Annotated in this window: 58 protein-coding genes (1 of these 58 only partly in view); 41 read left to right on the forward strand and 17 right to left on the reverse strand. The window is 70.5% G+C overall.

What is annotated here, in order from left to right:
• Positions 1 to 134 precede the first annotated feature (134 nt).
• From F8566_RS23460 to F8566_RS23500, 9 genes are all read left to right on the forward strand, one after another.
• Positions 135 to 2222, forward strand: a complete 2088-nt coding sequence (locus tag F8566_RS23460; protein WP_151563354.1) for a DNA gyrase/topoisomerase IV subunit B — start codon at positions 135 to 137, stop codon at positions 2220 to 2222.
• Between the two features lie 90 nt (positions 2223 to 2312).
• Entirely contained in the window at positions 2313 to 3320 is a 1008-nt protein-coding gene (locus tag F8566_RS23465) for an NAD-dependent epimerase/dehydratase family protein (RefSeq protein ID WP_151563356.1), read from the forward strand.
• Positions 3317 to 3994: a glycosyltransferase family 2 protein gene (locus F8566_RS23470; RefSeq protein WP_151563358.1), complete on the forward strand. Its 678-nt coding sequence runs from the start codon at positions 3317 to 3319 to the stop codon at positions 3992 to 3994. Before F8566_RS23465 ends, F8566_RS23470 begins: the two co-directional genes overlap by 4 nt.
• Positions 3991 to 4677, forward strand: a complete 687-nt coding sequence (locus F8566_RS23475) for a TIGR04282 family arsenosugar biosynthesis glycosyltransferase (protein WP_225993447.1) — start codon at positions 3991 to 3993, stop codon at positions 4675 to 4677. Before F8566_RS23470 ends, F8566_RS23475 begins: the two co-directional genes overlap by 4 nt.
• Complete coding sequence (locus tag F8566_RS23480) at positions 4674 to 5291, forward strand: class I SAM-dependent methyltransferase (protein WP_151563360.1); 618 nt, start codon at positions 4674 to 4676, stop codon at positions 5289 to 5291. The genes F8566_RS23475 and F8566_RS23480 overlap by 4 nt, the downstream gene beginning before the upstream one ends.
• On the forward strand, positions 5267 to 6382 hold the full coding sequence (locus F8566_RS23485) for a molybdopterin-dependent oxidoreductase (protein ID WP_151563362.1): 1116 nt from the start codon (positions 5267 to 5269) through the stop codon (positions 6380 to 6382). The genes F8566_RS23480 and F8566_RS23485 overlap by 25 nt, the downstream gene beginning before the upstream one ends.
• 31 nt (positions 6383 to 6413) lie before the next feature.
• Positions 6414 to 6803 (forward strand): hypothetical protein, encoded by a 390-nt coding sequence (locus tag F8566_RS23490; RefSeq protein ID WP_151563364.1) that lies wholly within the window; start codon positions 6414 to 6416, stop codon positions 6801 to 6803.
• Positions 6800 to 8152, forward strand: a complete 1353-nt coding sequence (locus tag F8566_RS23495; protein ID WP_151563366.1) for a hypothetical protein — start codon at positions 6800 to 6802, stop codon at positions 8150 to 8152. Before F8566_RS23490 ends, F8566_RS23495 begins: the two co-directional genes overlap by 4 nt.
• A 98-nt stretch (positions 8153 to 8250) precedes the next feature.
• Positions 8251 to 9612, forward strand: coding sequence for an APC family permease (locus F8566_RS23500; protein ID WP_151563368.1), 1362 nt, complete (start codon positions 8251 to 8253; stop codon positions 9610 to 9612).
• Positions 9613 to 9996: 384 nt separating this feature from the next.
• Here the strand turns inward: F8566_RS23500 and F8566_RS23505 are convergent, their stop codons facing one another.
• Positions 9997 to 11901: a CocE/NonD family hydrolase gene (locus F8566_RS23505; protein ID WP_151563370.1), complete on the reverse strand. Its 1905-nt coding sequence runs from the start codon at positions 11899 to 11901 to the stop codon at positions 9997 to 9999.
• A gap of 144 nt (positions 11902 to 12045) precedes the next feature.
• On the opposite strand from F8566_RS23505, the gene F8566_RS23510 reads away from it, so the two are divergent.
• The 5 genes from F8566_RS23510 (at position 12046) to F8566_RS23530 (ending at position 16719) form a co-directional block, all read left to right on the forward strand.
• Positions 12046 to 13593 (forward strand): N,N-dimethylformamidase beta subunit family domain-containing protein, encoded by a 1548-nt coding sequence (locus F8566_RS23510; protein WP_225993448.1) that lies wholly within the window; start codon positions 12046 to 12048, stop codon positions 13591 to 13593.
• Between the two features lie 97 nt (positions 13594 to 13690).
• On the forward strand, positions 13691 to 14857 hold the full coding sequence (locus F8566_RS23515) for a sensor histidine kinase (RefSeq protein ID WP_225993481.1): 1167 nt from the start codon (positions 13691 to 13693) through the stop codon (positions 14855 to 14857).
• Entirely contained in the window at positions 14854 to 15510 is a 657-nt protein-coding gene (locus F8566_RS23520; RefSeq protein ID WP_151563374.1) for a response regulator, read from the forward strand. Before F8566_RS23515 ends, F8566_RS23520 begins: the two co-directional genes overlap by 4 nt.
• Positions 15511 to 15604: 94 nt before the next feature.
• On the forward strand, positions 15605 to 16222 hold the full coding sequence (locus F8566_RS23525; protein ID WP_225993449.1) for a PadR family transcriptional regulator: 618 nt from the start codon (positions 15605 to 15607) through the stop codon (positions 16220 to 16222).
• A gap of 128 nt (positions 16223 to 16350) precedes the next feature.
• Positions 16351 to 16719: a hypothetical protein gene (locus F8566_RS23530; protein WP_151563377.1), complete on the forward strand. Its 369-nt coding sequence runs from the start codon at positions 16351 to 16353 to the stop codon at positions 16717 to 16719.
• 26 nt (positions 16720 to 16745) lie between these two features.
• Here F8566_RS23530 and F8566_RS23535 read toward each other — a convergent pair whose 3' ends face one another.
• Entirely contained in the window at positions 16746 to 17312 is a 567-nt protein-coding gene (locus F8566_RS23535) for a thioredoxin family protein (protein ID WP_151563379.1), read from the reverse strand.
• Between the two features lie 82 nt (positions 17313 to 17394).
• Here F8566_RS23535 and F8566_RS23540 point away from each other — a divergent pair, with 82 nt between their 5' ends.
• The gene (locus F8566_RS23540) at positions 17395 to 17763 is read left to right on the forward strand and encodes a nuclear transport factor 2 family protein (RefSeq protein WP_151563381.1); all 369 of its coding nucleotides are present in this window, start codon (positions 17395 to 17397) and stop codon (positions 17761 to 17763) included.
• Between the two features lie 2 nt (positions 17764 to 17765).
• On the opposite strand, the gene F8566_RS23545 is transcribed toward F8566_RS23540, so the two are convergent.
• Together F8566_RS23545 and F8566_RS23550 are read right to left on the reverse strand one after the other, a co-directional pair.
• A complete protein-coding gene (locus tag F8566_RS23545; protein WP_151563383.1) occupies positions 17766 to 18560 on the reverse strand; it encodes an NAD-dependent epimerase/dehydratase family protein in 795 nt (264 codons plus the stop codon).
• A 13-nt stretch (positions 18561 to 18573) separates the two neighbouring features.
• Entirely contained in the window at positions 18574 to 19158 is a 585-nt protein-coding gene (locus F8566_RS23550) for a CGNR zinc finger domain-containing protein (RefSeq protein ID WP_151563755.1), read from the reverse strand.
• A gap of 45 nt (positions 19159 to 19203) precedes the next feature.
• Between F8566_RS23550 and F8566_RS23555 the strand changes: the two genes are divergently transcribed.
• Positions 19204 to 19422, forward strand: coding sequence for a DUF1772 domain-containing protein (locus F8566_RS23555; RefSeq protein ID WP_225993450.1), 219 nt, complete (start codon positions 19204 to 19206; stop codon positions 19420 to 19422).
• Between the two features lie 48 nt (positions 19423 to 19470).
• The gene (locus F8566_RS23560; RefSeq protein ID WP_151563385.1) at positions 19471 to 19974 is read left to right on the forward strand and encodes a DinB family protein; all 504 of its coding nucleotides are present in this window, start codon (positions 19471 to 19473) and stop codon (positions 19972 to 19974) included.
• 43 nt (positions 19975 to 20017) lie between these two features.
• Here the strand turns inward: F8566_RS23560 and F8566_RS23565 are convergent, their stop codons facing one another.
• Positions 20018 to 22519, reverse strand: coding sequence for a DNA gyrase/topoisomerase IV subunit A (locus F8566_RS23565; RefSeq protein WP_151563388.1), 2502 nt, complete (start codon positions 22517 to 22519; stop codon positions 20018 to 20020).
• A gap of 73 nt (positions 22520 to 22592) precedes the next feature.
• Here F8566_RS23565 and F8566_RS23570 point away from each other — a divergent pair, with 73 nt between their 5' ends.
• From F8566_RS23570 to F8566_RS23590, 5 genes are all read left to right on the forward strand, one after another.
• Entirely contained in the window at positions 22593 to 23759 is a 1167-nt protein-coding gene (locus F8566_RS23570; protein ID WP_151563390.1) for a lactate 2-monooxygenase, read from the forward strand.
• A 90-nt stretch (positions 23760 to 23849) separates the two neighbouring features.
• Positions 23850 to 24500 (forward strand): ATP-binding cassette domain-containing protein, encoded by a 651-nt coding sequence (locus F8566_RS23575; protein WP_151563393.1) that lies wholly within the window; start codon positions 23850 to 23852, stop codon positions 24498 to 24500.
• A 94-nt stretch (positions 24501 to 24594) separates the two neighbouring features.
• Positions 24595 to 25716: a histidine kinase gene (locus F8566_RS23580; RefSeq protein ID WP_151563395.1), complete on the forward strand. Its 1122-nt coding sequence runs from the start codon at positions 24595 to 24597 to the stop codon at positions 25714 to 25716.
• Positions 25713 to 26318, forward strand: a complete 606-nt coding sequence (locus F8566_RS23585) for a response regulator transcription factor (protein ID WP_151563397.1) — start codon at positions 25713 to 25715, stop codon at positions 26316 to 26318. Before F8566_RS23580 ends, F8566_RS23585 begins: the two co-directional genes overlap by 4 nt.
• A gap of 68 nt (positions 26319 to 26386) precedes the next feature.
• Positions 26387 to 27973, forward strand: coding sequence for an amidase (locus F8566_RS23590; RefSeq protein ID WP_151563398.1), 1587 nt, complete (start codon positions 26387 to 26389; stop codon positions 27971 to 27973).
• 33 nt (positions 27974 to 28006) lie between these two features.
• On the opposite strand, the gene F8566_RS23595 is transcribed toward F8566_RS23590, so the two are convergent.
• The 5 genes from F8566_RS23595 to F8566_RS23615 form a co-directional block, all read right to left on the reverse strand.
• Complete coding sequence (locus tag F8566_RS23595) at positions 28007 to 28723, reverse strand: class I SAM-dependent methyltransferase (RefSeq protein ID WP_192809823.1); 717 nt, start codon at positions 28721 to 28723, stop codon at positions 28007 to 28009.
• Positions 28724 to 28735: 12 nt separating this feature from the next.
• Positions 28736 to 29065: a hypothetical protein gene (locus F8566_RS23600; RefSeq protein ID WP_151563400.1), complete on the reverse strand. Its 330-nt coding sequence runs from the start codon at positions 29063 to 29065 to the stop codon at positions 28736 to 28738.
• On the reverse strand, positions 29062 to 29478 hold the full coding sequence (locus F8566_RS23605) for a hypothetical protein (RefSeq protein WP_151563402.1): 417 nt from the start codon (positions 29476 to 29478) through the stop codon (positions 29062 to 29064). Before F8566_RS23605 ends, F8566_RS23600 begins: the two co-directional genes overlap by 4 nt.
• Positions 29479 to 29667: 189 nt before the next feature.
• Entirely contained in the window at positions 29668 to 30234 is a 567-nt protein-coding gene (locus F8566_RS23610; RefSeq protein WP_225993451.1) for a hypothetical protein, read from the reverse strand.
• Between the two features lie 110 nt (positions 30235 to 30344).
• Positions 30345 to 30857, reverse strand: a complete 513-nt coding sequence (locus F8566_RS23615) for a hypothetical protein (protein WP_225993452.1) — start codon at positions 30855 to 30857, stop codon at positions 30345 to 30347.
• 134 nt (positions 30858 to 30991) lie between these two features.
• On the opposite strand from F8566_RS23615, the gene F8566_RS23620 reads away from it, so the two are divergent.
• The 8 genes from F8566_RS23620 to F8566_RS23655 all read left to right on the forward strand — a co-directional run bounded on the left by F8566_RS23620 (position 30992) and on the right by F8566_RS23655 (position 39422).
• A complete protein-coding gene (locus tag F8566_RS23620; RefSeq protein WP_151563405.1) occupies positions 30992 to 32269 on the forward strand; it encodes a sensor histidine kinase in 1278 nt (425 codons plus the stop codon).
• Positions 32257 to 32910 carry a response regulator gene (locus F8566_RS23625; protein WP_151563408.1) on the forward strand — a complete coding sequence of 218 codons (654 nt, stop codon included), beginning with the start codon at positions 32257 to 32259 and terminating at the stop codon, positions 32908 to 32910. The genes F8566_RS23620 and F8566_RS23625 overlap by 13 nt, the downstream gene beginning before the upstream one ends.
• Positions 32907 to 33779 (forward strand): DUF4097 family beta strand repeat-containing protein, encoded by an 873-nt coding sequence (locus tag F8566_RS23630; protein WP_151563410.1) that lies wholly within the window; start codon positions 32907 to 32909, stop codon positions 33777 to 33779. Before F8566_RS23625 ends, F8566_RS23630 begins: the two co-directional genes overlap by 4 nt.
• Before the next feature lie 433 nt (positions 33780 to 34212).
• Entirely contained in the window at positions 34213 to 35319 is a 1107-nt protein-coding gene (locus tag F8566_RS23635; protein WP_151563412.1) for a methionine ABC transporter ATP-binding protein, read from the forward strand.
• Complete coding sequence (locus tag F8566_RS23640; RefSeq protein ID WP_151563414.1) at positions 35316 to 35972, forward strand: methionine ABC transporter permease; 657 nt, start codon at positions 35316 to 35318, stop codon at positions 35970 to 35972. Before F8566_RS23635 ends, F8566_RS23640 begins: the two co-directional genes overlap by 4 nt.
• 60 nt (positions 35973 to 36032) lie before the next feature.
• Positions 36033 to 36851, forward strand: coding sequence for a MetQ/NlpA family ABC transporter substrate-binding protein (locus F8566_RS23645; protein WP_151563416.1), 819 nt, complete (start codon positions 36033 to 36035; stop codon positions 36849 to 36851).
• 130 nt (positions 36852 to 36981) lie between these two features.
• On the forward strand, positions 36982 to 38487 hold the full coding sequence (locus F8566_RS23650) for an AAA family ATPase (protein ID WP_151563419.1): 1506 nt from the start codon (positions 36982 to 36984) through the stop codon (positions 38485 to 38487).
• Positions 38488 to 38597: 110 nt separating this feature from the next.
• A complete protein-coding gene (locus F8566_RS23655; protein ID WP_151563422.1) occupies positions 38598 to 39422 on the forward strand; it encodes an NmrA family NAD(P)-binding protein in 825 nt (274 codons plus the stop codon).
• Between the two features lie 69 nt (positions 39423 to 39491).
• On the opposite strand, the gene F8566_RS23660 is transcribed toward F8566_RS23655, so the two are convergent.
• Entirely contained in the window at positions 39492 to 40946 is a 1455-nt protein-coding gene (locus F8566_RS23660; RefSeq protein WP_192809824.1) for an MFS transporter, read from the reverse strand.
• Between the two features lie 104 nt (positions 40947 to 41050).
• On the opposite strand from F8566_RS23660, the gene F8566_RS23665 reads away from it, so the two are divergent.
• A complete protein-coding gene (locus F8566_RS23665; RefSeq protein WP_151563424.1) occupies positions 41051 to 41374 on the forward strand; it encodes an ArsR/SmtB family transcription factor in 324 nt (107 codons plus the stop codon).
• Here F8566_RS23665 and F8566_RS23670 read toward each other — a convergent pair whose 3' ends face one another.
• Positions 41375 to 41908 (reverse strand): hypothetical protein, encoded by a 534-nt coding sequence (locus tag F8566_RS23670; protein ID WP_225993453.1) that lies wholly within the window; start codon positions 41906 to 41908, stop codon positions 41375 to 41377.
• 196 nt (positions 41909 to 42104) lie between these two features.
• Here F8566_RS23670 and F8566_RS23675 point away from each other — a divergent pair, with 196 nt between their 5' ends.
• Both F8566_RS23675 and F8566_RS23680 read left to right on the forward strand, forming a co-directional pair.
• On the forward strand, positions 42105 to 42482 hold the full coding sequence (locus F8566_RS23675; protein WP_151563427.1) for a VOC family protein: 378 nt from the start codon (positions 42105 to 42107) through the stop codon (positions 42480 to 42482).
• 667 nt (positions 42483 to 43149) lie between these two features.
• Positions 43150 to 43947, forward strand: coding sequence for an alpha/beta fold hydrolase (locus F8566_RS23680; RefSeq protein ID WP_151563429.1), 798 nt, complete (start codon positions 43150 to 43152; stop codon positions 43945 to 43947).
• A gap of 955 nt (positions 43948 to 44902) precedes the next feature.
• Here the strand turns inward: F8566_RS23680 and F8566_RS23685 are convergent.
• The gene (locus tag F8566_RS23685) at positions 44903 to 45205 is read right to left on the reverse strand and encodes a hypothetical protein (RefSeq protein WP_151563431.1); all 303 of its coding nucleotides are present in this window, start codon (positions 45203 to 45205) and stop codon (positions 44903 to 44905) included.
• A 128-nt stretch (positions 45206 to 45333) separates the two neighbouring features.
• On the opposite strand from F8566_RS23685, the gene F8566_RS23690 reads away from it, so the two are divergent.
• Genes F8566_RS23690 through F8566_RS23715 form a run of 6 tightly spaced genes read left to right on the forward strand, consistent with a single transcriptional unit; the run spans position 45334 to position 51217 of the window.
• Positions 45334 to 46263: an STM4015 family protein gene (locus F8566_RS23690; RefSeq protein ID WP_151563433.1), complete on the forward strand. Its 930-nt coding sequence runs from the start codon at positions 45334 to 45336 to the stop codon at positions 46261 to 46263.
• 5 nt (positions 46264 to 46268) lie between these two features.
• Positions 46269 to 47213 (forward strand): STM4015 family protein, encoded by a 945-nt coding sequence (locus F8566_RS23695; RefSeq protein WP_151563435.1) that lies wholly within the window; start codon positions 46269 to 46271, stop codon positions 47211 to 47213.
• Positions 47210 to 48262: an STM4014 family protein gene (locus F8566_RS23700; protein ID WP_151563438.1), complete on the forward strand. Its 1053-nt coding sequence runs from the start codon at positions 47210 to 47212 to the stop codon at positions 48260 to 48262. The genes F8566_RS23695 and F8566_RS23700 overlap by 4 nt, the downstream gene beginning before the upstream one ends.
• Before the next feature lie 5 nt (positions 48263 to 48267).
• Positions 48268 to 49059, forward strand: a complete 792-nt coding sequence (locus F8566_RS23705; protein ID WP_404800334.1) for an STM4013/SEN3800 family hydrolase — start codon at positions 48268 to 48270, stop codon at positions 49057 to 49059.
• Positions 49056 to 50360, forward strand: coding sequence for an STM4012 family radical SAM protein (locus tag F8566_RS23710; protein ID WP_151563442.1), 1305 nt, complete (start codon positions 49056 to 49058; stop codon positions 50358 to 50360). The genes F8566_RS23705 and F8566_RS23710 overlap by 4 nt, the downstream gene beginning before the upstream one ends.
• On the forward strand, positions 50357 to 51217 hold the full coding sequence (locus F8566_RS23715; protein WP_225993454.1) for an STM4011 family radical SAM protein: 861 nt from the start codon (positions 50357 to 50359) through the stop codon (positions 51215 to 51217). Before F8566_RS23710 ends, F8566_RS23715 begins: the two co-directional genes overlap by 4 nt.
• Here the strand turns inward: F8566_RS23715 and F8566_RS23720 are convergent.
• The gene (locus F8566_RS23720) at positions 51208 to 51534 is read right to left on the reverse strand and encodes an MmcQ/YjbR family DNA-binding protein (protein ID WP_151563444.1); all 327 of its coding nucleotides are present in this window, start codon (positions 51532 to 51534) and stop codon (positions 51208 to 51210) included. The genes F8566_RS23715 and F8566_RS23720 overlap by 10 nt on opposite strands.
• A gap of 246 nt (positions 51535 to 51780) precedes the next feature.
• Between F8566_RS23720 and F8566_RS23725 the strand changes: the two genes are divergently transcribed.
• Together F8566_RS23725 and F8566_RS52340 are read left to right on the forward strand one after the other, a co-directional pair.
• Positions 51781 to 53157: an LCP family protein gene (locus F8566_RS23725; RefSeq protein WP_151563446.1), complete on the forward strand. Its 1377-nt coding sequence runs from the start codon at positions 51781 to 51783 to the stop codon at positions 53155 to 53157.
• A gap of 34 nt (positions 53158 to 53191) precedes the next feature.
• A complete protein-coding gene (locus tag F8566_RS52340; protein ID WP_264159404.1) occupies positions 53192 to 53326 on the forward strand; it encodes a hypothetical protein in 135 nt (44 codons plus the stop codon).
• A gap of 554 nt (positions 53327 to 53880) precedes the next feature.
• Here F8566_RS52340 and F8566_RS23730 read toward each other — a convergent pair.
• The 3 genes in view from F8566_RS23730 to F8566_RS23740 are tightly spaced (at most 38 nt apart) and all read right to left on the reverse strand, a layout consistent with a single transcriptional unit that may run on beyond the window.
• On the reverse strand, positions 53881 to 55023 hold the full coding sequence (locus tag F8566_RS23730; protein ID WP_151563449.1) for a DUF6745 domain-containing protein: 1143 nt from the start codon (positions 55021 to 55023) through the stop codon (positions 53881 to 53883).
• A complete protein-coding gene (locus F8566_RS23735) occupies positions 55023 to 55349 on the reverse strand; it encodes a hypothetical protein (protein WP_151563451.1) in 327 nt (108 codons plus the stop codon). The genes F8566_RS23730 and F8566_RS23735 overlap by 1 nt, the downstream gene beginning before the upstream one ends.
• Before the next feature lie 38 nt (positions 55350 to 55387).
• Positions 55388 to 55797, reverse strand: partial view of a threonine/serine exporter family protein gene (locus F8566_RS23740; protein WP_225993455.1) — the 3' end only. Its footprint extends 964 nt past the window's final position; 410 of the gene's 1374 nt are visible here — the last part of the coding sequence; its start codon lies beyond the right edge, outside the window; the stop codon is at positions 55388 to 55390.

A 55797-nucleotide genomic window follows, 5' to 3' on the forward strand; every position in this document is an offset into this window, starting at 1 on the left:
TCCACCTACCTCCGAGCCGCCGACACCAGCCCCCACCCAGCCACTCTTTCGAAGGACAAGCCTCGCTTGGCCGACCGCAACCCCCGACCGTTGCGCGTGACAAGCCTCGCTTGCGTCTCTAGGAGCACACGCAGTTGACCGCCGCGACCGCTGAAAAGGCCACTGACGATCCGCACGGCTACTCCGCCCGGCACCTCTCGGTGCTGGAGGGGCTGGAGGCCGTGCGCAAGCGACCCGGCATGTACATCGGGTCGACCGACAGCCGGGGACTGGCCCACTGTCTCTGGGAGATCGTCGACAACTGCGTCGACGAGGCGCTGGCCGGTTACTGCACCCATATCGGCGTGACGATGCACCAGGACGGCTCGTTCGAGGTCGTCGACAACGGCCGCGGCATCCCGGTCGACATCGAGCCCAAGACCGGCCTGGCGGGCGTCGAGGTCGTCATGACCCGGCTGCACGCCGGTGGCAAGTTCGGCGGGGTGTCCTACACCGCGTCCGGCGGCCTGCACGGTGTCGGCGCGTCCGTCGTCAACGCGCTCTCCGCCCGCGTCGACGTCGAGGTGGACCGTGACGGCGCCACCCACGCGATCAGCTTCAAGCGCGGCCTGCCGGGCGAGTTCGCCACCCCCGGGCCCGAGGGCCGGTTCAAGAAGAAGTCCGGCATGCGCACGATCCGCAAGGTGGCCAAGAAGACCACCGGCACCCGCGTGCGATTCTGGCCGGACCTGCAGATCTTCATCAAGGACGCCACGGTCGAGCAGTCCCTGGTCATGGACCGGATGCGGCAGACCGCGTTCCTCATCCCCGGCCTGACCATCGACGTCCGCGACGAACGCGGCGAGGAGGTCGTCGAGGACACCTTCCGCTTCGACGGCGGCATCAGCGAGTTCTGCTCCTACCTGGCCAAGGACGCCGAGATCATCGACGTGCTCCGGCTGCAGGGCCGCGGCCACTTCACCGAGACCGTGCCCGTGCTCGACGACCAGGGCCACCTCACCCCCACCGACGTCGAACGCGATCTCGAGGTCGACGTGGCGCTCCGCTGGGGCACCGGCTACGACACCGTCACCAAGTCGTTCGTCAACGTGATCGCCACCCCCAAGGGCGGCACCCACGTGCAGGGCTTCGACCGCGCCCTCGTCCGCGTTCTCAACGAGCAGCTGCGCGCCACCAAGCTGCTCAAGAACGGCGACGAGAACGTCATCAAGGAGGACATCCTCGAGGGCCTCACCGCCGTCGTCACCGTCCGCCTGCCCGAGCCGCAGTTCGAGGGCCAGACCAAGGAGATCCTCGGCACCTCCGCCGCCACCCGCATCGTCCAGCAGGTCGTCGGCCGCGAGCTCAAGAAGGTCTTCGACAACCCTCCGCGCGGCCAGAAGCAGCCGCTCCGCGCCGTTCTCGAGAAGGTCGTCGGCGCCGCCAAGACCCGCATCGCGGCCCGCACCCAGCGCGACAACCAGCGCCGCAAGAACGCCCTTGAGAACTCCGCCCTCCCGGCCAAGCTGGTCGACTGCCGCACCGCCGACGACCGCAGCGAGCTCTTCATCGTCGAGGGTGACTCCGCCCTGGGCACCGCCAAGCTGGCCCGCAACTCCGAGTTCCAGGCCCTGCTGCCCATCCGCGGCAAGATCTTGAACGTGCAGAAGGCGTCCGTCGCCGACATGCTCAAGAACGCCGAGTGCGCCGCCATCATCCAGGTCATCGGGGCCGGCTCCGGCCGCACCTTCGACATCGACGCCGCGCGCTACGGCCGCATCATCCTGATGGCCGACGCCGACGTCGACGGCAGTCACATCCGCTGCCTCCTGCTGACGCTGCTCTACCGCTACATGCACCCGATGCTGGAGGCGGGCCGGGTCTTCGCCGCCGTGCCGCCGCTGCACCGGATCGAGCTGATCAAGCCCAAGAAGGGCCAGGACAAGTACGTCTACTGCTACACCGACGGCGAGCTCCGCAAGAAGCTGGTGGAGTTCGAACGCAAGGGCCAGCGCTGGAAGGAGCCGGTCCAGCGTTACAAGGGCCTCGGTGAGATGGACGCCGACCAGCTGGCCGAGACCACGATGGACCCGCAGCACCGCATCCTGCGCCGCATCCGCATCGAGGACGCCGAAGAGGCAGCAAAGATCTTCGACCTTCTGATGGGCAGCGAGGTGGCACCCCGCCGCGAGTTCATCACCGCCGGAGCAGCCGAGCTCGACATCGAGCGCATCGACACCTGATCACATCGGCCCGGCGGCAAATCTTACGAGGTTCGTACGGCAGGCCGCCTTTCCGGTTCCGGGGCCCTTCGGCGACCTAACGTCGAGGGCATGAACGTGCTGCTCACCGGCTCGGCCGGGTTCATCGGCTCCCATATCGCCGACGCGCTGACCGCCGCCGGGCACACCGTGCGCGGCCTGGATCAGCGGGCGGACGGCGAGCCCGCCGACGTGCGCGACGCCCCGGCGGTGGCCCGCGCGCTCCACGGTGTGGACGCGGTCTGCCACCAGGCGGCGATGGTCGGTCTCGGCGTCGACGTCTTCGATCTGCCCGCCTACGTCTCCGCCAACGCGCACGGCACCGCCGTTCTGCTGGCCGAGATGGCACGGGCAGGGGTGGGCGCGCTCGTGGTCGCCTCCTCGATGGTCGTGTACGGCGAGGGCGCCTACTCCTGTGCACGGCACGGAGCCGTCCGTCCCGGGCCGCGCGGTGAGGAGGCCCTTCGGGCGGGCCGGTTCGAGCCCGGCTGCCCCCGCTGCGGCGATCCGCTGGAGCCCGGCACGGTCGGCGAGGACACGGTGCTCGACCCGCGGAACGTCTACGCCGACACCAAGGTCGCGCAGGAACATCTGGCCACGTCCTGGGCCCGGATGACCGGCGGTTCGGTGGTGGCGCTGCGCTACCACAACGTCTACGGGCCGCGGATGCCGCTCGACACCCCGTACGCCGGGGTCGCCGCACTCTTCCGGTCACGGCTGGAACGCGGCGAGCCGCCGCTGGTCTTCGAGGACGGAGGGCAGCGGCGCGACTTCGTCCACGTGCGCGATGTCGCCCGTGCCAACGTGCTGGCCCTCGAACGCGTGGTCGCGGGCGGCGCCGAGGCGTTCCGCGCGTACAACATCGCCAGCGGCGAACCGCGCACGATCACCGACATGGCCGAGGCGCTGGCCGCGGCCTACGGTGGCCCGGCGCCGCAGGTGACCGGCGGATACCGGATCGGGGACGTGCGGCACATCATGGCCTCCTCCGACCGCGCCCGCCGCGAGCTCGGGTTCGCGCCGGAGGTGCCGTTCGACGACGGAATGGCCGAATTCGCCGCGTGCGGGGTGGCGGCATGATCGACGTGGTGCTGCCCTGTCTCAACGAGGCCGAGGCGCTGCCGTGGGTGTTGTCCCGGATGCCGGCGGGGTTCCGGCCGATCGTGGTCGACAACGCCTCCACCGACGACTCCGCGAGCGTCGCCCGCGACCACGGCGCCGAGGTCGTGGACGCCCCGCAGCGCGGCTTCGGCGCGGCGTGCCACGCCGGGCTGGTGGCGGCGACGGCCGAGGTGGTGTGCGTCATGGACGCCGACGCCTCGCTCGATCCGGGTGAGCTTCCCCGGCTCGTCGCGGAGCTGGACGCGGGCACCCGCCTGGAGGCAGGCACCCGGCCCAAGCTCGTCATGGGGCGGCGGCGCCCTGTGGGGCGCCGGGCGTGGCCGCCGCACGCGCGGCTCGGCAACGCCGTGCTGGCTCGTTCGCTCAACAGGCGCGCGGGCACCCGGCTGCACGACCTGGGACCGATGCGGGCCGGCCGCCGCGCCGATCTGCTTGCTCTGGACCTGCGTGACCGGCGGTTCGGCTATCCGCTGGAGATGGTGTTGCGCGCCGCCGAGGAGGGCTGGCGGGTCGTCGAGCTGGACGTGCCCTACCTGCCGCGCCGTGGCAGGTCGAAGGTCACCGGAACCGTCGGCGGCACGGTACGGGCCGTCCGGGACATGCGCCGCGTGCTGGCCGAGGTCGCCTCATGAACACCGCCCACGTCATGAACACCGCCCACCTCATGGACGCTGCCCACGTCACGTTCCTGGTCATCGCCAAGGAACCCGTCCCCGGACGGGTGAAGACGCGCCTCACTCCCGAGTACACACCTGACGAGGCGGCCGAGCTGGCCGAGGCCTCACTCGCCGACACCCTCACGACCGTCGCGGCCGTGCCCGCCGCCGAGCGCGTGCTGGCTCTCGCCGGGAGGCCGGGCCGATGGCTGCCGCCGGGGTTCCGGGTGATCCCGCAGCGCGGGGACGGGCTGGACGAACGGCTCGCGGCCGCCTTCGACGACGCCTGCACGGGGCATCCGCTCGTCCTGATCGGCATGGACACCCCTCAGGTCGGCACCCGCCTGCTCCAGCAGGCCGCGCAGGCACTGGGCACGCACGACGCGGTCTTCGGCCCCGCTGCCGACGGCGGATTCTGGTTGCTGGGGCTCACCCGGCCCGACGCCGGGCTGCTCCATGGCGTTCCGATGTCGCGTTCCAACACCGGCCGGGTCCAGCTGGACCGGCTCCGCGCGGCCGGCCTGTCGGTGGCGTCGCTGCCGGTGCTGACCGATGTCGACACCGCCGCGGACGCCGAGGCGGTGGCGGCCGCCAGTCCGGACGGCCGGTTCGCGGCCGCGGTGCGGCGGATGCGGGAGGGGCGGGCCGTCCGGGCATGATCGGAGAGCTGTACGAACGCGCGCTGGAGGGCGCGCACCGGGTCGAGATCGAGGACGCCGCGGGCAGGCGGCGCCCGCTGCCGGTCGCCGACTGGCTGGCGCTGCGGCCCGGGGACGCCGCGCTCCTCGACCGGTGCGCGGGGCCGACGCTGGACGTCGGTTCGGGTCCTGGACGGCTCACCGTGGCGCTCACCGAACGCGGCTTGCTCGCTCTCGGCATCGACATCGCTCCGCACGCGGTCGCGCTGACCGTCGCGTCGGGCGGGCCCGCGCTCTGCCGGGACGTGTTCGACCAGGTGCCGGGGGTCGGTCTGTGGCAGACGGTCCTGCTGGCCGACGGCAACATCGGCATCGGCGGCGATCCGGTCGCGCTGTTGCGCCGGGCGGGCGAGCTGCTCGGCCAGGACGGCCGGATCCTCGCCGAGGTGACCGGTCCCGGCACGCGTTCGCACACCGAACAGGTCCGGCTCCGCATGGCGCACACCGTCGGGGAGTGGTTCCCCTGGGCCAGGGTTTCGGCCGATGACATCGGCGTGTTCGCGGCAGGCTGCGGGGCCGCGGTGGCCGAGAGGTGGGAGGAGGCAGGCCGATGGTTCGTCAGCCTTCGGTTCTAGGCCGCTTCAGCAGCCGCCTTCATGACGAGCGCACGGCCTCGTGGCTGGGCATCTGGCTCGGCGTGAGCTTCGGCGTCGCGTTCCTGACCGGTCTGATCAGCCACTTCATGCAGCAGCCGCCCGACTGGCTGCGCTGGCCGTCCCGGCCGGTGAACCTCTACAGGGTGACGCAGGGCCTGCACGTCATCGGGGGTCTGGCCACGATCCCGTTGCTGCTGGCCAAGATGTGGACCGTCTATCCCAAGCTGTTCCAGTGGCCGCCGCTCCGGTCGGCCCGGCACGCCGTGGAGCGGGGGCTGATCTTCCTGCTCGTCGCGGCCGCCCTCTTCCAGATGGTCACCGGACTGCTCAACATCGCCTACTGGTACGCGTTCCCCTTCTTCTTCACCGTCGCCCACTACTGGACGTCCTACATCCTGATCGGCGCCCTGATCATCCACGTGGTGAACGAGTGGGCCAAGGTCCAGCGCACGGTGATGAAGCGGCCAGAGGACGGGGTGGACCGGCGTGCCTTCCTGTTCACGGTGGCCGCCGCGTCGGGAGCGGTGATGCTCACCACGGTCGGGGAGACCTTCTCGCCGCTGGCACGGCTCGCGGTGCTCGCCCCACGCCGTCCGGGCGTCGGTCCCGCACGGTTGCCGGTCAACACGTCGGCGGTCGCCGCGGGCGTCACCACGACGGCGCGCAAGCCGGACTGGACGCTGACCGTCACCGGGCAGGTCGAGCGTGAGCTCACCTTCACGATGGCGGAGCTGCGCGCCCTGCCGCAGCACACCGAACGCCTGCCGATCTCGTGCGTCGAAGGCTGGAGCGCCTCGGGCGACTGGACCGGCGTACGCCTGCGGGATCTCCTGCGGATGGCGGGAGTCGCCGCCGACGCGCAGGTGCGGGTCGAGTCCCTGCAGCGCGGCGGCCCGTACCGCAAGTCATGGGTCGATCCGCCGCACTGGCGGGATCCGCTGACCCTGCTCGCCCTGGATCTGAACGGCGCACCGCTCGACCTCGACCACGGCAGCCCCTGCAGGCTGATCGCACCCAACCGGCCGGGCGTACTCCAGACCAAGTGGCTGCACACCGTGGTGGTCGCATGAAACAGGGTGGTCGCATGAACGGGCTGGTCGCATGAAGACCAGAATCGCCCTGTACGCCGTGGGCGGCTCGCTGATCCTGCTCGGTCTGCGCGGGATCGTGACCGAGTCGGAGCCGCGCTCCTGGGTGGTGTGGTTCGCGGGGGCGGTGCTCCTCCACGACTTCGTCCTCGTGCCCGCCGTTCTCGTGATCGGCGTGCTCACCGCGTGGTTGCCCGTCGCCTGCCGAACCCCGGTCAGGGCCGCGTTGATCGTCGCAGGAGCTCTCACCCTGGTGGCGTCGCCGATGGTGCTCAGCACCGGCCAGCGCCCGGACAACCCGTCGATCCTCCCGCTCTCGTACGGGCGTTCCCTCGTCATCCTGCTGGCCCTCGTCGTGGCCGTCACGGCCATCTGGCTCCTCCGGAAGCGGACACAGAAATGATCACTCGCGAGGCGCCGGCCATCCCGATCCGGCCGGCCGAGCCGGCCCACCGGAGCGGCCGGGTGGCCGTGGCGCTCTGGGCGCTCCTCATCGCGGCCACCTTCGCCGCCGGATATCTCCTGCGGCGTGCCGGGCTGGCCACCGAGGACGAACTGCCGCCGCTGCACGCGGAGGCCCGGGGCGAACCGCACACCTGGCAGCTCTACCCCGCGATCGCCGTCGCCGTGCTGTACGTGGCGCTGCTGCCCGTGCTCGTCCGGCGCCTCACCTGGCGACCGCTGCTGGTGGCGGCCTGGCTCGCGACGCTTGCCTGGACGATCGTGCTCGCGCTGAGCGACGGCTTCGACCACATCGCCAAGCCGCTCGACGCCCCGACCGAGTATCCCGCCGGGCTCGACCCGGTACGGGCCGATCCGGCCGGATGGCTTCGCACGTTCACCGACCGGCTGAACGGCTACCCGACCCACATCCGCGGCCATCCTCCCCTCCCGACGCTGGTCTTCTGGGCGCTGGACGCCGCCGGCCTGCGCGGGACGACCTGGGCCGCGGTCGTGATCATTCTGGTCGCCACCTCCGCGGTCATCGCCATCGCGATGACCGTGCGCCTGCTCGCCGGTGAGGAGCTCGCCCGGCGTGCGCTGCCGTTCCTCGTCATGGCCCCGCTGGTGCTCTGGATCGCGACCGCCATGGACGCGTTCTTCCTCGGAGTCGGGGCGTGGGGGACCGTCCTCGTGGCGTTCGCGGCCAAACGCAACCGTGCCCTGGCCGCGCTCGGCGGTGGACTGCTGCTCGGCTCGCTGCCCTATCTGAGTTACGGGCTCCTGCCGCTGTTCGCGGTCCCGGCGGCCGTGCTGATCGCCGTCCGCCCGTCCGCCCGTGTCGTCGCGGTGCTGCTGTGCGGGTGCGCGATCGTTCCTGTGGCGTTCACCCTGGGCGGGTTCTGGTGGCCGGACGGCGTGGCGGCCACGTACGAGACCTACCGGGTCAGCCGGGGCTCGGCGATGCGCCCCTACTGGTACTTCCTGGTCGCCGACTTCGCCGTCCTGGGGCTGCTCGTCGGCCCGGCCGTAGCCCACGCGCTCCCGTCCACACTCGCGCCGCTCGGCCGTGCCGCACGCGATCGGGTGTTGCCGCCCGTCCCGACCATGCTGGTGGGCGCGGCGCTGCTGGGGACCATCGCCCTCGCCGTGTCAGGGGTGACCCGGGGCGAGGTCGAACGCATCTGGGTGCCCTACGCCGCCTGGATGATGGTCGCCGCCGCCCGCCACACACCTCCGTCGCGCGGCTGGCTCGCGGCTCAGGCCGTCACCGCCCTGCTGGTGCAGTCCCTGGTCCTGTCTGAATGGTGACGGCCTCCGCCGATTTCCCTCTGTCGCCGTCCTTCGACGATAAGTGATCGTTTGTTGGGTAGGTGGTGAATCCAGGGCCGGGGCGAGGGAGGGCGTGGATGTCGGAGACGGCGATCGATCCGCGGGAGCTCGAGGGCGGGCTCAAGCGTGTCATCGGGCGCAGGATGCTCATGCTGTTCGTGGTCGGCGACATCCTCGGCGCCGGCATCTACGCGCTGGTCGGGCAGGTCGCGGGCGAGGTCGGCGGGGCGGTGTGGGTGCCGTTCCTCGTGGCGTTCGTGCTGGCGGCGCTGACCGCGACCGCGTATGCGGAGCTGGTCGGCAAGTATCCCCAGGCCGCCGGGGCCGCCCTCTACACCAACAAGGCGTTCGGCATCCCGTTCGTGACGTTCATCGTGGCGTTCGCGGTGATGATGAGCGGGATCACCTCGGCGAGCGCGGCGGCGCGGGCGTTCGGCGGGAAGTACCTGGCGGAGTTCGTCTCGCTGCCGACGCTGGTGGGCGCGCTGTTCTTCCTGGCGCTGGTGACGCTGGTCAACTTCGCCGGGATCTCTGAATCGATCAAGGTCAATGTGGTGCTGACGCTGATCGAGGCGTTCGGGCTGCTCGTGATCATGGTGATCGGGGTGTTCGCGCTGGTCAGTGGGGACGGTGAGCCGAGCCGGGCGCTGGACTTCCATCCGGCGAACGGGGCGTTCCTGGGCGTGCTCGGCGGCACCGCGCTGGCGTTCTACGCGCTGCTGGGCTTCGAGGACTCGGTCAACCTGGCTGAGGAGGCGAAGGAGCCGGCAAGGGACTTCCCGCGAGCGCTCTTCGGGGGCCTGGCCATCACCGTGGTCATCTACATCGCGGTCGCGTTCACGGCGACGATGCTGGTCGACACGAAGACGCTGGAGAGCTCGACCGGGCCGCTGCTGGAGGTCGTGAAGGTGGCGGGGCTCAGCTTCCCGCCGAAGTTGTTCGCGCTGATCGCGCTGCTGGCGGTCGGCAACACCGCGCTGATCAACATGATCATGGCGTCGCGGCTGGTGTACGGGATGGCGCGGGAACGGATCGTACCGCGGGTGTTCGCCGTGACCCACCCGACGCGGGCGACGCCGTGGGCGGCCATCCTGTTCACCGTGGCGCTGGCGGTGATCCTGGTGAGCACCGGGGACATCAGCGGGCTGGCCGACACGACCGTGTTGTTGCTGCTGTTCGTCTTCGCGCTGGTGAACATCTGCGTGCTGGTGCTGCGCAGGGAGCCGGTCGAGCATGACCACTTCCGCGCGCCGACCTGGATGCCCGCATTGGGCGCGGTGAGCTGCCTGTTCCTGACGCTGCCCATCACCGGGCGGGAGGGCGAGGTCTACCTGCGGGCCGCGATCCTGATCGGGATCGGCGTGCTGCTGTGGATCGTCAACCGGCTCATCGTCGGCAGGGTCGAGAAGATCGACGCCGGCAGGATCGACTCCGAGTAGCGCCACCGGCCGGGGTGAAGCTAGTACCACCCCAAGTCGGCCATAGGGGTTACCGACCCGACCCCTGCCTCCACGGGACCGTAGTGATCACGGTTTCCGGGAGGAGTGGCGATGGGTCTCGAGGATGTGGGAGCGGCGGTCCAGGAGTGGTTGTCGCTGCCGCCCATCGCCGTGGCGCTCTCCGGATGGCGGCTGTTCGGGTACGTGACGACCGTCGGCGAAGGCCTCGGCGGGTTGCAGCGGCATGATGCCCGGGCTGTGTTCGTGGCCGTGTTGTGGTTCGTCCCCTGGTCGTGGGTGTTGCGCGAGGTGGCGGTGGGCTGCCTGGCGCTGTGGCCCGCGAGCGAACGTGTGCTGCGGGCGACCGGGTTGATCGCCACCGGGTCAGCGCTGGACGGGCAGGGCGATCCAGGACGGGTGCCGGGCGTCATGCCAGACCTTGATGCCCGCGCCGACCGAGTCGATGAGCTGGGGGACCGGCGCGACCAGATGCGGGAAGTCGCCGGTCTGGATCGAGACGCGCAGCGTGTGGCCGGGCTTGATGACCCCGGCGACCGGGAAGATCTCGACGTCCACCGGCACCGGGCGGTTCTTCGGCATGGGCCGCGCCGAGGCCTTGGTGTACGGGTGCCACGGCTGCACGATCAGGCCGTTCCTCGTCACCGACCGCTTCTTGTCCAGCTTGCGCAGTGACAGCACCTGCCAGCCGGCGGTCAACTGGGTGGCCCTGCCGCCGGGGGCGACGTCCTCAAGGCGCACGGTGAGCTGGCCGTCCTTGGCCGCGGTCGAAACGTTGAGGTGCGCCGAAACCGGTCCGGCCAGCCGCAGCGCTTTCCTCACCGGGATGTCGTAGACCAGCCCCAGCCTGTCGTTCTCGGAGTTGTCGGTCTCGCACCCGGTGCCGAAGAGACCGGCCAGGCCCGCGGTCCACTGGCTGGTGGAACGTGTGCACAGGCCGGACAGCGGCGTCCACGGCGCAAGATCGGGTCCGCCGGACGCGGCGCCCGTGGTGAGCCTCCCCGGGCGGCCGGGCGCGGCGTTCCCCGCGAGGCGCAGCGCCTGGTAGCCCGTACGCGCCGGTGGCCACTGCGCGGCGGCAGGCCACGTGCCCGAGCCGTTCTCGTAGTACCGGACCGGGGGGAGCGCTTCCAGCGCCGGATCGGCGACGTCCCGCAGGTACCGGTCGTACCAGCGCAGCATCAGCTCGGGCAGTTGCGGACCGGGCTGGGAGATCGTGCCGGGCATCGTACGGCCGAGCGCGGGCCCGGCGGCCTGGAGGTGGGTCCACGGCCCGTACAGGAACTTGGCGGGTACGCGGCGTGCGAGACGCTGGTAGAGCATGGGCTCGCCGCGCTGGAAGATGTCGAACTGCCCGCCTACGACGAACGCCGGCACGTTGACCTTGTCCACCACGGTGAGCGGGGAACGCGTCCGGTAGAACGGCCCGTCGAACGCCCTGTCGCCGCCGGACAGCGCGCTGAACAACATCGTGAGCTGGAACTCCCCGATGTTGCCCACGTGGTCCTGCAACGCTCTGAGCGCACCGGTCGGATCGGAGCCGGTATAGGTCGGTGGGAGCACGCTGAGGCCCGCGACGGCGCCGAGCCAGAGCGGCATGAAGCCGAGGTCGATCTGGCCGCCGCTGCCGACCACGTCGCGGTAGGCGTCGCCCATCGGCACGACCGGGAAGATCGCCCTGAGTCCCTTCGGACGCTGCGCGGCTGTCAGGATCTGGTTGAGGCCGCCGTACGACGCGCCGTACAGGCCGACCTTGCCGTTGCTCCAGGGGCGCCTGGCCGACGACGCCCATTCGACGATCTCCTTGCCGTCGCGCTGCTCGCGCGGGTTCATCGCCTGCCACTTGCCGGGCGAGCCGCCGGTGCCGCGCACGTCCATGACGACCTGCACGTAGCCACGCTCGACCAGGTATGCGCTGGTCATGTTCGCCCCCGGCACCGCTTTGTTGTACGGGGTCTGGCTGACGATGACCGGGAACCTCCCCGGAACGGCCTTGCCGCCGCGGGCCGGCCGGTAGACGTCGGCCAGCAGCCTGACGCCGTCGCTCATCTTCACCCTGACGTCGCGTTCGACGACGACGTCGTACGTGGCAGGGCGGGCGCCCGCGGCCAACGCTGAGGGGAACGTCGCCGGGGGGACCTGCGAGGGAAGGGCCTGGGCTGGAGGGGCCTGAGTCGAAAGGGCCTGCGCTGGAAGGGCCGTGCCCGTGAGTCCCGCGAGGGAGAGGGCGGCGACCGCGGGTGGAGCGGTCCAGCGCAGGGAGCGGCGCATGCGGATACCTCCGGAGTTGGCTACCGGTCGGTAATGTAACGGATCACTTACTGCCGCACAGTACTGGACGGACACTCCAGTAACACCGGTGACTTCCGTAACAAGAGACGCACATGTCTCCCCTTTTCGGCAGAATGCTAGCCCGTGCGCGTACTTCGGGGGATCACCAACTGGACCGTGCTCGCCGTGCTTCCCGTGCTCCTTCTCGCCGCATGCGCGTTCGGGAGTGACGACGGCGGTCGGCGTGGCGGGGGAGCGGGCGGCGGCGGCTCGGCGAGGCCGGGCGTGGCGGCTTCGCCCAAGGTCACCGACACCGTCGCGGAGAACGCGCGGCCCGGCACGCCGGACTGGCGGCTGCGCAAGCGCGGCCGGGCGGACGAGATCGAGGGCTACGCGGACCGGGTGAGCGTGCTCCCCGGTGAGAGCTTCCGGCTGTTCGTGTCGACGACGACCAAGGGCTTCAAGGCCGAGGCGTTCCGGGTCGGCTGGTACGGCGGAGCCCAGGCGCGCAAGCTCTGGGAGTCGCCCCGCCAGCCCGGGGTCCGCCAGGCCTACCCCAAGGTGAGCAACCAGAACTACACGGTGACCGCGCCGTGGAAGCCGTCCCTCACGGTCACCACCACGGACTGGCCCGAGGGGGTCTACTTGCTGCGGCTCACCGCCGACTCGGGCGCCCAACGGTACGTACCGCTGACGCTGCGTTCGCGTGATGCCACCGGACGGCTGGTCATCCTCAACGCCACCACCACCTGGCAGGCGTACAACATGTGGGGCGGCCACAACCTCTACAACGGGCCGAGCGGCTACAGCGACCGGTCGCGCGCGGTCAGCTTCGACCGGCCCTACGACAAGGACGGCACCGGCAAGTTCATGGGCTACGAGCATCCGGCGATCGTCCTTGCGGAGAAGACCGGGAAGCAGCTGGCATACGCGACGGACAACGATCTGCACGCGAGCCCGGACGTCCTCAAGGGCGCGCGGGGGCTGGTCACGCTCGGGCACGACGAGTACTGGTCCACCAACATGCGCACGAACGTCACCAAGGCACGCGACAGCGGAGTCAACGTCGCGTTCCTCGGCGCCAACGCGGTCAACCGGCACATCCGGTTCGGCCCCACCAAGCTCGGCCCCGACCGCCTGGTGACCTGCTACAAGGACTCCTCCGAGGATCCGGTCGCCAAGACCGATCCTAAGGAGTCCACGCAGGACTGGCGGCTGCCGCCCGTACCGCGTCCCGAGAGCGACCTCATCGGGATCATGTACAACTGCTTCCCGGCGGCCGGCTCGTTCACCGTCCGGCGTCCGAGCAGCTGGCTCTTCCGCGGCACCGGCGTGCGCAAGGGCACGGCCTTCCCCGGCCTGATCGGCCCGGAGACCGACGCGATCAACCCGATCGGCCCGACCCCGCGGCCGATCGAGGTGCTGGCCCACTCGCCGATCGACTGCGGCGGCATCCCCAAGACCGCGGACGCCACGTACTACACGACCAAGAGCGGGTCGGGCGTCGTCGCCACCGGCACCATGCGCTGGGTCTGTGCGATGCGCGGGCCCAAGTGCGGGCACGGCGTCACCGAGGCGGGGCGGCGCTTCGTGACGAAGGCGACCGAGAACCTCCTGGTGGCGATGGCGGCCGGCCCTCTTGGCAACGCCTATCCCGTCAAGGACAACCTGCGCGAGTTCACCGGTTCGTGAAGGCTCGCTAGGGCTTCTCCACCCCCGGGTGGAGAGTCCTCTGTCCTGCCTGGCACCGATCCGCTGGAGGGGCCGCGTCGGTTAGCGTCGTCGCGTGATGTTCGAGCGGTTCCGCCAAGACCCCGGGTGGCTAAGCCTGCTGGTCAAAGCCGGGGGGTTGACCTGGGGCCTCGTGGCGTACATCCGCGACCTGGTCCAGTCCGAACCCAGGCCCGCCCTGCAGGGTGAAGGCCTGCTGGTGGTCGTGCTGAACATCGTCGCCTTCGCATCCCTGAGCGCGGGCATCTGGCTTACCCGCTCGCGGCGTGACGTGCGGCTCGCGCGTGCGGGGCGGGGGCCGCGATGGCGGGAAGGGACGGTCCTGCTGCTGGTCTCGGTGGGGTCGTCGTTGTGGTTGTACGACCTGTCGGCCCGGGAGAACGGTGGGTTCGTCTTCGCCCTGATCGCCATCTGGGTGTTGCTCAACCACCTGCCGATCCGATGGGGGGTGGCACTGGCCGCGGTGACCGTGGCGGCGGTGGGGCTGATCGGCTGGGACGTCCTGACCGGGGGCTCGGACTTCGGGCTCATGGCGGCGTTCGTCGCGGTGGCGCTGGGGGCGATGGCGAGCCGGCAGCTTGTGCTCTCGCAGCAGGCGGCCAAGCGCGCGGAGGCCGACACGCTGATCCTGGCCGAGCGGTCGCACATCGCCCGTGAGATCCACGACATCCTGGCGCACTCGTTGTCCGCGCAGATCGTCCATCTGGAAGGCGCGCGGATGTTGCTGGCGCGCGACGGCGACCGCGTTCAGGCGCTGGACCGGGTCGAACGCGCGCAACGGCTGGCCCGCTCGGGCCTGGAGGAGACGCGGCGCGCGCTGGCGACCCTGCGCGGCGACGCGCTCCAGCCCGAGGAGGCACTGACGGAGCTGGCCGAGGAGTTCAGGGCCAGTACGGGCCGTCCGTGCGAGACCGAGGTGTCGGGCAAACCGCGCGAGCTCTCCCCGCAGGCCGGGCTGGCCGTGATCCGCACGGCGCAGGAGGCGCTGACGAACGTCCGCAAGCACGCACCTGGTGCCCGCGTGCGTGTGCGCCTCGCCTATCTCGACGAGCGGGTGGAGCTGGAGGTCACCGACACGGGCGGCACCGAGAAGGCGATCGCGGCGGACCTGGGCGGCGGGTACGGACTGGTGGGGATGCGTGAGCGCGCCGAGCTGATCGGTGGGAGCCTGGACACCGGTCCGCAGGGGAAGGGATTCCGAGTGTCGCTGCGAGTGCCCGCATGAGCGCCGCCAGGACGCGTGTGCTCGTCGTCGACGACCAGACGGTGGTCCGGGAGGGGCTGCTCCTGCTGCTGGACCTGCTGCCCGAGATCGACGTGGTCGGCTCCGCGGCCGACGGCGAGCAGGCGGTGGCCAAGGTGGCCGAGCTGTCGCCGGAGGTCGTGCTCATGGATCTGCGGATGCCCCGGGTCGACGGGGTCGAGGCGACCCGGCGGATCAAGGCCGCGCATCCGGAGGTGGAGATCGTCGTGCTCACCACGTACGCCGACGATGAGTCCATCTTCGCGGCGCTGCGCGCCGGGGCCCGCGGCTACCTCACCAAGGACGCCGGGGCCGAGCAGATCGCCGCGGCCGTCGAGACCGTGCGCAACGGCTCGTCCCTGCTCGACCCGGCGGTGCAGCGCCGGCTGGTCGAGGCCGTCGCGGCGGGCGAGAAGCCGCGACGGCACGGCGACCTGCCCGACGGGCTCACCCGCCGCGAGGCCGAGGTTCTCGCACTGATCGCTCAGGGCCGGTCCAACGCCGAGATCGCCGGCGACCTCTTCATCACCGAGGCGACCGTCAAGACCCACATCAACAACCTCTTCGCCAAGGCGGGGTTGCGGGACCGGGCGCAGGCCGTCACCTACGCCTTCCGCCACGGCCTCGCCGGTTGAATGGGCAATCAAATCCTTGCTAGTCAGAGATACATGTCAAGAACTTGTCAGGCCCTGTTGCGTCGGTGGGCATGATCGGGACTACGCTTGCGGCATGCCGCCAACCGCAGATCGGCCCCCCGCACATCTGACCGACGGTGACGACGACATGGGTGACGACGACATGTCCGCGCGGCTCCCGGCCACGGCCTGGGCGGTACTGGGGATCCTGTCCTTCGGCAAGGAGCTCACCGGCTACGAGGTCCGGCAATGGGCCGACCACGTCCTCCGGTTCTTCTACTGGAGCCCGGCGATGAGCCAGATCTACTCCGAGCTCAAGCGGCTCGAGCAGGTCGGCTACGCCGCCTCCCGCACGGTGACGGGCGACGACACCCGGACCAAACGCGTCTACACCATCACGGGCGCGGGCCGGAACGCGCTCTCCCGCTGGGTCGGGGGCGCACCCGTCGAACCGCCCGTCCTCAAGCACGGCGCGGCGCTGCGCGTGTGGCTCGGCCATCTGACCACACCCGAACGGCTGCGTCAGATCGTGTCCCAGCACCGCGACAACGCCCAGCGACTGCATGACGAGGCCGAGTGTTCACGGCAGAGCGCCGCGGAGATGCCCGGCTGGGTCTATCCGGAGCTGGTCGCACGCTGGGCGGCCCGCTACTACGCGGCGGAACGCGACCTCGCCGAACGCATGCTCACCGACCTCGACGAGCTGCGCTGATCGCGGCCCGCGCGGTCAACGTGGGGCAGGTACTCGGCAAGGGCTGGGTCAAGTCCGTCACCGTCCCGGAGTCGGCTGCTCACCATGGGAAATGATTCCCGTCCGATGAGCCCCGAGAGGACGTTGGCGTGCCCAAGACCTGGATGATCGCGGACTACCTGCGGCCGTACGCCCAATGGCGCATCAACCGGGCCGAGGCGCGAGACGACGGGCGCAACGCCCGGGCCGCGATCGGCCTGATCGACGCCGCCGCCTACTGCCTGCAGAAGGATGACAGCGAGCGCGTCATCGTCCGCATGGCCATCGCGGGCTGCTTCGCCCTCGGCCGGTTCAACCCGGGCGCGGAGGGCGAGCGCATCGTCCGTTCCTGGCACTACGAGGACCACCGTGGCAGCCCCGCCGAGCTCCTGGAGGCGCTGGCCGCCGCGGCCGAACGGGGACTCCAGCCGGTGAAGGCGCGACCCGGCCTCCCACGCCCCCGCGTCGGCGCCGGTTAACTGTACTGGCCTGAGAGGGTGGGACCTCAGCCAGGCTCGTTGCCCGGCTTCCACTTGATGCCGCAGCCGACGCTGGGCGTGTGCGGCTCGGGTACGGTCCCGCCCGCCAGCACGTGATCGAGCGCCGCCCGGAGCGAGGAGCCGTCGGCGGGCAGATCGTTGCGCGGCCGGGCACCGTCGAACTCGCCGCGGTAGGCCAGCCGCCGTTCCGCGTCGTACAGGAAGAAGTCCGGCGTGCACGCCGCCCGGTAGGCCCGCGCGACCTCCTGCGACTCGTCGACGAGGTACGGGAAGCCGAACCCGGCCCGCTTGGCCTGCTCGCGCAGGTGATCGGCGCCGTCGTCGGGGTAGTTGACCACGTCGTTGCTGCAGATGGCGACGGTGGCGAGGCCGCGGGCCGCGTACTCGGCCGTCACCGCGCCGATGGCGTGCTCGACACGGCGTACGTACGGGCAGTGGTTCGACAGGAACACCACCAGCAGGGCGGGCGCGCCGGCGAAGTCCTCCGGCGAGACCTCGCCTCCGTCGATGGACGGCAGCGTGAACGAGGGTGCGGGCGTCCCGAGCGGGACCATGAACGAGGAGATCGCCATGCGCCCATTCTCCCCCGGACGGCCGGGAGAGGGGTCACACGACCACTGGCTTGACCAAGCGTTCGCTTGGTAACGTGAGGTCATGCCGACTCAGGAGCACATGAAGGCCGTGTTGCAGGCGTACATCGACGGCTTCAACGCCGGTGACCCAGCCGCGGTCTCGGGGTTGTTCGCGGACGACGCGGTGATCGAGGATCCGGTCGGGCAGCCGCAGATCCAGGGCCGCGCGGCGATCGACGAGTTCTACGTCAACGCCATCGGCTCGGGCGCCAAGCTGTCTCTCGACGCCCCGATCCGCGGCTCGCACGGGACGAGCGCGGCCATGGCCTTCACCGTGGACGTCCCGGCCATGGGCCTGCGCATCCGCGCCATCGACGTCATGACGTTCGGTGAGGACGGCAAGGTCACCAGGATGGAGGCCTTCTGGGGCCCGGACGACATGGAGCAATGACGTCAGACGGCGGGCAGGCGGCCGTGCTCCAGCGTGTAGGCCTGGGTGGCGAAGTCCCCGCCCTGAGGCTCGTCGCCGATGGTGAACGTCCCGGTGACCTCGACCGGCTGCGTCTCCGCGTCGTCCTGCGGCAGATAGCCGAGCTCGTCGCTCAGCTCCCAGAACCGCTGCGTGTTGGCGGAGACCGCGTACGCCGCCAGGAAGTCCGTCTCGACGGTCAGCGCCGCCCGGACGAAGCCCGCGCAGTCACGCGGGCTGAGCCAGGTCGCCAGGTGCCGCGCCTCGCTGGGCTCGACCTCGAAGCTGCCGATGCGCAGGCACACGACCTCCAGGCCGAACTTGTCCACGTACAACCGGCCGAGTGCCTCGACGGCCACCTTGCTCACCCCGTACAGCCCGTCCGGACGCGGCGGCATGTCTGCGGAGACCGTCTCGGCGGTGGGATAGCACCCGGTCAACCGGTTGCTGCTCGCCAGCACGACCCGCCGCACCCCGGTCCGGCGCGCGGCCTCCAGAACGTGCTGCGTGCCGAGGACGTTGCCCGTCAGCAGGTCCGCGAGCGGAGCCTCGTCGGGAACTCCCGCCAGATGGACGATCGCGTCGGCACCCGCGACGACCGGGATGAGGTCGTCGGGCCCGGCCACCTCGATCTGGTGCGCCTCCTCGTTCGGGCGCTCGGCGGTCATCGGCACGCGGTCGATGAGCACCAGCCGGCCGGTGTCCTCCCGGAGCGCCTCCCGCAAGGAGGACCCCACCTGGCCTGCGGCTCCCGTCATCACGATCGTTCCCAGAGGCATGCACCGCAGTGTGTCAGGTCTGGCGGGTCCTGTAGGCGCTGACCTTGTTGCGGTTGCCGCAGCGCTCCATGGAGCACCAGCGGCGCTTGCCGGGGCGCGAGGTGTCGACGAACAGCAGGAGGCAGTTGGACGCCGCGCACTCCCGGACGCGGTCACGGTGCGGGCCGGTGAGCAGGTCGATGGCCTCGTGGGCGGCCGCCCCGAGGATCTGGGTGCCGGTCACGGGGCCCACCCACGTGCGCCGGCCGGTGGCGGGGTCGATGCGCGGCCGGGGAACGGGACCGGCGGCATCGTTGATCGTTTCGAGGGCGCCCGCCGGGAGGTCCCGGTCGTGGGCGAGAGCCAGCGCGACGCTCAGCATCGTGTCGCGGAACGCCTTGACGGCGCGCAACTCGGCGGGGCGGACCCGCAGGTCGTCGAGGGGGGCGATGGCGGCCAAGCGGGAGTCCTGGAGCCAGTCGGCCAGGTCGTCAGGCGTGTGCAGGATCTCCCAGTACGCGTACTTGCCGGGGCCGCCGGTCAGCAGGAGTTCGAGGCAGAAGGCGCCCGGGTCGAAGGTGAAGCTCTGCCCGTCGCGGCCCGTCAGCACCCTCGTCATCGTCACGTAACCACACTATCCGGTGTCGCCCGTACCGGGCTCAGCGTGACTTCGGCCGACGGGACGCCTCCTCACCGGCCCGTGTTGACGATGGTCGTCAACCATCCGATCAACAACGACCAGGCCGACTGGAACGTGCAGGCCCCTCCGGCCGGGTGGGCGGACGACCGGGACCGCTGGCAGATCGCGCACGCCGTCCGTACCGTCGCGGCGGTGTCGGCGTTCGGCTTCCTGTCCTCAGCCGGCGATCGGATACCCGGGTGAACTCCCCGCGACCGGACATCCGGGCCGGCGCATTGACATGATGATCGGATGAACAAGCCCACGAGGACCGAACCGCCGCAAACGGGAGACGAGCGGGCGACGCTGACCGGATTCCTGCAATGGCAGCGCGAGACGTTCGCCTGGAAGTGCGCGGGCCTGACGACCGAGCAGCTGCGTGAACGGAACGTCCCGCCGTCGAAGCTCTCCCTGCTCGGGCTTGTCAGGCACATGGCCGAGGTCGAACGGGGCTGGTTCCGGATGGCGCTGCGCGGCGAGGACATCCCGTTCCGCTGGAAACGGGGGCCTGGGGACGATTCCGCCTTCGAGGCCCACGACGCCGACCCCGACGAGGCGTTCGCCGCCTGGGAGGAGGAGTGCACGATCGCCCGGAGCATCGTCGACGCCGCCGAATCCCTCGAGACGGTGACGGAGTTCCGCGGCAACGTCTTCTCGCTGCGCTGGATCCTCATTCACATGATCGAAGAATATGCGCGCCACAACGGGCACGCCGACCTCATCCGGGAACGCATCGACGGCGCCACCGGCGAATAGGGGCCCGTCCCACCTCGACAGAGCGGTGGGACGGGCCCTGGCGTCATTCGCCGGCGGGTTCGATCTCGACCGGCTCGGCCTCGACGAGCGGGCCCAGCGGGCCGCCCAGGGCGGCGATCGGCTTGCTCAGCTTTTCACCGGAACCGTCGCGGCGGCCCAGCTCCTCCGGTACCTCTATCGGCTTGCCGGTGGACGAGGCGGCGCGGACCGGGGTCACCCCGGCCCAGGCCATCAGCAGGGTGTCCTCACCCTTCAGGAAACGGTGCGAGCGCACGCCGCCGGTGGCACGGCCCTTGGCCGGGTATTCGGCGAAGTCGGCCACCTTGATCGCGCCCGTCTGGGTACCGGGCAGCGCCGAGGACGACCCGGAGATCGTCACGACCCGGGCGTCCCACTCGGGATCGACGGCGCCGAACCAGAGGACCCGTGCGCCGGACGACAGCTTGATGCCCGCCATGCCGCCCGCGGCCCGGCCCTGCGGCCGGACGAGCGACGCCTGGAAGTGCAGGAGCTGGGAATCGCTGGCGATGAAGACCAGGTCGGTGTCCTCGGACTCCAGATGCACGGCGCCGACGACCTTGTCGCCGTCCTTGAGAGTGATCACCTCGAAGTCGTCGCGGTTGGCGGGATAGTCGGGCACCACCCGTTTGACCACGCCCTGCTCGGTGCCGAGTGCCAGCCCGGCGCCGACGTCGTCCAGGCTGCCGAGGCCCACCACGGTCTCGCCGGGCTCCAGCACCACGAACTCGCTGAGCGGCGCGCCGCCGGCCAGCGACGGCGGGTTGGAGGTCGGCGGCAGCGTGGGCAGGTCGAGCACGTCCACCCGGATCATGCGGCCCGCCGACGTCACCGCGCCGATCTCGCCGCGGGCCGTCGCGGGCACCACCGAGACCAGCACGTCGTGCGGCGACCGCGGGCCCTCGACCGGCAGCGGGTCGGCCGAGTTGGTGCGGGCCAGCAGCCCGGTCGAGGAGAGCAGCACCAGGCACGGGTCGTCGGCGACCTCCAGCGGCACGGCGGCGGACCGGGTCTGGCCGGACGACTCCAGCAGCACGGTCCGGCGCGGCGTCGCGAACTCGGCGGCCACGTCGGCCAGCTCGCCCGACACGACGGCGCGCAGCTTGGACTCCGACTCCAGGATCGCGGTCAGCTCGGCGATCTCGCGCGCCAGCTGCTCCTTCTCCTTCTCCAGCTCCAGCCGGTCGTAGCGGGTGAGGCGGCGCAGCGGGGTGTCGAGGATGTACTGCGCCTGGATCTCCGAGAGCTCGAAGATCTGCATCAGCCGCTGCTTGGCCTGCGCGGCGTCGTCGCTCTGCCGGATGACCTGGATGACCTCGTCGATGTTGAGGAGGGCGATCAGCAGGCCGTCCACCAGGTGGAGACGGTCCTCGCGCTTGGTGCGGCGGAACATCGACCGGCGGCGCACCACGTCGATGCGGTGGTCGACGTACACCTGGAGGAGCTCACGCAGCCCCAGCGTGCGCGGCTGGCCGTCGACCAGCGCCACGTTGTTGATGCCGAAGGTCTCCTCCATCGGCGTGAGCCGGTAGAGCTCCTCCAGCACGGCCTCGGGGTGGAAACCGTTCTTGACCTCGATGACCAGGCGGAGCCCGACGTTGCGGTCGGTCAGGTCCTTGAGGTCGGCGATGCCGTTGATCTTTTTGGCGTTGACCAGTTCCTTGATCTTGGCCTTGACCCGCTCCGGGCCGACCGCGTAGGGCAGCTCGGTGACCACGATGCCCTTGCGGCGCGGCGTGACGCTCTCGATGTGTGCGGTGGCCCGCGTGCGGAACGTGCCGCGCCCACGCTCGTAGGCGTCACGGATGCCCTCCAGACCGACGATCTTGCCGCCGGTCGGCAGGTCGGGGCCGGGCACGAAGCGCATGAGGTCGTCGAGCGACGCCTCGGGATTGTCGATCAGATGCCGCGCGGCCGCGATCACCTCGCCGAGGTTGTGCGGCGCCATGTTGGTCGCCATTCCGACCGCGATGCCCGCCGCCCCGTTGACCAGCAGGTTGGGGAACGCGGCGGGCAGGACCTCCGGCTCGGTCTCCTGGCCGTCGTAGTTGGGCCGGAAGTCGACGGTGTCCTCGTCTATCGAGGTCACCATGAGCATGGCCGCCCGCGACAGCCGCGCCTCGGTGTAACGCATGGCGGCCGGCATGTCGTCGCCGCCGAGCGAGCCGAAGTTGCCGTGCCCGTCGACCAGCGGCATCCGCATCGACCACCACTGGGCCATCCGCACCATCGCGTCGTAGATCGCGCTGTCGCCGTGCGGGTGCAGCTTGCCCATGACCTCGCCGACGACCCGGGCGCACTTGACATGCCCCCGGTCGGGGCGCAGGCCCATGTCGTTCATCGAGTAGAGGATGCGGCGCTGCACGGGCTTGAGCCCGTCGCGCGCGTCCGGCAGGGCCCGCTGGTAGATGACCGAGTAGGCGTACTCGAGGAAGCTGCCGCGCATCTCCTCGGAGACATCGACATCGATGATGTTCTCTTCGAAGTCCGGCGGCGGTGGAGGGGCTTGGGATCCGCGTCGTGCCATGTGAGACATTGTTGCCGGTTCCAGGGACAGTTTTGCACTCAGCCTGTCCGGCGCGCCGTACGGAGGTTCTCGGATGAGCTCATTGGCAGACTTCCAGAACGAGATCTACTTGGCGGGGCTGGGGGAGGTGCTGCCGGGGTTCCCGACCGACCTGACCAGGCTGGAGGCCCTTGCCGAGCGGCGGCTCTCCGCGCCGGCGTTCGGGTACGTGGCGGGGTCGGCGGGGAGCGAGGCCACCGCGCGGGCCAACCGGGAGGCCTTCGACCGGTGGCGGATCGTGCCTCGAATGTTGCGTGACGTGGCCCAACGTGACCTGTCGGTGGAGGTTCTGGGGACGGCGATGCCCGCTCCGGTGCTGCTGGCCCCGATCGGCGTGCAGTCGATCTTCCATCCGGAGGGGGAGCTCGCCGTGGCACGCGCTGCGGCGTCCACCGGGCTGACGATGGTGCTGAGCACGGCTGCCTCGTACACCATGGAGGAGGTCGCGGAGGCGAACGGGGAGCGCTCGCGCTGGTACCAGCTCTACTGGCCCAAGGACCGCGAGCTGGCCGCCAGCTTCCTTGAACGGGCGAAGGCGGCCGGTTACACGGCCCTCGTCGTCACACTCGACACGTTCACCCTGGCCTGGCGGCCGCGCGACCTCGACCACGCGTACCTGCCGTTCCTGCGCGGCATCGGCGTGGCCAACTACTTCAGCGACCCGGTCTTCCAGAAGGCCGTCGGCGGTCCCGTCACCGATGCCAACCGGGACATGGCCCTGCTCCACTGGGTCGCCAATTTCGGTGACCCGACGCTGACCTGGAACGATCTGGTGTTCCTGCGGGAGCACTGGGACGGCCCGATCGCGCTCAAGGGCGTCCAGCACCCCGACGACGCCCGCCAGGCGGTGGACGCGGGCATGGACGGGATCATCGTCTCCAACCACGGCGGCCGCCAGGTCGACGGGGCCATCGCCTCGCTGGACGCGCTGCCGGGCGTCGTGGAGGCGGTGGGCGACCAGGCGAGCGTGCTGTTCGACAGCGGCATCCGCACGGGCTCCGACGTGGCGAAGGCGCTGGCCCTGGGCGCCGAGGCGGTCCTGGTCGCCCGGCCGTACGCCTACGGCCTGGCACTCGGCGGCGAGGCGGGCGTCCGGCACGTGCTGCGGTGCCTGCAGGCTGAGCTGGAGCTGACCATGACTCTGGCCGGCGTGACGCGGCCGGGGGATCTCGGCCCGGACTTCGTGGTCCCCGCTCCATGACGTTTGTCATGGGCGACCCCCGCTTATGTCATGGGACATTCCTGACGGGCGTGACTGCACGTTCGAGCCCATGATCGGCAGCATGGGACCATGCGGGCGAACGTGATCGAAGTGCGGGAACTGCAGGTCCGCCTCGGCGAGAGCGAGGCCCTGCGCGGCGTCTCTTTCGCCGTCGCCAAGGGTGAGATCTACGCGCTGCTCGGCGGTCACGGAGCGGGAAAGACCACGCTTCTGGAGGTCGTCGCGGGCACCCGCCGGCCGACCTCCGGGATCGTGCGGGTCCGCGGTGCCGACCCGTACTGCGATGCCGTGCGCTCGGGTGCCGTCTGGCGGGACGGCGGGCTCTTCCCCGGCCTGACCGTCGCCGAGGTCGTCGACACCTGGCGGCGCTGGACTCTCGATCCGCTGACCCGGGACGAAGCCCTGAGGCTCACGGGACTGGGCGCGCAGGCGGACGTTCCGTTCGAGCGGCTGGGCACTGGGGAACGGCGGCTGCTCGACCTGGCGCTCGCCCTGGTGGGCCAGTCCGACGTGGTGTTCCTGGACGAGCCCACTGCGGGGCTCGGCGAGCACGATGTTCGCCGGATCTGGTCGGTGCTGCGCTTCCTGGCGGCGAACGGGGTCACGGTGCTGCTGGCCACACGTGACGTGGACGAGGCCTGCCGCGCGGACCGCATCGGGGTCATGGACAAGGGCCGCCTCCCCGCCGGCCAGAGCTCCGCGCGAGTACGCGCCGCGTAGGAGAGAGAGGGCTGGCCTGCTCGTCAGGGCTGCCCGCAGACCGCCATGGCCGGGTCACATACCCTGGAGCCCCTCTGTCCTCTCGGAGACGCAGGTGCAACCCAGGATCCCCCGGCCCACGGTGGTCGCCGCGGCCATCGTGGCGCTCACGCTGGTGACGCTGGCGGGCCTCCTGGCGCCCGCGCTCTGGTACGAGCTGGTCGAGCGCCGGGACCTGGGGCGCCTCGCGGCCGGCGGAGCGGGCGTAGCCGCGATCTTCATGCTCTACGCGCGGCTCTTGTGGCTCAACCTGATGCGCCGCACGGCCCCCGTCCACGCTCTCGGCCTGGCCGCGATCGCCGGGCTCTGCTGGGCGATCCCCGCCGTGCTGGGCGGCGACGCCGGCTGGGGCAACCTGCTGATGGTGCCGGCCGGGCTGATCGCCGTCGTCCTGCCGCTCCGCCAGGCCGTCCCGGTCACCGCCGTGGGCGCCGTCCTCACCCCGGTGTACGGCCTGCTGCTGGGCCTGCCCGTGCTGAGCGTCCTGTACGAGGCGATCGGCTTTCCGATCTCGGCCTTCTCGGGGTACGTGACCGTATGGCTCTTCCACATCGTGCAGGAGCTCAGGGAGGCGCGCGCCGAGCTCGCCCGTTCAGCGGTGGGGCAGGAACGCCTGCGCTTCGCCCGTGACCTGCACGACGTCCTCGGTCACAGCCTGCAGGCGGTGGCGCTGCGAGCCGAGGTGGCCGAACGGTTCGTCGACCGGGACCCGCCGCGCGTCCGCAAGGAGCTGACCGAGATCCAGACGATGGCGCGGGACGCGGTCCGGGATGTCCGGGAGGTCGTCCGCGGTTACCGGACGACGTCGCTGCGCACCGAGCTGGAGGGCATCTCCGCCGTCCTCCAGGCCGCCGGCATCCGCTGCGACCGGCCCGCGATCCCCGATCTGCCCGCCCACGTGCACGAACCCCTCGGCTGGGTGGCCCGGGAGGCCGCCACCAACATCCTGCGGCACAGCGGCGCCTCCTGGTGCCGGATCACCCTGGCCGCCGACTCGCGCGTCCACCTGGAGATCGTCAACGACGGCGCCGGCCGTCGGTCGCACACGCCGGGCACCGGACTGCACGGGCTGGCCGAACGAGTCACCGCGGCAGGCGGCGAGCTCGCGGCCGGGCCGGACGGCGACGGCATGTTCCGCGTGCGGGCCTCGGTGCCTCTGGAAACGAGAGAGCCATGATCCGGGTCCTGCTCGCCGACGACCACGCCCTCATCCGCGAGGCCCTCGTCCTGTTGCTCGAAACCGAGGACGGCATCGAGGTCGTCGCCGACGTGGGCCGCGGCGACGAGGCCGTCGACCTGGCCCGCAAGCTCGTTCCCGACGTGGCCGTGCTCGACATCGACATGCCGGGGCTGGACGGGCTGGCGGCCGCCGAGCGCCTCGCCCGAGAGCTCCCCGCCTGCAAGCTGGTCATCGTCACGGCCCACGGCCGCCCCGGCAATCTGCGCCGGGCCATGGGCGCCGGGGTCCGCGGATTCCTCGGCAAGGACGCTCCAGGCGCACGCCTCGCCCAGGTCATCCGCCAGGTCTTCGACGGCGCCCGGTACATCGATCCGCAGCTCGCCGCCGACGCGCTCGCCGCCGAGGAGTGCCCCCTCACCCCGCGCGAACTGGACACGCTCCGCGCCGCCGCCGACGGCGTTCCGATCTCGCGCATCGCACGTTCCCTCGGTCTCTCCGAAGGAACGGTCCGCAATTATCTGTCCGCGGCCGTCACCAAGCTGGGTGTGGACAACCGCCATGCGGCGGTACGAGCGGCCCGCGACCTCGGCTGGCTCTGAAACATCACCGCAACCCGTCGCGATCGTTGATCCTTTAGCCTCCTCGCAGGCCCCCCGAAAGGATCTTGATGCTGCCCCGCCGTCTCACCGCGCTCACCGCCACCGCGGCCCTGACCGCCGCGCTCCTGCCGATCCACGCCGCCTCCGCCGCCCCCTCACGCCGCGTTCCCCAGGTCGCGGGTCTGGGCGTCGCCGACATCCGCGCGCTGCTCACCGCCCGCAAGGTCACCTCGGTCCAGCTCGTCGAGCAGTACCTGCGCCGGATCAAGGCGTACGACACCGCAGGCCCAGGGCTCACCGCCGTGATCAGGGTGAACGAGCGCGCGCTCGCCGACGCCAGGAGGCTGGACGCCGAACGCCGCCTCGGCCGGGTCCGGGGACCGCTGCACGGCGTCCCGATCGTGCTCAAGGACAACTTCGACACCGCGGACATGCCCACGACCAGTGGCTCGGTCGCCCTCCGCGAGCTCCAGCCGCCGGACGACGCCGAGCAGGTGCGCCGCCTCCGCAAGGCGGGCGCCATCGTGCTGGCCAAGACCAACATGCACGAGTTCGCGATGAACATCTACACGATCAGCTCCCTCGGCGGGCAGACCCGCAACCCCTACGATCCGGCGCGGCATCCTGGCGGCTCCAGTGGCGGCACCGGCGCCGCCGTCGCGGCGGCCTTCGCCCCGGTCGGGATGGGGACCGACACCTGCGGATCGATCCGCATCCCGGCCGCGCACAACAACCTCGTGGGCCTGCGGCCGACCCTCGGCCTGTCCAGCCGCGACGGCGTGGCGCCGCTGGCCGGGACACAGGACGTGGCCGGTCCGATCGGCGTCTCCGTCCGCGACGTGGCGCTCGTGCTCGGCGCGACTGCCGGCCACGACCCCAAGGACCCGGTCACGCGCGCCGCGATCGGCAGGACGCCGCGCAGCTACGAGAAGACGCTCCGCAAGAGCGCCCTGCGCGGCAAGCGCATCGGGATCTTCACCGACTACTTCGCGACGGCCACGAGCGACGAGCAGGAGACAGCGGCCCGGGTCCGCGCCGCCGTCACGCGGATGGCCGAGCTGGGCGCCCGCACGGTCGAGCTCGGCGCCCAGCCGGAGATCCTCGCCGCGGCGGCGGGTGCCAACCGGGTCCGGGACGAGTTCGAACGCGACCTCAACGCCTATCTGGCCTCGTCCGCCCAGGGGCGCCCGGCCTCGCTCGCCCGGCTGGAACCCCCGTACGACCAGATCACGCTCGCCGACATCGCCACGTCCGGGCAGGTGACGCCGAGCGTCCTGTCCACCCTGCGCGCGTGGGTCGGGAGCCCGCCGCTGCCCAACCCGTCGTACGAGGAGAAGCTGCGCCAGCGCGACCTCCTCAAGCAGCGCATCAGCGACCTGATGCGGGCGCACGACCTGGACGCGATCGTCTACCCGAGCATCACCCGGCCGCCCACGGAGATCGGCGTCACGCAGTCGTATCTGAACTGCCGGCTGGCCGCATTCAGCGGCTTCCCCGCGCTGAGCGTGCCCGCCGGGTTCACCGCCGGAGGCCTACCGGTGGGCGTGGAGTTGCTCGGCCGCCCGTTCACGGAGCCCGGCCTGCTCGGCATGGGCTACGCGTACGAGCAGGCGACCCGGCACCGCGCGCTCCCGCCGACCACCCCACCGCTCTGATCAGCCACCGCCTTGGGCCAGCGGCCGCTCTGGTCAACGGTTCGCGAGGATCAGGGCGCCGCGCTTGGTGACCGGGAGCGGCGTCCTGACCTGGCGCGCGGCGTCGATGGCCGCCTGGCGCGGGACCTGGCGCGCGACCAGGTAGTCACGGACGGCGTCGCGGTCCGGGAGCGTGATGAGCGCGGCGTCCCAGCGTTCCACCTCGGCCGTGCCGAAGACCGCGGCGACGAGGCCCGGGGCCTCCTCGGCGTCGAACGGAGTGGGCGCGCGGCGCCAGACCTCGGCGAGCTCCGGACTGTCGTCGCGGGCGATGGCCGACGCGATGAACAGGCCGCCCGGGGCCAGGACGCGGCGCGCCTCCCGGAGAGCCGAGACCGGATCGTCCAGGTGGTAGAGGACGTTGACGGCGAGGGCGGCCTCGAAGACCCCTGGGGCGAACGGCAGGCGGGTCGCCTCAGCCAGGACCACGGGACGCGGATGCGCGCCGAGCATCGTGACCGAGGCGTCCACGCCGACGAGCCGCTGCGGGGAGGGGCCGGGAGGTCTGGCGCGATGGGAGGGGCCGCCGACGGCGCGCAGCGCCGCCGCGAGGGCGCCCTCCCCGCAGCCGATGTCGACGATCATGCGGTGCCGGGTCAGCCTGGCGGCGAGACGCTCGTACAGGCTCGGCGCCGTCAGATGACGTTCGGTGATGCGCGAACCGAGGCGGAAGCGCCCGGGATCGTCGTCATAGTCCGGCGGCACGGCCACCCGGCCAGTGTGTCAGGTCGAGCTGCTGCGGAAGCGGTCGAGATCGGCGCGCGCCACGGCCAGATCGGCGCTGACCTTGGAGACGTGCTCGCTGAGCGTGCCGACCTGGCGCTGGAGGTTGGCGCGGTCCTGCTTGACGTCGGCGAGCTCCTCCCTGCTCTCCATCAGCTCCCGCCGCAGCATCGTGACGACCTGGTCGGCGGTGTCGACCGCGACCGAGTCGCTCTGCCGGTCGAGCTGGCGAAGCTCACTGCGCCGGCGGAACACCGCGACCATGGCCTGGACGATCGTGCCGCCCGCGGCGACCTGGGCGATGGAGACGATGATGTCGGCGGTGTTCATGCGGCCTCACCGCCCTCCTGCGCCACGTGGCGGGCGCGGTTCATGATGGCGTGCGCCTTGAGCACGCAGCCGATGGTGAGCGCCCCCGAGATGGTGCCGGCGGCCAGCCCCTGCGTCTGCAGGCCGGTGATGACCGTCAGGCAGTAGAACGCGTAGCCGCCGGTGATCAGGTAGAGGCCGGGGACCTCGATCACCAGCCGCCGCGCGTACAGCCCGTAGAGATTGACGAGGCCGCCCACCGCGAACATCGCCCCCCACAGATGCGCGATCACGTTGGCGTGCCCGGCCAGGCTGTTGGTCATGCCCTGGCTCACGCCGTCCCCGATGATCATGCCGAGCGCGCCGAGGACGATCGCGGCCACCGCGATCATCGTTCCGAAGGGATTCCAGGACAACAATCCTCGCCATCCCATGGGTGTCTCCTGTCGCCGAAGCATCCTTGTCGCCCGGAAATTAACACAAACAGTGATCACTAGTAACCATATGTAATTGAATTGATGTACACGCAGTTAGTGACCCATATACACGGAGTCATAGACGGTCGCGGCGGCGATGCACCAGCGGCTGGGCGCGGCGTACGCGGTCAGTGCCTGGTCACGGCCCTAGGCGGTGGATCGGAGCGCTCCAAGCGGCTGCCCGAGATCGAGCGAGCCGAGGACCGAGCCGTCCTCCGCGAGCGCCTCGACGACCGGGGCCCGGCGAGCTCCCCAGACCACCACGGCGTGACCGTGCGCGGGCACGCTCATGAACCGGTTGCCGACGCGCAACCGGGCCACCTCGGTCGAGACCTGCAGCCGTGCCTGGCTGACCCATTTGGCGCCCCAGGGCAGCAGCCGGTCGGCGTTGCGGACGGTCTTGCCGGTGCCGTACGTCAGGAGGTGGTGCCCGCCGAGCTCGGACGCGGTGCGGCGGGCGAGCGGCCGGTCCGGCGCGGATCCTCCGCCGCCGCCCAGCTCCATCCACTCGCCGTTGCGGCGGTGGAACGTGGTGCCCGCGATGAACAACCCGAGCGGCTCGCGGCACAGGAAGGTGACGACGCCGACGTCGCCGTCCACATCGACGCCGAGCGGCAGGAAGCCCGTCTCGTCGTCGAACTCGGCCGGCGCGGGCTCCGGCATCCCGTCGCGCAGCAGCCGGAGGAGCTCGTCGTACAGCTCGTGGTCGGTCATCTCCGGAAACCTCTTGATCGTGCTCGTGCCGGACAGCGGAACGGGCCCCTCCGAAGCCGGAAGAGGGCCCGATGTCAAAACCACACTCTAAGGGTCGGAGACGGCTGATTTCACCTGATCGATTGACGTTTCAGGACGTTGCTCGCCGTCCTCGACGAGCCCGGGCCCGACCACGAAACCCCCCTGGTCACAGGCCGGTGCGCGCCGCTCCGGTGCGTGCCGTTCCGGTGTGGTCTGCGCAGGCCGCGGACGGCCAGCGCGGCGCACAGTGCGGCGAGGGGCAGTTCCACACCGGCCGCCAGGGCGACGGCCGTCGCCCGCTCGGCACCCCCGGCTGACGTGGTCACGTCGAACCAGGCGTCCATCACCAGCAGCGAGGCGGTGGCGGCGGCGGTGAGGGTGTGCCGTGAGTCCTTCCGCCGCAGCAGGACACCCGTGCTGACGAGCCCGGCCGCCAGCATCGCGTCCAGGCCGACCCACGCCGTGGACCAGTTGGAGACCTCCGTGGTGGACGGCAACCGGGTTGCGAGCACGTACATCCACGGCACCATCGCCGCTCCGGCGCCGGTCAGCGCCCATCCCAGTACGCCGGTACGCGTCCGCTGCGCAGCTTCGTCACTCATGATCCAAAGCCTGGCCGCGCCGGGCGTCACCGTCAGTAACGCCGATATCCGACACGGGGTGGCACCAGGTTCACCCTCGATCTTCACGCGCACTGCATGGCGGCACCTCAGCAGCGCCAATACGGTATTGCCTCATGGCATCCATCTCTGCGTTGGAGCGTGTGCGCACGCACGCTCCGTGGTCGGCGGCGACGTGGCGGGACACCGCTTTCGTCGTCTCAGGGGTGCCGCTGCAGCTCGCGGTCTGGGTGCCGTTCTGGGCTCCGTACCGCTTCTGGTGGATCTCGGCGATCGTGGTGCTCCTCCTGGCCCATCCGCTCACCCGGGCCCATCGCGAACGGTTCTGGGCGATGCTGGGCGTGGAGATCCCCCTGCTCCCGCGCAAGGCCCAGTACGGCCCCGGATGGCAGGGCGCCCTGCGCCAGCTGCGTTCGTGGACGGCCTGGCGGGTGCTCCTCTATCACGTGCTCGTGGGTCCGCTCATCGCCGCAGGCGGCCTGCTGACCCTGTGGGTATGGGCGGCGGGCGTCGCGATGGCCGCGCTCCCCACGTTCGCCTGGGCGCTCCCCGACTCCAGTGGGCTGTCGCCCAACAGCCATGCCGCCACCGTCGCCGTCACCTGGGTGGGTGGCGTGTCGCTGTTGCTGGCGGCGCCCTGGCTGGCGGCAGGGGTCACTCGCCTCGACACGCGTGCCGGCGTCGCACTCCTGGGGCCGAGCCGCGCCGAGGAGCTTGCCCGCAAGGTCGAGGACCTCGCCGAGAAGCGCGCCAGCGTCGTGGACGCGGCCGACCTCGAACGGCGCCGCATCGAGCGGGACCTGCACGACGGCGCGCAGCAACGGCTCGTCTCGCTGGCCATGAACCTCGGCCTGGCTCGGGAGACCCTCACCGGCATCCCGGACGAGGCGATGCAGGTCATCGTCGAGGCGCACGAAGAGGCCAAGGAAGCGCTCACCGAGCTGCGCAACCTCATCCGCGGCCTGCATCCGGCCGTCCTGGAGGACCGCGGGCTGGACGCCGCCCTCTCGGGCGTCGCCGCCCGGGTGCCGCTGCCCGTACGGCTGCGGGTGGACGTGGCGGAGCGGGCGTCGTCCACCGTCGAGGCCGTGGCCTACTTCGTCGTCTCCGAGGCGCTCACCAACGTGGTCAAGCACGCGAAGGCGACGAAAGTTGAGATCACCGTGGACCGGATCGGCGACCTCCTCCGGGTGGCCGTCACCGACGACGGGATCGGCGGCGCCGCCCCTTCCTCCGCCGCTGCGGGCGGCGGTGCCGGCGGAGCGGGCGGGGCTGGCGGGACCGGGCTGGCCGGGCTGGCGCGGCGCGTGCAGTCCGTGGACGGTACCTTCCGGATCACCAGCCCCGCCGGGGGACCGACGACCATCACCGTGGAGTTGCCGTGCGCATTGTGATCGCCGAGGACTCGGTCCTGCTGCGAGCCGGGCTGACCAAGCTCGTGGAGACGGCCGGATTCGAGGTCGTGGCGGCGGTCGGCGAGGCCGAGGGGCTGCTCGCGGCGGTGGAGCGGCACCGGCCGGACGCGGCGATCGTGGACGTGCGGATGCCGCCCGGCTTCACCGACGAGGGCATCCGCGCCGCGCTGGTCATCCGCCGGCAGTGGCCCGAGGTCGCGGTCCTGGTCCTGTCGCAGTACGTGGAGGAGCGGTACGCGGCGGACCTGCTGGCGACCAACACCAGCGGGGTCGGCTATCTGCTGAAGGACCGCGTCGCCGACGTCTCGGTCTTCCTCGACGGGCTGCGTCGCGTGGCCACCGGCGGCACCGCGCTCGACCCCGAGGTGGTGTCCCAGTTGCTGCTGCGCCGCAACAGCCACCCGCTTGAACGCCTGACGCCGCGCGAGCGCGAGGTGCTGGAGCTCATGGCCGAGGGGCGTTCCAACGCCGGCATCGCCGAGAAGCTGGTCGTCAGCGACAGCGCGGTGGCCAAGCACATCAACAACATCTTCGCCAAACTCGACCTGCCCCACGCCGAGGCCGACCACCGCAGGGTCCTCGCGGTGCTGAGATTCCTGCGAGGGGGAGACCCGGCGTGATGATGACGGAAGCGCGCACGGCCGACACCCCGCCGAACCCGCCTGGCCCGACGGCCTCGCCTGGCCCGCAGGCTCTGCCGGAACGCCCCCGCCGCAGGGGCGTCTGGATCCTGCTGGCGGTGCTCACCGCGATCGTGGTGGTGCTCCCCACAGGCCTTGCGACGCTCAGCCGCCTGTTCGAACGGACCGAGCGCACGACCGAGACCGTGCCCGGCGCGATCAAGGCGCTGGAGATCGACGCGGGCGGCGCGGAGGTCGCGATCGGTGCCGGCTCCACCGGCCGGGTCAAGCTCCACAGCACTCTCACGTGGTCGGTCACCAAGCCGAAGGTCATCAGGAGCGTGCAGGCCGGCACCCTCAAGATCCTGGTCGTCTGCGACGGCGAGGTGCCTCCGTACGATGCCTTCGGCTGCGCGGCCGACCTCGACCTGCAGGTGCCGCCGGAGGTGTCGGTGCGCGTCCAGGCGACCTCCGGGCGGGTCGTCATCCGTGACATCGCGGGGGACGTCCGCATCCATGGCACCTCGGGCGCGGTCAAGCTGGACCACTTGCGCGGCAGGGTCTGGGCAGGGACCAACTCCGGCTCGATCGAGGGTCGTGCTCTGGTCTCTCCGGAGGTCGACGCGGGCGTGCGTTCCGGCTCGGTCGATCTGTCGTTCGTCGATCCGCCGCAGAAGGTCAACGTGAGGACGGGCTCCGGCGCCGCGACGGTCACGGTTCCGCGCGGCACCCACTACCGGGTGGACGGCTGGTCGGGGTCGGGCAAGCGCGAGATCGACGGCGCGCTGGAGGACAACGACGCGACCGGGCAGATCAGCGTCACCACCGGCTCGGGATCCGTCCGCGTCGGCTACCCGAAGGGACAGTGACGCAGGTCATAGGGGGTGCGGTCGATTTGCGTCATCTATGTCGAACAGGTTTACTGATGACATCATGATCGACGTACGCACCCGCCTCATGCGCTGCCCGCGACCACCGCGGGCCATGCGCTGTGCGTGCCGTCGGCGAATGTGTGACAGCTGAGGGCCCCTGCCAGAGCCTCGCGCCCCGAAGCGAGCGAACTCCGACCCCCGAGCCGCACATGATCTTCGAATTGCATCTGCTGAGCCATGCGCCATGGCCGCCCGGCCGCTCGTAGAGCCCGCGCAGCCCGCTTGCCGGCGTTGCGAGCGTTTCCATGGCCCGGCAGCGTTCCTGTCTTGATCGCGCCCTTGGCCTGATCACGTTCCTGTCCTGATCACGTTCCTGTCCTGATCGCCTTCTCCGCCTGACGGCGGGGACTTCCGCACGGGTGAATTTCCCTTGATTCAGATCGAAAAACTCCGAAAGGTCTACCGCGCCCGAGGGCGTGCGGTGGCCGCCGTCGACGGCGTCGACCTGGAGGTCCGCGAGGGCGAGATCTTCGGTGTCCTCGGCCGCAGCGGCGCCGGCAAGAGCACCCTGCTCCGCTGCGTCAACCTCCTGGAGCGCCCCGACACCGGGCGCGTGGTGGTCGACGGGCAGGACCTGCTCTCGCTCTCGGGCGGCGAGCTGCGCAGGGCCCGCCAGGGCATCGGCATGATCCACCAGCACTTCGGCCTGCTCGGCAGCCGCACGGTCGCGGGGAACGTGGCGTTCCCGCTCGAGGTCATGGGCGTGCCCAGGGCCGAACGAGCCCAGCGGGTGGCGGAGCTGCTGGAGCTCGTCGGGCTGAGCGAGCACGCCAAGGCCTACCCGGCCCAGATCTCCGGCGGGCAGAAGCAGCGCGTCGGCATCGCCCGTGCGCTCGCGGGACGGCCCAAGGTGCTGCTCTCCGACGAGGCGACCTCGGCGCTCGACCCCGAGACCACGGCCTCGATCCTGGAGCTCCTGCGCGACCTCAACCGCCGGCTCGGCCTCACGGTGTTGCTGATCACCCACGAGATGGACGTGGTCAAGCGCATCTGCGACTCGGCCGCGATCATGCGCGACGGCCGGGTGGTGGAGTCGGGCAAGGTCCGTGACCTGCTGCTGCGGCCGGGCTCCGAGCTGGCCCGCGGCCTGTTCCCGCTGCCCGAGGCGACCGTACGGCCCGGCACCACCGTGGTGGACGTGACGTTCGAGGGCGACAGCGCCGACAGGCCGTTCGTGTCCACACTGGCCCGCACCTACTCCATCGACGTCAACATCCTCGGCGGCGCCGTCGAGGAGATCGGCGACGCCCGCATCGGCCGGCTGCGCATCGAACTCCCCGGCGACCCCCAGATCAACGCCGCCCAGCTGGCGCACCTGCGTGAGGCCGGGCTGACCGTCGAGGTCCATGGCGAGGCCGCACACGACGGCGAGGCCGCAGTGCAAGACGAGACGGCAGCAGATGGCGGGACGGCAGTAGACGGCGGGACGGCAGTGCGCGGCGAAGACCCCCTTGCCACTGAGGAGGCACTCTCATGACCTGGAGCGAGGTGTGGCCGCTCCTCTGGCCGGCCACCAAGGAGACTCTCACCATGACCGCCGTGGCGACGGCGTTCACAGCGGTGCTCGGCACCCTTCTCGGTGTCCTGCTCGTGCTCACCGAGCGGGACGGGCTGCTGCCGGTTCCGCCGCTCAACAAGGTGCTGGGCTTCGTGGTGAACGTGGGCCGGTCGCTGCCCTTCCTCATCCTGATGGTCGCGATCATCCCGTTCACCAAGCTGATCACGGGCACCAGCCTGGGCAACACCGCCGCGATCGTGCCGCTCACGGTCGGAGCCATCCCGTTCTACGCACGCCTGGTCGAGATCGGTCTGCGCGAGGTGGACCCGGGCGTGATCCATGCGGCCCACGCCATGGGCGCCACCCGCCGGGAGATCGTCGCCAAGGTGCTGCTGCGCGAGGCCCGGCCGGGCCTGGTGTCGGGCCTCACGGTCACGGTGATCGCGGTGATCGGCTACACCGCGATGGCCGGCACGGTCGGCGGGGGCGGCCTCGGCTACCTGGCCATCTCCTACGGCTACGAACGTTTCGAGACCAAGGTCATGATCGCGACCGTGGTGCTGCTGGTCGCCATCGTGCTGGCCGTCCAGCTGGCCGGCGACCTCATCGCCCGGCGCCTGATCCGCAAATAGGCGCGCCTGACCGCAATCAGACCTTCCTGACCAGATCCCATCGAGAGAAAGGCACTCTTCGTGCTTCGCAAGATTACGATCGCGCTGGCCTCCGCCGGACTGCTCGCCGGGCTGACCGCCTGCGGCTCGTCCGACGCGTCCGAGGACAAGAACGCGCCGCTCAAGGTCGCCGTCAACCCGGTGCCGCACGGCGACGTCCTCACGTACGTCAAAGACAGCCTGGCGGCCAAGGCCGGTCTCAAGCTCGACATCGTCACCTTCGACGACTACGTGCAGCCGAACAACGCGCTGAAGGAAAAGCAGGTCACGGCCAACTACTTCCAGCACGTGCCGTTCATGCAGGAGTTCGAGAAGAAGGCGGGCACCAAGCTGGCGTTCGTGGCACCGGTCCACCTGGAGCCGCTGGGGATCTACTCCAAGAAGGTCAAGGACATCAAGGCGCTCGCGCAGGGCGCCACGGTCGCGGTCCCGAACGACCCCGCCAACCAGGGCCGGTCGCTCAAGCTGCTCGCCGACAACGGCGTGCTCACCCTCAAGCCGGGCGCGCCCACCAGCGCCACGGAGAAGGACATCGCGGCCAACCCCAAGGGGCTGAAGTTCAAGGCGCTCAAGGCCGCCCAGCTGCCCCGGTCGCTGGACGACGTGGACGCGGCCGTGATCAACGGCAACTACGCGCTCGAAGCGAACCTGGCTCCCAACAAGGACGCGCTGGTCGCGGAGAAGCCCGAGGGCAACCCGTACGCCAACGGCATCGTCACGCTGCCGGAGAACAAGGACGACCCGCGGGTGAAGAAGCTGGTCCAGCTGCTCCAGGGGCCCGAGGTCAAGAAGTTCGTCGAGGACAAGTACAAGGGCTCGGTGCTCATCGCCACCGCGTGACGTACACCGGCTCAGACCCCGGACGGAACTCCGTCCGGGGTCTTCTCGTCTGTACGGGTGCGAAATTCGCTCGCGATCGGCGGGACGGGCCTGCCACTCTGAGGCGGGCGGCCGACCGAACGGGGAACTCGTGTCCACACCCGATGGCGAACTCGATCCGGCGTCCGCCCGTTCCATCGCGGCGGCACTCCAGCGCCTGCTGCGCTCCGCCGCCGACCGGGTCAGCGACGACAACGCCCAGTCGCCCCTCATCAGGAAGCTGACCGACCACCTGGGCTGCGAATTCCACGAAGTGCTCACGGTGGACGAGGACTTCGCCGACTGGGACCACGCCAGCCTGCAGCGCGGTGTCGAGGCCTACCTCGCCGCGCACTCGCCGGGCGCCGAATGGTTCGGGATCTCGGGTGGTGAGCGGCATTTCGAGAGTCTGGACTCGATGCTGACCCGCGCGCTCGACTTCGGCTCGTACCGCCTCGGCCGGCCCGACTACGGGACCACCGGCATCGCGCCGGACCAGAACATGGAGGTCGTGAAGCTCGGCATGGTGCCGAGCCGCGCCGCCGACGGCACGCCCGTCGTCCTCGGCATCCAGACCACCGAGGACTTCAACCAGCAGGTCGGCCTGGTCGTCTTCGCCCAGGAACGCGAGGTCGCCACGGCGGTCCGCGACGAGGTGCGCCGCCTGAAGGAGGAGCACGACGTCCTGCGCGGCAAGTTCGTGAGCTTCGGCGTCAGCGAGCACATGGAGAACCAGCTCGTCACGTTCCTCCCACGCCCGGAGCTCACCGCCCAGGACGTGATCCTTCCCGACGGCCGCCTGGAGGGCATCGAGGAGCACGTCGTCGGGATAGCCCGCCAGGCGGAACGCCTGCTCGCCGCGGGCCAGCACCTCAAGCGCGGTGTCCTCCTCTACGGCCCGCCCGGCACCGGCAAGACCCACAGCGTCCGCTACCTCATCGGCCGGCTCGCCGGCTACACGGTCATCCAGCTGACCGGGCCGGCGATGCGCTTCCTCGACAACGCCGTCGCGCTCGCCCGGCGCCTGCAGCCGGCCGTGATCGTCCTGGAGGACGTGGACCTGGTGGCCGAGGACCGCGAGATGTACGAGAGCTCGCCGATCCTGTTCTCCCTCCTCGACGCGATGGACGGCGTCGCCGAGGACGCCGACGTGGTCTTCATGCTCACCACCAACCGCGTCGAGGTCCTCGAACGGGCCCTCACCGAGCGTCCCGGCCGCGTCGACCTGGCCGTGGAGATCCCGCGCCCCGACGCCGAGGGCCGCCTGCGCCTGCTGCGCCTCTACGCGCGCCATCTGCGCCTCGACGCCGACCTGGACGCCGTGGTCGAACGCACCGAGGGCGTGACCGCCTCGTTCATCAAGGAGCTCCTCCGCCGCGCGGTCCTCGTGGCCCTCCGCACCCAGGAGAACGTCGAGTCGCTCACCGACGAGCACTTCGCCCAGGCCCTGGACGGCATGTCGGCCCCCGGTCAGGGCCTGACCCCGGGCCTCCTCGGCGCCGCCACCGACGAAGACCTCGACTTCGAGGACGTCGAAGACCCCGACGACGAGGTCCCCGCCCTCCCACGCCGCGCCCGCCCCCGAGCCTGGCCCGGCCAGCCACCGAGCTGCTCCTGAGACGCCTCTCGAAGCCGGCGCCCGCAACGTCTCGCCTCGATGCGGAATATAGCGTTCCGTTCTGCTATTATGAGATCAGAACGTTCCGTTCCGAAAGATTGGGGTTCGTCATGACCTTCCTCGTCACCGGTGCCACCGGGACCGTCGGCCGTCTCGTCGTCGCGGAGCTCCTCGCCGCGGGACAGCAGGTTCGCGCCCTCACCCGGAACCCCGCCAAGGCCGCGCTCCCCGAAGGCGTCGAGGTCGTCGCCGGCGACCTGGCCCACCTCGACTCGCTGGCCGGCGTCTTCGACGGCGTCGAGGCCGCGCACCTCATCAACTTCGCCGGCGACGACTACACGCCACTGCCCGACGGTGCCGGTCTGGTGAAGCTGGCCGCCGAGGCGGGCGTGCGGCGGGTCACGGTGCTCGGCGGGCGCGCGGAGGGTGACCTGGAGCAGGCCCTGGCCGCCACCGACATCGAGTGGACGCTGCTCGAGCCGGTCGAGTTCATGTCCAACACGCTGCGCTGGTGGGCGCAGACGATCAAGACCGAGGGCGTCATCAAGGAGCCGTTCGGCGACCGGTTGAGCGCGTTGGTGCACGAGCGCGACATCGCCGCCGTGACCGCGACGGTGCTGGTCGAGGGAGGTCACAACCGCACGACCTGCACCATCACCGGCCCCGAGGCCATCACGCTCAAGGAGAAGGTCGCGATCCTGAGCGCGGCCATCGGCAGGGAGATCGGGTTCGTGGAGCTGACCGTGGACGAGGCCCGGGCCAAGTGGCGCGGTGACGGCATGGGCGAGGAGACCATCGAGTTCCTCGTCGAGGCGCTGGGCAACACGCCGGAGGCCGGCTACACCGTGGTCCCGACCGTGAAGGAGATCACCGGCCGCGACGCGCGCAGCTTCGCCCAATGGGCCACGGAGAACGCCGACGCCTTCCGCCCGTGACCGGAGGCGGGCGCCGTGGATCCACGGCGCCCGCCTCGCCGGCTCCTCGACCGGGGTGCCGGCCGAATGTCAGGGATGCATGCTCGGCTCGTTCTGGTCACCCGTGCTCAAGCCGGCCGGCGTCGGGCGCGGCTGCCGGGTCCCGCTGCGCCGGAGGGTGAGGGCCGTCAGGAGGCCGGCGAGCATGCCCGCGGCGGTCAGGAGGACGACGAGGAACTCCCCGTCGGCGGTGGCTGCGCGCAGGGCCTCGCCGGTCTTGCCGTCGGTGCCGAGATCGGCGATGGCGGTGAACACGGCCAGGCCGATGGCGTTCCCGATGTTGAGCGCGGTGGAGGCGATCCCGTTGGCGACGCCCTGCTCGTGGGCCGGGGTGCCGGTCGCCGAGGTGATCCACATGGCGGTCCAGACGATGCCCTGGCCGACGCCCGAGACCACGAGCCCGGGCACCAGCCGCCAGTAGCCGGCGGCGGAGTCGAAGCCGACCGCGAGCCCCGCCGTGCCGATCACGCCGATCGCAAAGCCGATCAAGAGGGCGTTCCGGTCGCCGATCCGGCTCGCGAAGCGTTCGCCCAGCTGGGTCCCGGTGGCGATGGCGAGAGAGGGGATGAGGAACGCCAAGCCGGTCTCCAGCGCGCTGTACCCGTGCACGCTCTGCATCAGGATCGTGAGGAAGTACGGCAGGACGCCGAACGTCGCCATGTAGACGAACGTGATGGTCATGCCGACGGTGAGGCTGCGGTTGCGGAACAACCGGAACGGCATCAGCGGATCCGCGCTGCGCGACTCGACGACTGCGAAGGCGACCAGCAACACGACCGCGAGCGCGAAGGCGCCCACGACCAGTGGGTCGGCCCAGCCCAGCTCGGGTCCTTCCACGAGGGCGAAGACCAGCGAGGTGGCGCCGATCGTGACGCTGAGACCGCCCGGCAGATCGAACCGGCGCCGCTCGCCGCGTGACGGATCGCGCGGGATGACGAAGAGCGCCGCCAGCGCGACGAGCCCGGCCAGGGGAACGTTGACATAGAAGACGGCGGGCCAGCCGAAGTTCTCGGTGAGCACACCGCCGAGCAGTGCGCCGATGGTCAAGCCGCTGGCACCCGCGCCGCCCCAGATCGCGAGTGCCCTGTTGCGCCCAGGGCCTTCCGCGAAGAGATTGTTGATCAGCGAGAGTGTGGCGGGCAGGAGCAGGGCGCCCCCGATGCCCTGAACGGCCCGGGCCGCGACAATGACGACCGGGTCGCCCGCGAGCCCGCCCGCCAGCGAGGACACGGCGTAGACGGCGAGGGCGAGCACGAACATCCGCCGGCGGCCCAGCAGGTCGGCCGCGCGACCGCCGAGCAACAGGAAACCGCCTGCGAAGACGACGTAGGCGCTGACCACCAGCTGCTGAGTCTGGCCCGGAAAGCCCAGGTCGGCGCCGATCTCGGGGAGTGCGACAAAAACGATGTTGAGGTCGAGCGCGTAGATCAGCTGCGCCAGCGCCAGCAATGCCAGGGTCCAGCCGAGCCGGGGTGGTGCGGACATGGGCGTGCGCCCCTTCCAACGACAGTACGAATGTACGTATCTTCACGTACTTGTGTACCGTTCGACAACCCCGAACAGTTCGACTATCGCGGTACAGTTGGACCATGGGCTACCGGCACCCCGAGCGCGACCAGATCAGAATCGAGGATGTCCTCTCTGCGCTGGGCAACCCGATCCGGCTCTCCGTCATCCGCGTCCTCGACGCCGGAGGGGAGCACAATTGCACCAGCGTGCTCGGGATTTTGGGCGTGACCTCGAAATCGACCATGACGCACCACTGGCGCGTTCTCAGGGAGAGCGGGGTGGTCTGGCAGCAGCCGTCCGGGCGCGAGAACCTGGTGACCCTCCGGCGGGACGATCTCGACGCGCGCTATCCGGGTCTCCTGGACGCCGTTCTCGCCGCCGCCCGTACCGACGAGGCCGCCTGATCATCCGTAGCGCCGGCGGCGGATGGCGTAGGCGACGGTCACCGCTGCCAGCAACGGGCCCCAGGCCGCGAGCGGGGCGTAGCACAGCCAGAGGATCATGCCCTTGGAGCCGTGCGGCAGCTCCGGATCGGGTTCGAACTCGACGAACAACATCGGTATCCAGATCAGCATCAGCGCGACGGAGCCGAGGGCGGCGGGAATGATCGCGGCGAGCGGGTGGATCTCACGGCCGCGCAGGTAGGGCACCCAACGGGGCCAGATCTCACCCCATGGCCGGACCAGGCCCATGCTGAGGAACGCCAGCGCCTCGGACAGAACCGTCAGCCCGATCACGTACGGCAGCACGTACCAGGGGCCGTTGTCCGGATCCTGCGAGCCCGTGAAGCCGGCCGGAAGACCCAGCCCGAACAGGATCCGCCAGATGCCCGACGGCACCGCGCACCACATCGTCGCCTGCGCGGCCCAGCCAGCCCACCGGGGAACGGGCCCCATGGTCGTGCGGACGGCGGGCTTCGCCACGGTCATGGTCGTCATCGCACGCTCCCGATCGCCTGCGCGGCATCCGAGCCGGTGGCCAGCAGGGCTCCGGCGATGAGCGCGGTCAGTGCGGCGATGACCGCCAGTTTGATCTTCCAGTTCGTGGTCATGCGAGCCACGATCTACCGCGACCCACGCGGAGACTTCCCCCGTGTGACCCATCCGCCTCCCCCGCGAGAGGGACGATCGTCAGATGCTGGTGATCAGAGACATCACGATCGACTGCGCCGACCCCGAACGCCTCGCCGGGTTCTGGGGAGCGCTCCTCGGCCGGCCCGTCGCCGCCAGGACCGGTCCGTACGTCTGGCTCCGCCGCGAGAACGGCCTGACGCTCGGCTTCCAGCGGGTCGCCGAACCCAAGACCGGCAAGAACCGGGTGCACCTCGACCTCGCATCCCCCGATCCGGCGGCCGAGCAGCGGCGAATCGAGGAGCTGGGAGGCAGGCGGCTGAGGGAGTACGACGAAGGCGGCTTCCTCGTCATGGCCGACCCCGAGGGAAACGAGTTCTGCGTACTCCCTACGAAGCCCTTCGACGTCGACGACGAAGGCCGCGCCAACTACCTGGCCTGAGACTGCCCTACAGCCGCCCGACCAGCGGTCCGATCGCAGATTGCCGCGAACGCGAGTTCGGTCCGGATCCGCTCCAGATGCCCAATCAAGGTGCGCCAGTCGTTTCCGGGGTTCGAATTCAGTCTCAGGCTGCACGATCTCGCCGACCGCCTGGTCCGCGAAGCGATCGACGTTGCCTGCGGCCAACTCGCCCGGTCGACGGACGCGGAATGGGCTGGCGTCATCGATCGACTGCGCACTCGATCGGACGCCAAGCTCAGCGAGTTGCACAGGGAACTCGCCGAGCTGACCGCGCCGGTCACGCACCAGCCCCCGCCCGTCCAGCCAGAAGGCACTGCTGACCCGACGACAGCATGGCCGTGACCGAGCTGGCGGCCTTCGCCGGGCTCGGGCTGATCATGGCTTTCAAGGACGACTGCTTTGATTCTCTGGAAAACGTGGAGCCACTGAACGCCCCGTCCAGTCCGTACACCGAACTGGCCGCTGCCCGGCGCGAGCTGGCCCTGTGCCGGGCCGCAGCCGGCTTGCCCTGTCACTCTCCGAACTCCGTGGTGCCGCCCCCGAAGGATGGTCGACCGCGCCGTAGGAACTTTTTTGGGTGTGCTGTCGATCCGGTTGTCTCTCGTTCGACGCAGGGGTAAGAGGCAGACCTGACCAGGAGGATCAAATGAGCACCCTGACCATGCAGACCCTGGACGTCCCCGGCGCGCGCCTGCACTATGAGGTACGCGGCGAGGGCCCGCTGGTGGCGCTCGTCGGCGCCCCGATGGACGCGGCGGCGTTCGAACCGCTCGCGGACCTGCTCGCCATCGACCACACGGTGCTGACGACGGACCCGCGCGGAATCAACCGCAGCCCGGTGCACGATCGCGAGGAAGACTCCACCCCGGACCTGCGCGCCGACGACCTGTCCCGGCTCCTCGCCCACCTGAACGCCGGTCCCGCCGTGGTCCTGGGCTCCAGCGGAGGGGCGGTGACGGCCCTCGCCCTCGCGCAGACCTGTCCGGAACAGATCGCCACCGTCATCGCCCACGAGCCTCCACTGGTCGAACTGCTCCCCGACCGCGCCGACCTCCATGCGGGCACGGAGGACATCATCGCCACCTACCTTGGCGGCGACGTCCTCGCGGCATGGCGGAAGTTCATGGTTCAGGCGAACATCGACCTGCCCGAAGAGGCGATCGAGGCGATGTTTGGAGGCGAGCGAGACCCGCAGACGGTGATGGACGAGCGCCGCTGGTTCGAGCACGAACTCCGCGAGACCACACACTGGCGCCCTGACCCGGACCGCATGACCCGCATCATCGTCGCCATCGGCGAGGACTCGGCGGGGCAGATCTGCGACCGGGCTTCCAGGGCCCTGGCCTCGGCCCTCGGCATCGAGCCCGCGATGTTCCCCGGCGGCCACACCGGCTTCGTCGACGACCCCGCAAGGTTCGCCGCCCGCCTGCGCGACTTCTTGTAGCCACCTGCTCTCACCACGGCGAAGGGGTTGTGCCGATGCTGCCCGATCGGCCGCGCCCTTCGTGAAAGCGGTTGTGCCGTGGTGTGGGCGTGCCTGTAGGCCCGGCGTGGTGGTGCGCCGGGCCGCAGGCTGGATTATGGGTGTTTCAAGCCGCCAAGTGGTCGTCGTGCCAGGGGTTGGCGGCCGGGTCGATGGGTCTGCCGCGTGTGGATCTGGCGATCCCGTCGGATGGCAGGGCCCGATATCGAGATCTTCAGGACCACCCTGCCGCCGGCCGGGCGGGGTGCTGAGCCAGAGGGGTGACCCTTGCCGCCCTTCGCGATGCGGTGCAGCAATAATCGGCAGATAGGCAAAGCTGTTGGTAACAACAAACCCTTGACTCTGGCGGTTTCCCGTGCTCTTGCGCAGCTGAGTCGGAACATCAGTCAACATGAAATCCGCGCGTCAGCAACATGCTGTGCCTGCCGCCTGCATCTTTGTCGCTGTTGCTTTTAGATCTTCAGCACCATCCTGCTGTCTGCCGGGTGGGGTGTTGGGCCAGGTGCGCTCTTGGGAAGACGGCGGGCCATGGCGATTAGTTATTAGGCCGGGATGGGCTGCTTGGTCAGGGCGATGTAGGTGGGGTCGTCCGGCAGGCTCTGGTGGATGACCAGGCGGGCCGTGTAGATGTGGTTTTCGATGGGCCTCGGTAGGAGACACGGACGGTGCAGCTGGGGCCGGGCTTGAGCTCGTAGTTGGCGCAGGTCTTGTCGGCGTAGAAGTTGGCGTCATCCAGCATCACGAAGTTGTAGAGCTTCATGGAAGCGGTGCCCGTGTTGCGAAGGGTGACTTCCTGCGTGCATTCGTCGCCGGGGCAGACCAGGCCGTGGGTGTGGCGCAGGCCGAGTGCCCGGAGGATGTCCGCGGTGGGCTTCTTGCCATACCTGACTGATCCGGAAGTGGAAAATGCTGAGCGTCACGCGCCAGTCGACCATTCCCAGGGCGTACATGATGCCGATGTACTCGTAGGTGAACGCGACGTTGCGCGTCTTGGAACGAACGGGCTCCGGGAGGCGTCCATCCCGCCGTCAGGGCTGTGCTCCTGGGCCAGCCTGGTCAGCACGTAGTGCTGGTCGCTCTGAAAATCCTTGTCGCGGATATTGCGCATGGCCACCTCAAGAAGCATGGTCATGTCGCTTGACGAGTGCGCATGACGCAGCTGCCGCAGTGTGGTGAATCCCGAAAGTGCCAAGGCGATGAGGGAGATCGTGTTGTACACGGCTCCAGGGTGCGAGCGGTGGAACGGGATGACCACCGCCGGATGGCGTAGCCATTTTGGTGGAGCTGCCCTTGTTTGTCGGGCGTTCCTGGTAGGACAGGGAGCCGACGATCAGTGAGAGGACGCGCATGGGCGTATACGAGCACCTCATGGGGTACGCCGGGCTCCGGGTCGAGTCGTTCACCGAGGAGACCGGGCCGGACACCGAGCTTCCCGGGGCGGGGGAGGTGGCCTGGGCGATTCGCACGAGCTTCGACGAGGATCCGTTCGACGGCGTCTTCGCCGCGTTCCTGGAACGGGTCGACACCACCGAGGTGACGGCTCTGATCATCGGCTACTGGGGGGCCTCGTACGACGAGGAGTGCGCGGATCCGGTGGCGCTGCTGACCGGGGCGGCCGATCGGTTCCCCAAGCTGCGGGCGCTCTTCCTGGGCGACATCACCGGGGAGGAGTCGGAGATCTCGTGGATCGAGCAGTCCGATGTCAGCCCCCTGCTCGCCGCGTTCCCCCTGCTGGAGCGGTTCGAGGTGCGGGGCGGGCAGGGACTGCGGCTGAGCCCGTTCCGCAGCGATGTGCTGAAGGTGCTGCGGTTCGAGTCGGGCGGCCTGCCTGCGGAGGTCGTCCGGGCGGTGGGCGCGAGCGATCTGCCCAACCTGGAGCAGCTGGACCTGTGGCTGGGGGTCGACGAGTACGGGGGGAACACCACGGTCGCGGATCTCGCGCCGGTGCTCAGCGGGGAGCGGTTTCCCACGCTGCGGCGGCTCGGGCTGGAGGACGCCGAGATCCAGGACGAGATCGCGGCGGCGGTGGCCGGGGCGCCGGTCGTCGCGCGGCTGGAGTCGTTGAGCCTGGCCATGGGGATGATGACCGACGACGGAGCCGAGAGCTTGTTGTCCGGGCAGCCGCTGACCCATTTGAAGCGCCTCGATCTGCACCATCATTTCCTGTCCGACGCCATGATGGAGCGGGTGCGTGCGGCCCTGCCCGGTGTCGAGGTCGATCTGAGCGAGCAGGAGACGCCGGACGACGACTGGCGTTATGTGGCGGTCTCGGAGTAGACGCCATGGCGATCGATGAGCATCTCTCCGAGTTCGACGGTTTGCCGGTCTTCACGTTCGGCTTTGACACCGAGGGGCAGTTGCCGGACGCGGCTGAGGTGGCCTGGGCCGTCCGGGGTGACTGGGGCGAGCTTGACGGATTCCCGCGGTTGTTCGAACAGTTCGTGGCGGCCGTCGACACCGCCAGAGTGACCAGCCTCATCATCGGGTTCTGGGGTTACGAGGAGCCCGTGGCGTCGAGAGCGCTGGTCGCGAACGCGGATCGTTTTCCGGCCCTGCGTGCGTTGTTCCTCGGCGACATCCTGGACGAGGAATACCACCTGTCGTGGATCGCGCAGGGGGACATCACGCCGGTGATCCAGGCGTTCCCCGGCCTTGAACGGCTGGGGGTCCGCGGGGGCGGCTCCTCGTCCTACGATCTTGTGCTGAGCCCGTTCCGCAGCGAGGCACTCAAGGAGCTGCGGTTCGAGTCGGGTGGCCTGCCCGCGGACGTCGTCCGGGCGGTGGCCGCGAGCGACCTGCCCAACCTGGAGGAGCTCGTCCTGTGGCTCGGCGTCCAGCAGTACGGGGGCGACGCGGCTCTCGACGACCTGGCGCCGATCCTGGCCGGTGAGCGGTTGCCCGCGCTCCGGCACCTCGGCCTGCAGAACAGCGAGATCCAGGATGAGATCGCGGAGGCGCTGGCGTCCGCTCCCGTGGTGGCCTGGCTGGAGTCGTTGAGCGTGAGCATGGGAACGCTGACCGACCAGGGGGTCGAGGCCCTGCTGTCTGGGCAACCGCTGACCCACCTGAAGAGGCTCGACATGGACTACGCCTTCCTGTCGGAGCCGATGCTGGAGCGGGCTCGTTCGGCCTGGGCCGGTGTCGAGCTCTTGGCGAGCGACGCGACGCGCGAGGTGGAGTGGTCCGACGAGTGGGATGCCGGTTTCTACGTGGCGGCGTCGGAATGACGTTCACCGTCATCGGGACTCCGGGGGATCGCCGCGTGGCGTTCTTCACGGCGGCCTGTGACGTCGAGCCGCAGGTGATCGCCTGGCCGGACGTGCTCCGGGGAGCCGAGCTCGCGATCGAGCCGGGCACGTTGCTGCGCATCGACTCACCCGGTGAGGATCCCGAGGCGGATGCGTTGCTGCGCGGTCCGGGCGATCCTTCTCGGGTCGGGGGCGGGGCGCGCTGGTACGCGACGTTCACCGCGGCGCTCGAACGGATCGGCGCGACCGGAGCACGGCTTCTGAACGCTCCGGACGAGATCGCGGTGATGTTCGACAAGCGGCGTTGCCATGCGCTGCTCAGCTCCGCCGGCGTTCCCGTGCCGGTGGCGTTGCCGCAGGTGGAGAGCTACGACGAGCTCCGGGCGCGGATGGCGGCCGGGCGCGTGCCGCGCGTCTTCGTCAAGCCGGCGCACGGATCGTCGGCCGCCGGGGTCGTCGCTCTGCAGACGGGGCCGGGCGGCCGGATCAAGGCGGTCACGTCGGTGGCGATGACGCCGCGCGGCCTGCACAACTCGCTGCGCGTGCGTTCGTACGAGTCCGAACGCGAGGTCGCGGCGCTGGTCGACGCCCTCGCCCCGGACGGCCTGCATGTCGAGGCCTGGCTGCCCAAGGCGTCGATGAACGGCCGGACACTGGATCTGCGGGTCGTCGTGATCGCCGGTGAGGCGACCCACGCGGTGGTGCGGACCAGCAGGCATGCGATGACCAACCTCCATCTGGGCGGCGCGCGCGGCGATCTCGGGGCAGTACGGGACGCCTTGGGGGAGAGCGGCTGGCGGCGGGCCCTGGAGGTGTGCGAGCAGGCGGCCGGATGTTTCCCGCGCAGCCTCATGGTCGGGGTGGATCTCCTGGTCGGCGTCGGCTGGCGGCGGTTCGCCGTCGGTGAGGTGAACGCCTTCGGGGACCTGCTGCCGGGGCTGACCGGATTGCCCGGCACGTCGGCGGAGGGGCTCGACACCTACACTGCCCAGGTCAAAGCCGCCTTGTTGAGGAACGTCCTGGTATGAACGACATGAACGATGTCATCGGCAGCCATGATGTGCTGCTGGTGACCCTCGACACGTTGCGTTACGACGTGGCGGCCGAGCTGGCGGCGGCAGGCGAGACGCCGACGCTCACGGAGTTGCTGCCGGGAGGGCAATGGGAGCGGCGGCACAGCCCCGGCAGCTTCACGTATGCGGCGCACACCGCGATCCTCGCCGGATTCCTGCCGACGCCGGCCGATCCCGGGCCCCATCCGCGGCTGTTCGCGGGGAGCTTCCCCGGTAGCGAGACCACGGCCGCGGGCACGTGGACGTTCGACGCCGCCGATCTCCCGGCCGGGCTCGCCGAGATCGGCTATCACACGGTGTGCGTCGGAGGGGTGGGCTTCTTCAACAAGCTGACGCCGCTGGGCTCGGCCCTGCCGGGCCTGTTCGCCGAGAGCCATTGGGAGCCCTCGTTCGGCGTCGCCGATCCCGGCTCGCTCGCCCACCAGATCGACCGGATCGGCGAGGTCGTGCGCCGATTGCCCGCCGATCGTCGCCTTTTCCTGCTGCTGAACGTGTCGGCTTTGCACCAGCCCAACTGGTTCTATCTGGACGGCGGAACGCGGGAGGACGGCGACTCGCGGACCAGCCACGCCGCCGCACTCCGTTACGTGGACGGGGAACTCGGGCGGCTGTTCGACCTGATGCGACGGCCGTGCTTCGTGATCGTGTGCTCCGATCACGGGACGGCGTACGGCGAGGACGGGCATACCGGTCACCGCATCGGCCATGAGGTCGTCTGGACCGTTCCGTACGGGGAGTTCGTGCTCTCATGAACCCCGCCGCCAATCCCGTGACGCCTTACCAGAGCTACGTCTACGCCTACCCTCACAAGACCGCCTACCGCCCACTGCTGCCAGAGCCCAAGCTCGGCGACGTGTGGGCGGACGAGTCCCGCGACGCGCTCTTCCTCTATCTCCACGTCCCGTTCTGCGAGATGCGCTGCGGTTTCTGCAACCTCTTCACGCGCACGGGCGCACCTGAGGAGCTGACCGGCGCCTATCTCGACGCACTTGAACGGCAGGCTTCGGCGGTGCGGGACGCTTTTGGCGACGACACCTCGTTCGCCACGGCCGCGTTCGGTGGAGGCACGCCCACCTACCTCACGGCCGCCGAGCTGGAACGGCTCTGCGACATCGCCGGGCGCTTCGGCGATCTCGCGGCGATCCCCCTCGGGGTGGAGACGTCGCCGGCCACGTCCACGACCGACCGGCTGACGGTCCTGCGCGATCGCGGCACCACCCGGGTGTCGATCGGTGTGCAGAGCTTCGTCGACGCCGAGGCGCGCGCCGCCGTCCGGCCGCAGAAGCCGGCCGAGGTGGAGGCCGCCCTCGACCGCATCCGTGCCGTGGGCTTCCCGGTCCTCAACATCGACCTGATCTACGGCATCGACGGGCAGACCCCGCGGTCCTGGTTGCACTCGCTCGACTCCGCCCTCGCCTGGAATCCGGAGGAGCTCTATCTCTACCCGCTCTACGTCCGCCCGCTCACCGGTCTCGGCCGCCAGGGCCGCGATTGGGACGACCAGCGGCTGGAGCTCTACCGGATCGGCCGCGACCACCTGCTCGCCAACGGATACGAGCAGGTGTCGATGCGCATGTTCCGGCTGGCGGGGAGCGGCTCCGGCGGCACCGAATACTGCTGCCAGACCGACGGCATGGTCGGCCTGGGCTGCGGCGCGCGTTCCTACACGTCCAAGCTGCACTACTCGTTCGAGTACGCGGTGGGGGCGAGCCAGGTGCGCGGCATCATCGACGCCTACGTCGGCGAGAACGACTTCGGCACGGCTCGCGTGGGATTCGCGCTCGATGACGAGGAACGCAGGCGGCGGCACTTCGTCCAGTCTCTCCTCCAGGCGTCAGGGCTGGAGCGCGCCGCCTACCGCGAGCGCTTCGGGGCCGACGCCGCCGATGACTTCGCCCAGGAGACGGCTGCCTTCGCCGACCACGGCTGGCTCGACCTCGACGAGAACGTCATCAGGCTCACGCCAGAAGGGCTGGCCTACTCCGACGCGATCGGGCCGGCGCTCTTCTCGGGCCGGGTGCGCGCGCTCATGGACTCGTACGAGGCACGATGATGACCGGCCAGACGACCGGTCATCTGACGATCCTCTATCGAGGGCCGCTGGCCAGCTGCGACTACGACTGCCCCTACTGCCCGTTCGCCAAGCGCCGCGACACCCCCGAGCAGCTCCGCGCCGACCGGGCGGCACTGGAACGCTTCGCCGAATGGGTGGCGGCCCAGGACCACACGGTCTCGGTGCTCTTCACGCCGTGGGGTGAGGGACTCGTCCGGTCGTGGTACCGCCGTGCCCTGATCGAGCTCAGCCATCTCCCGCACGTCGAACGCGTCGCGATCCAGACCAATCTCAGCCACCGCGTGGATTGGACTGCCGAGGCTGACCCCTCCACCCTCGCCCTGTGGACGACCTACCATCCGGGCCAGGTCCCGTACGAGCGCTTCCTCGCCAAGTGCGGCGACCTGAACGCGCGCGGCATCCGCTTCAGCGTCGGCATCGTCGGGCAGCCCGAACATCTCGCCGCCGCCCAGAACCTGCGCGCCGACCTGCCGCCTGACACCTATGTCTGGGTGAACGCGGCCGAGGGGCGGACCTACACCGACGCGGAAGCGGCCGGCTGGACCGCGATCGATCCCCTCTTCTCCTTCAGCCGTCACCCGCACGCCAGCCGCGGCCAGGCCTGCCGCACGGGAGACACCGTGATCTCGGTGGACGGCGAGGGCACGGTCCGCCGCTGCCACTTCGTCCCGGCCGTCCTTGGCAACCTCTACGACGGCTCGTTCCGCCCGGCGCTCGCGCCGCGTCCCTGCCCTCTTGACGTATGCGACTGCCACATCGGATACGTCCATCTGGAGCCGTTGGGCCTCTATGACGTCTTCGCCGGGGGCGTCCTCGAACGCATCCCTCACCTCTGACGGGGCGGGCGATGGGTGAGGCGCCACGCCTCGTTCAGCAGCTCGGCCAGCTCGTCGGCGGGCACCTTGGCCAGATGGACGACGACCCATCCGAAGCGTCCCGACGAGTAGCCCGGCTCGTAGATCTCGGGCGCCTCGGCGACGAGGGCGCTCTGCTCGGCGCGCATCGCCTTGACCATCGCCTTCCGCTCGTCCTCGGTCACCCACGTGAAGATCGTGCCGGACGTGCGGAAGTACGTGTGCCCGTTGCGCCCCGGCACCTCCTCGGTGTCGGGAAGGGCCAGGAGGGTGCGCCGTACGTCGTCCAAACCGCCCATGACCGCCGACGATAACCATGACCACTGACGATCCCCTGCGACTGACGATCCAGTGACCACCGACGAGAGAGGTGCGTGAACCGGGACGGGCGGATGTGGAGAGACATCACCGACACACCGCAGTGAAAGGTCGGATATGGATCTCCTCAAGCTGCTCCGCGCGTTCGGTCTCGAACTGGAGCACGCTCCGCCCGCCTCGCTCGGCCGCCAGCGAAACCGCCTCGTCAGGGCCATCAACGCGAGCCGATGACCACGATCACCTCACCGCGGAGCCGCGGCCGTGCTCTCGCCTGGGTCTCCATCGCCCTCGCCGTCACGGTCGTGGCTTCCACGCTCGGCGCGTACGGCTACTACTGGCGGATCCAGAACAGCATCCAGCACGAGGACCCGAACAAGCTCATCACCGGTGCGCGGCCCAAGAAGCTGAACGACGCGCTCAACATCCTCATGATCGGCTCCGACACCCGTGCGGGTGCCAACGCCCAGTATGGCCGGTCGCTGCGCAACAAGGCGCCCGCCTCGGACACGATGATCCTGCTGCACCTGTCGCCCGGCGGCGGACAGGCGCTGGGCATCAGCTTCGCGCGCGACCTGATGGTGCCGATCCCCGCGTGCAAGCGCAAGGACGGCACCGTGGCGCCCGCCTCCTCCCTCGCCATGCTGAACGAGGCGAGCGGGCGAGCCGGGCCGACCTGCACGATGGACACGATCGAGAAGCTCACCCGCATCAAGATCGATCATTTCGTGCAGGTCGACTTCGTCGGCTTCGAGAAGATCACCAGTGCCGTCGGCGGGGTGCCGATCTGCCTGGACGAGCCGGTGAACGACCCGAGGTCCGGCCTCCGGCTGCCCAAAGGCCCGCACCGCGTGTCCGGCGCACAGGCGCTGGCCTACGTACGGGCCCGGAAGGAGATCGGCGACGGCTCGGACACCCAGCGCATCCAGCGGCAGCAGCGTTTCCTCGCATCACTCGCCAAGCAGGCGATGAGCGGGGGCGTCCTCACCGACCCGGCGCGGCTGAACGCGCTGCTCACCGCCTCGGCCAAGTCACTCACCACCGACCGCGACCTCACGCCCTCGCGCATGCTGAAGATCGCGCAGGGCATGCGCGACCTGACCGCGGGCAAGGTGCGCTTCGTGACCGTGCCGGACGAGCCTTACGCCGCGGACCGCAACCGCCGCCAGCTCGCCCAGCCCGCCGCCACACGCTTCCTGAACGCGGTCCGCAACGACGAGAAGATCACCGCGCCCGCCGCCAAGCCGCCGCCCGCGACCTCCGGCCAGGTGCGGATCCGGGTGCTGAACGGCTCCGGCAGCGAGGGCCAGGCGCGGCTGGTCGCCGACACCCTCAAGGAACGGGGTCTCACGGTCACCAAGGTCGGCAATCTCAGCCGTCCGGCCGCCACCACCCAGATCCGGTACGGAACGGGCGGGGCCGCACAGGCGAAGGCTCTGGCGGTGTTGATGCCGGGCGCCAGAGCCGTCGCCGCCGCCACGACCCCGCGCGACACCGTGGATGTGATCCTCGGTGCGGGCTTCCGCGGGATCAAGACCGGTGGCATCCCGCGCCAGCAGGGCGAGCACCGCGCCAGCGACGATATCTGCGAGCAGGATCCGGGGTGATGATCGCCTAGCGTGGCGGCGGGAGGGCGATCGGGTGGAGCGCTACGCCGAACTGGAGGCCATCGCGCCGGCAGATCTGATCACCCGACGCGAGATGCCGGCGGTGGAGGCCGCCGCCGCGCTCGACCTGCTCGCGGCCGTGGATCCGCCGGCGGGCGTCCGATCATGATGAAGGCTTGGCAGCGCACGCGTGCCGCACAGACGGCACGGCTGCGGGCGGCAGGCCGCGTGGTCGGTTGGCCTAAGTACCCGGCCCACCACCGAACGCCGCTGGCCGCGGCAACGACGGCACCGCGGCGGCGTGATCACCGGCGCCCCAGCGGCCCGGCCGTGCTCGGCGCCGCCCCGGGCCCGCGCGGGTGGGCTTGTGCGCGGCGCCGCCGGACGGCCGTGAACACGATCCGGTCCGCGGCCAACAACCGGGTGACCGTGGCCCGAAAGGAACTCGATGAAAGCTCCTCCCCAAGACCGCGACGACGCCTCCCTTGTCGCGCGGCGTGCCACTTGCGGAGGAGATGCCGGGTGGCCCGGACGGGCGTCCCAGCACCTACTTCCTGCTGACGGGCACCGGCTACACCGACACGGCTCCCGGCGGGAAGTAGCCAAGTCGGCCGGAGAGCCGGATGACAGGTGCCCGTCGGTAGCGGGGAAGCGGCCACCGACGGGCACCGGCTTGTGGCAGGGCCCCTGCTCCGTGCCCCCTGCTCCGGGCCCTGCTCCGGGTCAGGTCTCCTGCTCGGGGCGGTAGTCCGCCTCGTCCACGCCGAACGTCCAGGCGACGCCCTCGCGGGCGGTGCGGGTGGCGGGCGGGACGCGCAGGTAGTAGGTGCGGTACGTGCCGTCCGGCTCGGGGGTGGAGTTGACCACTTCGACCATGGCCACGGGTTCGTCGCCCGGCAGGTCGATGCGCCACAGCACCCCGGTCTCGTCCTTGTGCACGGGCCGGGCGCCGGTCTCGGCGAGGTAGCGGTCGTAGCCGAAGATCTCCAGCATCACCCGGCGGAGCTCGGCGTTCTCCTCGGCGTCGATCCGGGCGGGGCTCAGGCCGTCCAGCGAGGCGATGAAGCCGGCGGGGACCGGCATGCCACGCCAGGCGTGCAGGGCGAACCCGTCGGCGTACGCGAGGGCCGGGCCGTCGCCCCGGTGTAGACGGCCCGGCTCGTCGCGGTGCAGCTCGACGGGTCGGCCGGAGACGATGGCGAGCCGCTCGTACGGCCACCACCAGCCCGCCGAACGCGCGGCCTCCGCGAGGCCGGACAGCCCGTCGAGACGATCGAGGGAGTCGAAGAGCGCCAGCCACGGCGCGTCATGCTGGCCCAGCACGGCCTCCACACAGGCACCCCGCAGCGCCGCCAGGGCGGCGTCGGCGGCCGCCTGGTCGAAGGGGGCCGCGGAGCCGTCGGCGGAGCTCGTGGCCGGGTCGTCGGTGGAGCCGTCGACCGGCGCGCGCAGGGCCTGCCGGACGCGCGTCACGAGATCGTTGACCTGCGACCAGAGGGGAGCACCGGTCTCGGCCCAGGCGCGTGCCCAACCCTGCGGCCCCAGCTCGGCAGTGGCCTCCGTACGCGCACGTTCCCACGGCCGAGTCCGTACGACCTCACGCACAGACCCGCCTGCCTCCACGCCCTCGGGGACGGCGGCCAAGGCGGTGGCCACTGGGGCGGCCAGACCGGCGCGTTCAAGGATTTCGGCGTGGCCGGCCAGGACCGCTGCAGTCACGGCGCCGGCCATGGGAGAGGGAACCCAGACGAAGTGTTCGGGCTCGGGCAGTCCGGCGGCCGTGTAGGCGGCGCGGATCCCGGCCTCGGCTCGCGGGCGGTCCGCGGTGTCGGTCGTGAACGCCGCCGCCTGCCAGTCCGTGCCCATCAGTCGGCCACGACCCGGACCGCGCCCGGCACGTACTCGCGCTGGCGGATCACCCGGTACCAGCCCTTGGGCAGGCTGATGGCGGCGTGCTCCTCGTGGCTCAGCCGCCCGCCGGACGGCAGGTGCAGGTAGTCCGCCTTCAGGGGGTCGGGGTCGCGCAGGAGGGTGCCCGAGGCGACGAGCGCGTGGGCGTGCCCGGTGGCCTCGCCGAGGGCGAGCACCATCCGGCCCCGGCTGTCGCGTGGCGCCGGCGGGAGGTCGCGTACGGCCTGGGGCACGGCTTCCTCGGGCACGGGCAGGATGAGAATGTCTCCCTGTCGGTACATGCCGCGAAGGTAACCTCCGCCACCGACATTTTTCGGCGTCAGAAACCGCGGGTGCGGCGGGCGGCCGGGCGGGCCCAGCGGCCGGACGCGCTCAGGCCGACGCGCTGGAAGGCGCGCACGAGCTCGCTGCCGAGGTTGACCCCGGCGCCGAGGGCCAGGCCCACCGAGAGGGCCGCGACCAGGCTGAGCATGCCGGCCTCGGGCGAGCCGGTGTTGATCTCGACCATGCCGCGGTAGAGCAGCGTGCCCGGCAGGAGCGGGGAGATGGCCGGGACGACGTACGGGAGGGCGGGGGCATGGCGGCGCCCGGCGTAGAAGCTGCCCAGCGTGCCGATCACCACGGCGGAGATCGCCGAGGCGAGGACCGGCTTGACGCCCCAGCCCAGGAGCAGGACGTACAGGATCCAGATCAGCCCGCCGCCGACGGCCGCCGGCGCCAGGACGGACC

The organism is Actinomadura rudentiformis (assembly GCF_008923185.1).
Classification (GTDB): domain Bacteria; phylum Actinomycetota; class Actinomycetes; order Streptosporangiales; family Streptosporangiaceae; genus Spirillospora; species Spirillospora rudentiformis.

Coding starts and splice junctions, on each gene's coding strand:
- F8566_RS23495 (WP_151563366.1), top strand. CDS start 6,800: ATGATCACTCGCGAGGCGCCGGCCATCCCGATCCGGCCGGCCGAGCCG.
- F8566_RS23585 (WP_151563397.1), top strand. CDS start 25,713: ATGATCCGGGTCCTGCTCGCCGACGACCACGCCCTCATCCGCGAGGCC.
- F8566_RS23535 (WP_151563379.1), bottom strand. CDS start 17,312: ATGGCGATCTCCTCGTTCATGGTCCCGCTCGGGACGCCCGCACCCTCG.
- F8566_RS23575 (WP_151563393.1), top strand. CDS start 23,850: ATGCGGGCGAACGTGATCGAAGTGCGGGAACTGCAGGTCCGCCTCGGC.
- F8566_RS23570 (WP_151563390.1), top strand. CDS start 22,593: ATGAGCTCATTGGCAGACTTCCAGAACGAGATCTACTTGGCGGGGCTG.
- F8566_RS23490 (WP_151563364.1), top strand. CDS start 6,414: ATGAAGACCAGAATCGCCCTGTACGCCGTGGGCGGCTCGCTGATCCTG.
- F8566_RS23680 (WP_151563429.1), top strand. CDS start 43,150: ATGAGCACCCTGACCATGCAGACCCTGGACGTCCCCGGCGCGCGCCTG.
- F8566_RS23730 (WP_151563449.1), bottom strand. CDS start 55,023: ATGGGCACGGACTGGCAGGCGGCGGCGTTCACGACCGACACCGCGGAC.
- F8566_RS23700 (WP_151563438.1), top strand. CDS start 47,210: ATGACGTTCACCGTCATCGGGACTCCGGGGGATCGCCGCGTGGCGTTC.
- F8566_RS23605 (WP_151563402.1), bottom strand. CDS start 29,478: ATGGGATGGCGAGGATTGTTGTCCTGGAATCCCTTCGGAACGATGATC.
- F8566_RS23600 (WP_151563400.1), bottom strand. CDS start 29,065: ATGAACACCGCCGACATCATCGTCTCCATCGCCCAGGTCGCCGCGGGC.
- F8566_RS23710 (WP_151563442.1), top strand. CDS start 49,056: ATGAACCCCGCCGCCAATCCCGTGACGCCTTACCAGAGCTACGTCTAC.
- F8566_RS23465 (WP_151563356.1), top strand. CDS start 2,313: ATGAACGTGCTGCTCACCGGCTCGGCCGGGTTCATCGGCTCCCATATC.
- F8566_RS23545 (WP_151563383.1), bottom strand. CDS start 18,560: ATGCCTCTGGGAACGATCGTGATGACGGGAGCCGCAGGCCAGGTGGGG.
- F8566_RS23500 (WP_151563368.1), top strand. CDS start 8,251: ATGTCGGAGACGGCGATCGATCCGCGGGAGCTCGAGGGCGGGCTCAAG.
- F8566_RS23540 (WP_151563381.1), top strand. CDS start 17,395: ATGCCGACTCAGGAGCACATGAAGGCCGTGTTGCAGGCGTACATCGAC.
- F8566_RS23475 (WP_225993447.1), top strand. CDS start 3,991: ATGAACACCGCCCACGTCATGAACACCGCCCACCTCATGGACGCTGCC.
- F8566_RS23525 (WP_225993449.1), top strand. CDS start 15,605: ATGCCGCCAACCGCAGATCGGCCCCCCGCACATCTGACCGACGGTGAC.
- F8566_RS23705 (WP_404800334.1), top strand. CDS start 48,268: ATGAACGATGTCATCGGCAGCCATGATGTGCTGCTGGTGACCCTCGAC.
- F8566_RS23620 (WP_151563405.1), top strand. CDS start 30,992: ATGGCATCCATCTCTGCGTTGGAGCGTGTGCGCACGCACGCTCCGTGG.
- F8566_RS23590 (WP_151563398.1), top strand. CDS start 26,387: ATGCTGCCCCGCCGTCTCACCGCGCTCACCGCCACCGCGGCCCTGACC.
- F8566_RS23640 (WP_151563414.1), top strand. CDS start 35,316: ATGACCTGGAGCGAGGTGTGGCCGCTCCTCTGGCCGGCCACCAAGGAG.
- F8566_RS23560 (WP_151563385.1), top strand. CDS start 19,471: ATGAACAAGCCCACGAGGACCGAACCGCCGCAAACGGGAGACGAGCGG.
- F8566_RS23515 (WP_225993481.1), top strand. CDS start 13,691: ATGTTCGAGCGGTTCCGCCAAGACCCCGGGTGGCTAAGCCTGCTGGTC.
- F8566_RS23485 (WP_151563362.1), top strand. CDS start 5,267: ATGGTTCGTCAGCCTTCGGTTCTAGGCCGCTTCAGCAGCCGCCTTCAT.
- F8566_RS23720 (WP_151563444.1), bottom strand. CDS start 51,534: ATGGGCGGTTTGGACGACGTACGGCGCACCCTCCTGGCCCTTCCCGAC.
- F8566_RS23725 (WP_151563446.1), top strand. CDS start 51,781: ATGACCACGATCACCTCACCGCGGAGCCGCGGCCGTGCTCTCGCCTGG.
- F8566_RS23735 (WP_151563451.1), bottom strand. CDS start 55,349: ATGTACCGACAGGGAGACATTCTCATCCTGCCCGTGCCCGAGGAAGCC.
- F8566_RS23660 (WP_192809824.1), bottom strand. CDS start 40,946: ATGTCCGCACCACCCCGGCTCGGCTGGACCCTGGCATTGCTGGCGCTG.
- F8566_RS23470 (WP_151563358.1), top strand. CDS start 3,317: ATGATCGACGTGGTGCTGCCCTGTCTCAACGAGGCCGAGGCGCTGCCG.
- F8566_RS23615 (WP_225993452.1), bottom strand. CDS start 30,857: ATGAGTGACGAAGCTGCGCAGCGGACGCGTACCGGCGTACTGGGATGG.
- F8566_RS23655 (WP_151563422.1), top strand. CDS start 38,598: ATGACCTTCCTCGTCACCGGTGCCACCGGGACCGTCGGCCGTCTCGTC.
- F8566_RS23690 (WP_151563433.1), top strand. CDS start 45,334: ATGGGCGTATACGAGCACCTCATGGGGTACGCCGGGCTCCGGGTCGAG.
- F8566_RS23550 (WP_151563755.1), bottom strand. CDS start 19,158: ATGACGAGGGTGCTGACGGGCCGCGACGGGCAGAGCTTCACCTTCGAC.
- F8566_RS23565 (WP_151563388.1), bottom strand. CDS start 22,519: ATGGCACGACGCGGATCCCAAGCCCCTCCACCGCCGCCGGACTTCGAA.
- F8566_RS23715 (WP_225993454.1), top strand. CDS start 50,357: ATGATGACCGGCCAGACGACCGGTCATCTGACGATCCTCTATCGAGGG.
- F8566_RS23665 (WP_151563424.1), top strand. CDS start 41,051: ATGGGCTACCGGCACCCCGAGCGCGACCAGATCAGAATCGAGGATGTC.
- F8566_RS23695 (WP_151563435.1), top strand. CDS start 46,269: ATGGCGATCGATGAGCATCTCTCCGAGTTCGACGGTTTGCCGGTCTTC.
- F8566_RS23675 (WP_151563427.1), top strand. CDS start 42,105: ATGCTGGTGATCAGAGACATCACGATCGACTGCGCCGACCCCGAACGC.
- F8566_RS23610 (WP_225993451.1), bottom strand. CDS start 30,234: ATGACCGACCACGAGCTGTACGACGAGCTCCTCCGGCTGCTGCGCGAC.
- F8566_RS23505 (WP_151563370.1), bottom strand. CDS start 11,901: ATGCGCCGCTCCCTGCGCTGGACCGCTCCACCCGCGGTCGCCGCCCTC.
- F8566_RS23520 (WP_151563374.1), top strand. CDS start 14,854: ATGAGCGCCGCCAGGACGCGTGTGCTCGTCGTCGACGACCAGACGGTG.
- F8566_RS23670 (WP_225993453.1), bottom strand. CDS start 41,908: ATGACGACCATGACCGTGGCGAAGCCCGCCGTCCGCACGACCATGGGG.
- F8566_RS23480 (WP_151563360.1), top strand. CDS start 4,674: ATGATCGGAGAGCTGTACGAACGCGCGCTGGAGGGCGCGCACCGGGTC.